Source organism: Arcicella sp., assembly GCF_964672035.1.
On the sequence record NZ_CBABQS010000042.1, the window covers coordinates 1 to 40,400 of the forward strand.

At 36.1% G+C, this 40,400-nt stretch carries 33 protein-coding genes and 1 tRNA gene; 10 read left to right on the forward strand and 24 right to left on the reverse strand.

Features of this window, described 5'->3' with window-relative positions:
* From AC1W31_RS12415 to AC1W31_RS12435, 5 genes are all read right to left on the reverse strand, one after another.
* Nucleotides 1–1,403: MBL fold metallo-hydrolase RNA specificity domain-containing protein (locus AC1W31_RS12415; protein WP_481734771.1), on the reverse strand; the 1,403-nt coding region annotated here is incomplete at its 3' end.
* Nucleotides 1,404–1,649: 246 nt separating this feature from the next.
* Nucleotides 1,650–2,207 carry a CAP domain-containing protein gene (locus AC1W31_RS12420; RefSeq protein ID WP_481734772.1) on the reverse strand — a complete coding sequence of 186 codons (558 nt, stop codon included), beginning with the start codon at nt 2,205–2,207 and terminating at the stop codon, nt 1,650–1,652.
* A 191-nt stretch (nt 2,208–2,398) separates the two neighbouring features.
* On the reverse strand, nt 2,399–3,448 hold the full coding sequence (locus tag AC1W31_RS12425) for a DUF6807 domain-containing protein (RefSeq protein WP_481734773.1): 1,050 nt from the start codon (nt 3,446–3,448) through the stop codon (nt 2,399–2,401).
* Between the two features lie 60 nt (nt 3,449–3,508).
* Nucleotides 3,509–4,756 carry a hypothetical protein gene (locus AC1W31_RS12430; RefSeq protein WP_481734774.1) on the reverse strand — a complete coding sequence of 416 codons (1,248 nt, stop codon included), beginning with the start codon at nt 4,754–4,756 and terminating at the stop codon, nt 3,509–3,511.
* 105 nt (nt 4,757–4,861) lie between these two features.
* Nucleotides 4,862–5,992 carry an acyltransferase family protein gene (locus AC1W31_RS12435; protein ID WP_481734775.1) on the reverse strand — a complete coding sequence of 377 codons (1,131 nt, stop codon included), beginning with the start codon at nt 5,990–5,992 and terminating at the stop codon, nt 4,862–4,864.
* 237 nt (nt 5,993–6,229) lie between these two features.
* On the opposite strand from AC1W31_RS12435, the gene AC1W31_RS12440 reads away from it, so the two are divergent.
* The gene (locus AC1W31_RS12440) at nt 6,230–7,900 is read left to right on the forward strand and encodes a dihydrolipoamide acetyltransferase family protein (RefSeq protein ID WP_481734776.1); all 1,671 of its coding nucleotides are present in this window, start codon (nt 6,230–6,232) and stop codon (nt 7,898–7,900) included.
* A 184-nt stretch (nt 7,901–8,084) separates the two neighbouring features.
* The gene (locus tag AC1W31_RS12445) at nt 8,085–10,877 is read left to right on the forward strand and encodes a glycoside hydrolase family 2 protein (protein ID WP_481734777.1); all 2,793 of its coding nucleotides are present in this window, start codon (nt 8,085–8,087) and stop codon (nt 10,875–10,877) included.
* Between the two features lie 71 nt (nt 10,878–10,948).
* On the opposite strand, the gene fahA is transcribed toward AC1W31_RS12445, so the two are convergent.
* From fahA to hppD, 3 genes are all read right to left on the reverse strand, one after another.
* Nucleotides 10,949–12,145: a fumarylacetoacetase gene (gene fahA / locus AC1W31_RS12450; protein ID WP_481734778.1), complete on the reverse strand. Its 1,197-nt coding sequence runs from the start codon at nt 12,143–12,145 to the stop codon at nt 10,949–10,951.
* 145 nt (nt 12,146–12,290) lie between these two features.
* Nucleotides 12,291–13,448 (reverse strand): homogentisate 1,2-dioxygenase, encoded by a 1,158-nt coding sequence (locus AC1W31_RS12455; RefSeq protein ID WP_481734779.1) that lies wholly within the window; start codon nt 13,446–13,448, stop codon nt 12,291–12,293.
* A 14-nt stretch (nt 13,449–13,462) separates the two neighbouring features.
* The gene (gene hppD, locus AC1W31_RS12460; protein ID WP_481734780.1) at nt 13,463–14,596 is read right to left on the reverse strand and encodes a 4-hydroxyphenylpyruvate dioxygenase; all 1,134 of its coding nucleotides are present in this window, start codon (nt 14,594–14,596) and stop codon (nt 13,463–13,465) included.
* Nucleotides 14,597–14,717: 121 nt separating this feature from the next.
* Between hppD and AC1W31_RS12465 the strand changes: the two genes are divergently transcribed.
* Nucleotides 14,718–15,617: a LysR family transcriptional regulator gene (locus AC1W31_RS12465; protein ID WP_481734781.1), complete on the forward strand. Its 900-nt coding sequence runs from the start codon at nt 14,718–14,720 to the stop codon at nt 15,615–15,617.
* A gap of 142 nt (nt 15,618–15,759) precedes the next feature.
* Here the strand turns inward: AC1W31_RS12465 and AC1W31_RS12470 are convergent, their stop codons facing one another.
* From AC1W31_RS12470 to AC1W31_RS12485, 4 genes are all read right to left on the reverse strand, one after another.
* Nucleotides 15,760–19,626: a hydantoinase B/oxoprolinase family protein gene (locus tag AC1W31_RS12470; RefSeq protein ID WP_481734782.1), complete on the reverse strand. Its 3,867-nt coding sequence runs from the start codon at nt 19,624–19,626 to the stop codon at nt 15,760–15,762.
* A gap of 290 nt (nt 19,627–19,916) precedes the next feature.
* Entirely contained in the window at nt 19,917–20,366 is a 450-nt protein-coding gene (locus AC1W31_RS12475; protein WP_481734783.1) for an N-acetyltransferase family protein, read from the reverse strand.
* 3 nt (nt 20,367–20,369) lie between these two features.
* Entirely contained in the window at nt 20,370–20,591 is a 222-nt protein-coding gene (locus tag AC1W31_RS12480; protein ID WP_481734784.1) for a hypothetical protein, read from the reverse strand.
* A gap of 256 nt (nt 20,592–20,847) precedes the next feature.
* Nucleotides 20,848–21,867: an RluA family pseudouridine synthase gene (locus AC1W31_RS12485; protein WP_481734785.1), complete on the reverse strand. Its 1,020-nt coding sequence runs from the start codon at nt 21,865–21,867 to the stop codon at nt 20,848–20,850.
* A gap of 58 nt (nt 21,868–21,925) precedes the next feature.
* Here AC1W31_RS12485 and AC1W31_RS12490 point away from each other — a divergent pair, with 58 nt between their 5' ends.
* Nucleotides 21,926–22,810: a 1-aminocyclopropane-1-carboxylate deaminase/D-cysteine desulfhydrase gene (locus AC1W31_RS12490; protein WP_481734786.1), complete on the forward strand. Its 885-nt coding sequence runs from the start codon at nt 21,926–21,928 to the stop codon at nt 22,808–22,810.
* A 352-nt stretch (nt 22,811–23,162) separates the two neighbouring features.
* Here AC1W31_RS12490 and sufB read toward each other — a convergent pair whose 3' ends face one another.
* The gene (gene sufB / locus AC1W31_RS12495; protein ID WP_481734787.1) at nt 23,163–24,638 is read right to left on the reverse strand and encodes a Fe-S cluster assembly protein SufB; all 1,476 of its coding nucleotides are present in this window, start codon (nt 24,636–24,638) and stop codon (nt 23,163–23,165) included.
* A 184-nt stretch (nt 24,639–24,822) separates the two neighbouring features.
* Nucleotides 24,823–25,293, reverse strand: a complete 471-nt coding sequence (locus tag AC1W31_RS12500) for an Lrp/AsnC ligand binding domain-containing protein (protein WP_481734788.1) — start codon at nt 25,291–25,293, stop codon at nt 24,823–24,825.
* Between the two features lie 929 nt (nt 25,294–26,222).
* Between AC1W31_RS12500 and hisG the strand changes: the two genes are divergently transcribed.
* The 6 genes from hisG to AC1W31_RS12530 all read left to right on the forward strand — a co-directional run bounded on the left by hisG (nt 26,223) and on the right by AC1W31_RS12530 (nt 30,970).
* Nucleotides 26,223–27,086 (forward strand): ATP phosphoribosyltransferase, encoded by an 864-nt coding sequence (gene hisG, locus AC1W31_RS12505; RefSeq protein ID WP_481734789.1) that lies wholly within the window; start codon nt 26,223–26,225, stop codon nt 27,084–27,086.
* A 67-nt stretch (nt 27,087–27,153) separates the two neighbouring features.
* Entirely contained in the window at nt 27,154–28,413 is a 1,260-nt protein-coding gene (gene hisD, locus AC1W31_RS12510; protein WP_481734790.1) for a histidinol dehydrogenase, read from the forward strand.
* 115 nt (nt 28,414–28,528) lie between these two features.
* Entirely contained in the window at nt 28,529–29,149 is a 621-nt protein-coding gene (locus AC1W31_RS12515) for a Uma2 family endonuclease (protein ID WP_481734791.1), read from the forward strand.
* 15 nt (nt 29,150–29,164) lie between these two features.
* Complete coding sequence (gene hisC, locus AC1W31_RS12520) at nt 29,165–30,298, forward strand: histidinol-phosphate transaminase (RefSeq protein ID WP_481734792.1); 1,134 nt, start codon at nt 29,165–29,167, stop codon at nt 30,296–30,298.
* 10 nt (nt 30,299–30,308) lie between these two features.
* The gene (locus AC1W31_RS12525) at nt 30,309–30,836 is read left to right on the forward strand and encodes a hypothetical protein (protein WP_481734793.1); all 528 of its coding nucleotides are present in this window, start codon (nt 30,309–30,311) and stop codon (nt 30,834–30,836) included.
* 60 nt (nt 30,837–30,896) lie between these two features.
* Nucleotides 30,897–30,970: transfer RNA gene (locus AC1W31_RS12530), tRNA-Ala, on the forward strand.
* 134 nt (nt 30,971–31,104) lie between these two features.
* Here AC1W31_RS12530 and AC1W31_RS12535 read toward each other — a convergent pair.
* From AC1W31_RS12535 to dndC, 10 genes are all read right to left on the reverse strand, one after another.
* Nucleotides 31,105–31,413, reverse strand: coding sequence for a hypothetical protein (locus AC1W31_RS12535; RefSeq protein ID WP_481734794.1), 309 nt, complete (start codon nt 31,411–31,413; stop codon nt 31,105–31,107).
* 2 nt (nt 31,414–31,415) lie between these two features.
* Entirely contained in the window at nt 31,416–31,841 is a 426-nt protein-coding gene (locus AC1W31_RS12540) for a hypothetical protein (RefSeq protein ID WP_481734795.1), read from the reverse strand.
* A gap of 148 nt (nt 31,842–31,989) precedes the next feature.
* Complete coding sequence (locus tag AC1W31_RS12545; protein WP_481734796.1) at nt 31,990–32,175, reverse strand: hypothetical protein; 186 nt, start codon at nt 32,173–32,175, stop codon at nt 31,990–31,992.
* 65 nt (nt 32,176–32,240) lie between these two features.
* The gene (locus AC1W31_RS12550) at nt 32,241–33,251 is read right to left on the reverse strand and encodes an AAA family ATPase (protein WP_481734797.1); all 1,011 of its coding nucleotides are present in this window, start codon (nt 33,249–33,251) and stop codon (nt 32,241–32,243) included.
* The gene (locus AC1W31_RS12555) at nt 33,235–33,546 is read right to left on the reverse strand and encodes a hypothetical protein (RefSeq protein ID WP_481734798.1); all 312 of its coding nucleotides are present in this window, start codon (nt 33,544–33,546) and stop codon (nt 33,235–33,237) included. The genes AC1W31_RS12550 and AC1W31_RS12555 overlap by 17 nt, the downstream gene beginning before the upstream one ends.
* Nucleotides 33,543–33,878: a helix-turn-helix domain-containing protein gene (locus tag AC1W31_RS12560; RefSeq protein WP_481734799.1), complete on the reverse strand. Its 336-nt coding sequence runs from the start codon at nt 33,876–33,878 to the stop codon at nt 33,543–33,545. Before AC1W31_RS12560 ends, AC1W31_RS12555 begins: the two co-directional genes overlap by 4 nt.
* A gap of 112 nt (nt 33,879–33,990) precedes the next feature.
* Nucleotides 33,991–35,106, reverse strand: a complete 1,116-nt coding sequence (locus AC1W31_RS12565; RefSeq protein WP_481734800.1) for a hypothetical protein — start codon at nt 35,104–35,106, stop codon at nt 33,991–33,993.
* Between the two features lie 104 nt (nt 35,107–35,210).
* Nucleotides 35,211–36,794 (reverse strand): DndE family protein, encoded by a 1,584-nt coding sequence (locus AC1W31_RS12570; protein WP_481734801.1) that lies wholly within the window; start codon nt 36,792–36,794, stop codon nt 35,211–35,213.
* Nucleotides 36,795–36,797: 3 nt separating this feature from the next.
* Nucleotides 36,798–38,858, reverse strand: coding sequence for a DNA sulfur modification protein DndD (gene dndD / locus AC1W31_RS12575; RefSeq protein WP_481734802.1), 2,061 nt, complete (start codon nt 38,856–38,858; stop codon nt 36,798–36,800).
* Entirely contained in the window at nt 38,855–40,132 is a 1,278-nt protein-coding gene (gene dndC / locus AC1W31_RS12580; protein ID WP_481734803.1) for a DNA phosphorothioation system sulfurtransferase DndC, read from the reverse strand. The genes dndD and dndC overlap by 4 nt, the downstream gene beginning before the upstream one ends.
* Nucleotides 40,133–40,400: the final 268 nt, after the last annotated feature.

Consider the following 40,400-nt stretch of genomic DNA (forward strand, 5'->3'; position numbering starts at 1 on the left):
TCAGGAATCTCCACATTTGGATATCCTTCATCTTCCAAAGCATCTCTAAAAACGCCCATACTTTCATATTCTCCGTGAATTAAGAACACTTTTTTGAGCTTATCTTTCGGTTGTTTTTTGACAAAATTTAGTAAATCGTTTTGGTCGCCGTGTCCAGAAAAGACGTCGATTTTTTCCACATTTGCTAATACATTATGCTCTACATCTTTAATTCTGAGGGTTTTCTGTCCGTTCATTAATCGCCAACCAAGTGTTCCTTCGGAGGCATATCCTACTAATAAAATCGTACAATAAGGATTATTGATATTGGCAGCAATGTGCTGTTCAACCCGTCCGCCCGAAATCATACCCGATGCTGAAATAATAATGCAAGGTTCCCCGTAATTAGAAATGGCTTTACTTGATTTTTCGGATTGGATATACTGTAAGTTTTCAAAATCGAAAAGCGTTTCATTTTCACTTTGAAAATCTTGCGCTTCTTTGTTTAATTGCTTTAAATTTTTCTGATAAACCCTTGTCGAAGCATACGCTAACGGACTGTCACTGAATACTTTAATGGGCTGAAAGCCTCTTTCGGTATAAAGTTTGCTCAGGGTAAAAAGTAGCGCTTGTGTTCGTCCAACCGAGAAGGCTGGAATAATTAAACGGCCAGGAATATCAATGCAAGTACGTTTAATGACATCGCCAAGTGCATCTTCTGGAGATTGTTGGTCTTCGTGTAATCTTGCGCCATACGTTGTTTCGCAAAGTAAATAATCTACCGCTGGAATTTCGGCGGATGGATTAATGTGGAGCGGATAATTATTACGACCAATATCGCCCGAAAAGCAAATACTTTTCATCTTGCCATCTTCTTTAACTTCCAAAACTATATGAGCAGCACCCAATAAATGCCCTGCTGGAATGAACGTTACCCAAGCGGTATCAGAAACCTTGAAACGCTGATTAAAACGAATTGAAACGAAATTTGCTAAGGCGTTTTCAACGTCTTTCTGCAAGTACAAATCACCTTTTACGAGCAACCTGTCCATTTTTTTCTTCTTTTTCTTACTATCTCCTTCTGCCTGCTTAATTTTCTTTAAATTCAAATTAGCAGAATCATGGAGTAAAAGAGTGGTCAATTCAGCCGTCGGCGATGTGCATAAAACTTGGCCTTCATAACCTTCACGATAAAGCATCGGAATATTGCCGGAATGGTCGATGTGAGCGTGCGTAAGTAGCACCAAATTTACCTGTGAAGCTTCAAATGGGAAAAATGCTCTATTCGTTACGGGCTGCCCATAATCAAGGTCTCGTTCCATATTTGTACCGCAATCAATCAGAATCTTATATTCATCATCTAATTCAAGTAAATACATACTACCTGTTACTTGCCTCGTAGCTCCCCAAAAAGTTAATTTCATTCGATATATTTTTATGGTTTGTATCTATTTAGAAACAAATATTCATTAATAAGATAATTACTTAATTATCAATGAGTTAGTAGTCTAAAATAGATAATTTATTTAAAATTTGTATTATTAGTTTGTGATAATATTAATTAGAGGGATCAGGGAAGGAGGATATGTTACAAATATAGTAAAAAAATAAGGTTACTGCTAAGTAAATAGATGTGTGTTTTTAAATATTTATTTTAGCCAAGCTTCTTTTTAACCGCCAAAATCTTGCGTTAATCGGGCAAAAGGACTACGTTTTGTTTTAAAAATCCCTTTAGAAATTCTTCCGCTACAACCTAAGGCTTTTAACCGAGGATTAAGAATATTCTCCCGATGATGGGGTGAATTCATCCATCCATTGATAACCGAACGAGCTAAATCTGCGTAGGTACGCAAAGGCAATGGCTTTTTTGTCTCACAATTGATAAATACATAATCTTGCCCATATTTGGGAATTTCAAAACAATATCTGTCCTCATTTCCGCCCAAGATATCGTGCTGAGCAATGTTTTCGGCCATTTCTCTAAATTCTCGGGTGTACAGAAAAATTCTATCAACCATTTTTCTATTTTCAGGATTATAGGGATTTTCGTGACTATAAAAATCCTGATTAATCATCGCTTCTGAATGATTAATCGTTGCTGTATGAAGGGGATATGAATAGACAAATTTGGGCAAATTGAATTTCACTCTTTCTTCATTAGTCAGATGAAAAAGAGCGGCATCTAAAAGCGAATTATTGGGATTTCTTGCATCAATGGGCTTATTCATTTCCGGCAGTTTCATAAAATCAATAGCAGACATTTTATAAAAAAGCGAGTCACGCTGTGCAAAGAGTACATTTGGGAGGATGAGAATAAAAAAAAGGCACTTCATTGGTTATATTTTTTAGATAAACGAATGATGTACCTTTTTAGTTTAATCTTGTGTGAATTCACGCAAAAAAGTAAAAATTATGGTTTCTACTTATTTTTTGCAAATTCAGCCGCTAATTTATTCAAAGTCGCATCAGAAACTTTGCCCGAAGTTACCACCGTTCTGTATCTAAAAGTAACGGATTGATTAGGAGCAAGTTTGAAGTTCAATTCCTTTTTTTCTTTGCTAAATACTTTTTCACCCAATGGATTTGCGGCAAAAAGTCCGTAACCTCTTGCGTGCCAGAAGGTTGGATAATTTACATTGCTCGGATGGTCAATAATAGCAATCGAAATATCTTCATCTTTAATTTTACCCGAAAGATTAGTCCATTTTCCTCTGGTACTCCAAACATTTTCACCGTCAATTCCTTCTGAACTATGGTAATTTCCCGTGATTCCTGTATTATCCAATTTATCAACTTTAGTTTCAATACCATTGGCATCTACGAAAACATCGGGCTTATCAGATGGATGTTCTAATTCACGAGCCACACGAATGGCAAAGAAACCGTCTTTCACATCTTTAAACATAACTTCCTCATTTTGAGCCGTTAAAGTCGTAATTCTGTCAACAATTCTTTGATTCCCGTTGGCATGAAAAACGTATTTTGTCGTTTCTTTTAAAAGCGTTTTACCTTTTCCGTCGGTATCAATCCAATCAGCTTTTACCGTCAAATCAGCATGGTTATAGCCACCATTTGATTGCACTATTCCAGTATGCTTAATGGTTCCGTATTTTGTGCGGTCTTTAATGGCCGTTGAATTATTCCAGAAGTCAAATCCGTTCACTGACTCATAATTCAACCACATTCCCACGTGGTGCGGATGGTCAACTCTTTCGCCTGCACGAGTAGCAAAGGGGTAACCACGAGTGATGGTTGTTCCTTTTGACGTTAATATTGGGAAAAGGACAGGTTTCTTCAGGATTGAATCGCTTGGATAGAAATAGGAAGTAAATAATTTTCCATCTACCAACACATCAACTTTGTGTTCTTTGTCCTTATTAATGAGTTGGATACGGTCTTTTTTGTTTTGGGCAAAACATTGACCAATCAACAAAAATGAAAAAAGAAGTGTAATCTTGAAAGTTTTCATGAATTAAATTTTATCGTTTAGAATAAGAGTAAAATAAACCCAAAATTTACTGGTAAAAACTTAAATTTTCTTTTTCATCACCATACTCAACCAGTAAATTATGCCAACAAAGACGACGATTTCTAAGAAATATTCGACGGCAAATTTTGGCCCTAAAAGATTATCAAATCGTAGAAAAGGTTTTCCAATTCTAAACCAAAATGAAGGCTGAACGGTAGCAAAACCTTGAAAAATAAAGGTAAGGACTAAGAAGGTTTTATGCTTGAAAAAATCGAAACAGAATAGCAGGGGCATTGAATAAATGAAAATATAATTGGCGTACGCACCAATCTGTACAACCATCATCATACCAAAAATGACAATCCAGATTTTGGGTATAAATTGTTGAATACCAAGGGTTTGGCTTTTTAAAGTCTGCCAAATAGCGATGCTTAAAATAATGAAAAGCCCAATCCAATTCAATAATTTAATGTCTTTGGTAATGCCATAATCCCAAATTAAGGGATTGATAACCGACCACATATTCACCGCCATTGGATCTTGAGCCAAACGAATTGGCATTAAGAATGAATCGCCGCCTAATAGATATAAAATCAATAAAACAGGAAGACCAACGATCAGATTGCCTACAATAAATTTGACCTTATCTTTCACTTTGAATAACAACAACGGAAGCAGTAAAACAAAGAATGCTTTCGTGGTTAATAAGCCTAAACCCGTAATAATTCCAAGCACTACATCAGATTTTTTACGTTGCCAAGCATACACTACCAAACAAGCAAAACCCCACATCCAAATATCCTCTTGTCCCCCCAATACGCAAAAAATATAGGGGCCAGGCAGGAGCAAGTAAATAAATGCTTTGAAGGTGGTAGCGTGCTGTTTTTCAGCGGGATAAGTTTTCATCGTCAGCCATAATACCAATAATTCAATCAAAATCATGAGCAAAGTAACGGCTCTGGCGGTATCCCAAAAATAAAGTGGCAGGGCAGTAATGTAAGCAAAGAAAGGAGAATAGACCGAATCAAAATCACGGTAAACTAATTCTAATTTAGCAGCATGTTGGGCGGATTTCCAAAAGATTTGTACGTCTGATTGAGCATCGTAACCATAATAAATATAAACGATAATGAAAGGAAGAATTCGACACAAAAAAGCGATTAATCCAAAGGACTTTAAAGCGCCAATGTTGCTAAAAAAAACTTCAATTCTATTTCTAAATTTAAAAGCGAAGAATGCCAATAAACACAGTATTATTGAAATATAAGCTTTATTATAAACTACTTCGTAAAGTTCGTAATCTGTCATCGTGTTTTGAATTTGAATATTTGTAATCAATAATTAGTATTACGCTAATATTTTGATTTTCAAATATTTATAGGTTTTAGTAAAAGATAATTTGTATAATTCAGCTCATTTACTCCCACTTTTCACGGTTGTAAATTTGTCTTTTATTCTTAAAAATGGTTTTTCAAAGAATTCGTAGGAAAGCATTGATATTAAGATAGTTAAAACGTAAGAAATTGGATAGCTTACAAAATTACTATTGTTATACGAATGTGAAATTTTAACCCCAATAACCACCGCTATGGTGTGATACATGTACATCCCATAAGATATTTTTCCTAAATAATTAAAAACAGGATTTTCTAAACTCAATATTGAGGCTGGATTTTTTGCCAAATTTATTAAAATTAAGGTAAAAATCAACGAATAAACTTCCTGATTTACGCCTGGCAAATATACGCCAAATGAAAGCATCAAAATTAAGGTTAAATACAAAAATAGTTGAAAGCCACGATGAAAAATAAATTGTACAAAGACGGAATTTAATTTGAAATAAGTAAAATATGCGCCAATTGCTCCGAGTATCATGCACGTAATTCTGAGCGACTTGATAAATTCACTCAAATATTTCCACCAACCAGTTTCTGGCATATAAATTACTGTAAGTGAGCGTATTATGTAAAATAGACAAAAGAAAATTATCATGACCAACAATAACTTTGACGCTTTGGTTTGCCTAACTACCCAAGGCCAAAAGTAATAAAATTGTTCCTCAACCCCAATCGACCAATTTTGTGAAAGATAGGGAATATGCTTGAAAACACCCGTAACAATATTGGGAAGAATTAAAATATAGAAGAGTAATTTTTCGGTAAAATCGACTTTAATGAGTTCAGTCTCACCTGAAATATTAAGGTAAGAAATTTCTGGTAAAACGAATAATCCTAAGAAAACGGTGAGATAATATAAGGGCCAAATCCTCAAAACTCGCCTCATATAAAAACTTCTAATATTGATGGTATTGGTGCGTTCTTTTTCAACCAATAATAATGAGGTAATTAGAAAACCGCTCAATACAAAGAATAAAAAAACGCTCAATGGGCCAATTAAGCGAATAAAACGAGTGTAAAAAAGTTGGTTATCGTAACCAAACTTCTCTTTAAACTGTTCAATATGATGAACAATTACCCAAAAAGCCGCAATGAAACGAATTCCGTTGAGATTAGGGAAAAATAATGAGTTTTCTTTGGAAGACATTAACGATTAATTTTTACAGAACTACAAAATTAAGTTCTTTGATTTCGTTTCACAAGTTATTCCTTAGATTTAGCGCAAAGCATCGCTTTTAAGACGAGTATTTATCAAGACAAATTTATATTTTTCAAAGATAGCTTTTGAAAGCAAGCGTTTAGCCTTATTTTTGGGTTCAAATTCAAATGATAGTAAAAAGCAAAATATTTTGCTTCAAGATTAAATTTCCTATAATAAAGAAAAATGGCAGAAATTATAACCATGCCCAAAATGAGCGACACCATGACTGAAGGTGTTGTGGCAGAATGGCTCAAAAAAGTTGGCGATGTCCTTAAACCTGGTGACGGCTTAATCGCTGAAATTGAAACTGATAAAGCAACCATGGAGCTTGATTTGGACGAAAGGATGGATTTGAGCAATTTTAGAGATTGTCGTCTATTATATATTGGTCTGGAAAAAGGGAAAGCGGTCCCCGTTGATAGTATAATTGCCATTATTGGTGAAAATGGAGAGGCTTACGAACACCTTTTGAGTGGTAACAAAGAGGTTGAAGCTCCCGCAGAAACTCCTGCACCAACCACAGAAGCTCCAAAGCCTACTGCTCCTGAAACTCCTGCTGTTGATACCTCCTCAATCAAAGCTGAAATCATTGGAATGCCCAAAATGAGCGATACCATGGAAGAAGGTACGTTGGTGGCTTGGTTGAAAAAAGTTGGTGACGTGTTAAAACCTGGCGATACGCTTTTAGCGGAAGTTGAAACGGACAAAGCCACGATGGAATTTGAGTTAGACAATTTCTTGGATGTTACTAAATATAATCCATGTACCTTGCTTTATATCGGAATTGAGGCTGGAAATACCGTTCCCGTTGATGCTGTAATTGCGATTATTGGGGAACCTGGCGCTGATTTCCAAGCATTGCTTGCGGGTGGAAAAACGGCTTCGGCTCCTGCTGCATCCGCTGAGGCTGCTCCTGCAACGGTTGAGGTTGAAGAAACGAAAGCAACTGAAACCGTTGAAACAAGTAGTTCAGATGCTCGCTTGAAAGCTTCACCTTTAGCAAAAGCATTGGCAAAAGATAAAGGAATTAATATTTCGGAAGTAAAAGGTTCGGGTGAAAATGGTCGAATTATAAAAGCTGATATTGATAATTTTGTTCCTGCTGCTCCTAAAAAAGCCGATTCAGTTGCTAAAACTACTTCAGCTCCCGCACCAAATGTAATTTTGGGTGAAGAAAGTTATGAAGATATACCGTTGAACCAAATGCGGAAAACGATTGCTCGTCGTTTGTCTGAATCTAAATTCTCGGCTCCAGAGTTTTACTTAACCATGGAGATTAATATGGATAAAGCCATGGCTGCCCGTGTTTCGATGAATGAGATTTCACCGGTGAAAATTTCGTTTAATGACATGGTGATCAAAGCAGTTGCCGCTTCTTTGACGAAACATCCAAAAGTAAATTCATACTGGATGGGCGATAAAATCAGAATTAATCACCACGTTCATATTGGAATGGCGGTTGCGGTTGAAGATGGTTTATTGGTGCCTGTTATCCGTTTTGCGAATGCAAAATCACTTTCACAAATTTCTGCGGAAACGAAAGACTTGGGTGGAAAAGCGAAGAATAAACAATTGCAACCAAAAGACTGGGAAGGAAATACCTTCACGGTTAGTAATTTAGGAATGTTTGGCATTGATGAATTTACATCAATTATCAACCAACCAGAATCTTGTATTATGGCCGTTGGTGGCATCAAAGAAACCGTTGCGGTGAAAGACGGTCAATTCTATGCAACCAATATCATGAAAGTTACCCTTACTTGCGACCATCGTACCGTTGATGGGGCATCGGGTGCGGCATTCTTGCAAACATTCAAACAATTCTTGGAAGACCCAATTAAATTATTGGTGTAATTTTTAAGTAAGAAATACAAAAAAGGGTAGGATACTAAAATTTCCTACCTTTTTTTGTGTCCTAATAAAGCCAAAAATGAAAAATTTTGCAGAAATAATGTTATTTTTTGAATAAGTTGTCAGTTTTTGAAGCGGTACTTTTGTGTCCCTTAAAAATAGAAAAATATATAACAAACATACAACAATGATAATTAAAGTTAAAAATTACCATTCACTAATACTGGCTTTTATAGTTTTTGCTTCAAGTACAGCCAATGTATTTTCGCAAGAAACCATGCCTTTGCCCGAACATCCTCGGCCAGATTTTGAACGTGCTGCTTGGCAAAATCTCAATGGAAATTGGGATTTTGAATTCGATAAAAACGACGTTGGCAATACCGAAAAATGGTTTTTAGGTAAAAAGAAATTTACTAAAACAATCAGCGTTCCTTTTCCTTGGGGTGCTCCTTTGTCGGGCGTGAAAGATGAGGCTGATATTGCGTGGTACTCAAAAAATATCAAGGTCAAAAATGAGTGGAAAAACAAAAAAGTATTCGTTACCATTGGGGCTTCCGACTGGAAAACAACCGTTTGGCTCGACGGCAAAGAATTGGGAAGTCACCAAGGTGGTTATACGCCGTTTTCATTTGAATTAACCAATTTGAAATACGGGACAAACCAAAATTTAGTGGTAAGAGTGGATGATAAACGCCGTGATTTTACGCTTTATGGGAAACAAGGCTACGGAAATGCTCGTGGAATTTGGCAAACGATTTACTTAGATGCTCGAGGTCAAAACTTCTTAGAAAACGTACAATTCACGCCCGACATTGATAAAAACCAAGTGAAAGTAACGGCGTTTTTAAAGAGTCCATCCGAGAAGGATTTGGATTTAATCGTGAATATTGACGAAGGTTCACAAACATCAAGACGTCAAATTTTTCCAAAAGGTACCACCCAATATTCATTTATCATTCCCATTACAAATACGCATCTGTGGACTTTAGAAGATCCTTTTTTATATTTCGCCACCATAAAATTGGGCGATGACGAAGTGAAATCTTACTTTGGAATGCGTAAAATTTCGACGGTCTATTTACCAAATACCAACTTCAAATACGTTGCCTTGAATAATAATCCGATTTATCTGCAACTTGCCCTCGATCAATCTTATCATCCAACGGGTTTTTATACTTTTCCGACCGATGAATTCATGAAAAATGAAATTTTGTTGGCTCGAAATATTGGCTTGAATGGCATTCGTACCCACATTAAAGTGGACGTACCAAGAAAACTATATTGGGCGGATAAATTGGGCGTTTTGGTCATGTCCGATTTGCCGAATTTTTGGGGTGAACCTGATAAAAATGCGCAGCAAGAATCGGAATATACCTTGAAAGAAATGATTAAAAGGGATTATAATCACCCCGCTATTTTTTCTTGGATTACTTTCAATGAAACGTGGGGCTTGAAATCAAAAGTGGAAATTGATGGAAAAAAACAGACCAAATATCTACCAGAAACGCAAAAATGGGTTGCTTCGGTTTATCATTTAGCAAAATCCTTGGATGACACACGTTTGGTAGAGGATAATTCCATTTGTTGCGGGGCGGGACATACCGAAACGGATATTAATTCATGGCATGAATATTTGCCTGGTGAAGGATGGGAAAAACATTTGAAAACGATTACCAATAATACTTACGTCGGTAGTGAATTTCACTATGAAAAAGGCTACAAACAAACCGACGTTCCCAATATAAATTCGGAATGTGGCAATGTTTGGGGTTACGAAGGAAGTACGGGAGATGTTGATTGGTCATGGGATTATCACCGCATGATGAATACCTTTAGAAAATATCCAAAAATTGCGGGCTGGTTATACACCGAACACCACGACGTAATCAATGAATGGAATGGCTATTATCGTTTCGACCGTTCAGAAAAAGAAACGGGCGTTGGTGAATTAGTGGACGGAATGGGCATTAAAGATTTTCATTCGGAAGTTTACTTATCAACGGGTAATGAAATTAGTCGAAGCGTAAAACCCAAAGAAGAAGTGTCAATTCCCCTTTATTTATCGTCAATGACGGATAAAGAATTGGGAAATACGTTGAATCTGAAAGTGAAAATGTATGGTTATGACGCTTTGGGGCAGAAAAAAACGTGGGGAGAAATATCAAAAACCATTCCTTACGAAGCGTGGGAGCAGAAAGAATTAGAACCCTTAAAATTGACCATGCCCGATGAAAAATCGGTAGTAATCGTAGCACTAACCTTGGAAGATAATGCGGGAAATATTGTTCACAGAAACTTCTCCATGATGATTGTTGAAGGAAATGCACCCGCCGAAATGAAACTTTTGAACGGCAAAACCGTCAAACTCTTAACGATTGAACCTAAGAATTTTAGCGATGCAAAATGGTCAAAAAAACAGTGGGATGTCATGGAAGGAGCTAAGGTAAACGGAACGGGTGCTGGCTATTTTGAATATAAAATTAAAGTGCCGAAAGACATAAATTTAGCCAATGTAACCAGTGCTTCTTTTATTGCTGAGGTTTCGGCCAAGCAACTTTTTGCGAAAGACATGGACAAAAAGTTAGCGGGAAATGAAGATTATATGTTGGGAGCCGTGGCAGAACCAAGCCAAAATAAAAATTCTTATCCCATGACGGATGTTACAAGGTTTCCAAGTGCTGTTTCAGTCAAAGTAAATGGAAATTTTGCGGGAAGATACGACTTACCGAACGATCCCGCCGACCATCGGGGTATTTTATCGTGGCATTATCAAATTCAAGATAAAAAATTAAGGGAGGCGGGTTCTTACGGATATCGTTTGAGCGTGAATATTCCTAAAAAATCATTGGAAGAAGCCATAAAAACGGGCGAATTGGTAATCAGACTTGAAGTGGACGAAGGCTCTGCGGGTGGATTAGCAATTTTTGGCGATAAATTTGGTCGTTATCCCATGAATCCTACGGTAATTTTTGTTTTTTAAAATAGAAGTTTTTCAAGTTATAGTTTCAACGCTGGCAGGGTTCAAAACTTTGCCAGCGTTAGATTTAAGCATTAGATAGCAGGCAAAATCATGGTTCTTACCTGGCCAAAATCAATTCTTAACCCATTTTTTTCGGCAAAACCGCTGATAATGATGGTGTCAAAATCTTCTATAAACTTTCTTTCGGTTCCATCGGGTAACGTGATTGGATTTTTCCCTCCCCAAGTAATTTCTAAAAGTGAGCCAAAACTATCGGGATGATTACCCGAAATGGTCCCAGAACCCAATAAATCTCCTACGTTTAAATTACAGCCATTTACCGTGTGATGCGCAATTTGCTGCGCCACCGTCCAGTAAAGATTGTTGAAATTTGAACGTGAAATCTCCAAGCTTTCACCGTTTTTTGTTTGTAACATTACCGTTAATTGTACATCAAAATTTAAGTGATTTTTTTCATTCAAATACGGTAAAACTGTTGGAATTTGGGTGGGTGCTGGAACTCGAAATGCCTCGAGCGCTTCAATCGTCACAACCCACGGAGAAACGGAGGAAAAGAAATTTTTTGCTAAAAACGGCCCTAAAGGTACGTATTCCCACTTTTGAATATCCCGGGCGGACCAATCATTCAATAATTGAAAACCAAAAACATAGTCTTCTGCCTGATTTACATCAATCGAATCACCAATTTCATTGGCTTTACCAATCACCGTAGCCACTTCTAATTCAAAATCTAAACGAGTGGTAGGAGCAAAAATTGGCGGTTTCATTTCGTCATGTTTAACTTGCCCTTTGGGACGATGAAAGTTTTTTCCAGAAACAAAAATGGAACTCGAACGCCCATGATACGCTACCGGAATATGCCTCCAATTGGGCATTAAAGCATTTTTGGGGTCACGGAACATGGTACCAACGTTGGTAGCGTGTTGTTCGGAAGAATAAAAATCGGTGTAATCCCCAATGCGAACGGGTAAGTGTAATTCAACCGAATTGACGGGATAAAAAACGGTACGGGGAATATTTCGTAAATCAGTTAGTAAAATCTGTAAGTGTTGGCGAAGGGCATTCGTTTTTGCTTTCCCCAAAGCCATAAATTCATTTAAAAACTCCTGCGCAAAGACTTTTTTGTCAATGTCAAAACCATCAAAATAGCCCAAGATGGCCAATTCGGATAAATCAACAATTTGCTCACCGATGATGGTGGCGAGCCTTTTAGAAGAATTATTGACGGAAAAAATGCCAAAAGGAATAGTGTCAAGGGTGAATGTCATGTTTTTAATCCAAATTGATTGATATATGGTTAATTAAATAATTTTTAATTATTTTTTGCCTTAAAGTATCTGATTTCGGAACTTCCCGAAAGTTCTAAAACTTTCGGGAAGTTCTAGAAACTTAACTAAAAATGTACCTAATTTATCATTCCAGCCAACTTTTATAATAGTTGCCATCATCAATTTTTAAAGCCTCCTCCGTGAGCATCAGCGGGCGAAAAGTATCAATCATCACCGCCAATTCTGCCGTGGAGGTATGCCCAATACTGCGTTCGTATGCTCCCGGTGCGGGGCCGTGCGGAATTCCCCCAGGATGCAAAGTAATGTGTCCTCTTTCGATATTATTCCTACTCATAAAATCCCCATCGACGTAATACAAAACCTCATCCGAATCAATGTTTGAATGATTATAGGGTGCAGGAATTGATTTTGGGTGATAATCGTACATCCTCGGACAAAACGAACAAACCACAAAAGCCTTCGTTTCAAAAGTTTGGTGAACCGTGGGTGGTTGGTGAACTCGCCCCGTAATCGGCTCGAAATTATGAATTGAAAAGCCGTAGGGAAAATTATAACCGTCCCAACCCACCACATCAAAAGGATGCGTTGGATATAGCATTTCGTACAGGATGCCTTGCTTTTTAATTTTTAGGATAAAATCTCCTTTTTCATCGTGCGTTTCCAAATCGTTGGGTAATTTATAATCACGTTCACAAAAAGGCGAATGTTCTAATAATTGCCCAAAGTAATTTCGGTACCTTTTCGGGGTATAAATGGGATGAAATGATTCCGTAATTAACAAACGATTATCCTCGGAATCAAATGAAATTTGGTAAATCATTCCCCGTGGAATCAGCAGATAATCTCCGTATTCAAAATCAATATTGCCCAATTGGGTGCGCAATTTCCCCGAACCCTGATGCACAAATAGTAACTCGTCGGCATCGGCATTTTTGTAAAAATAGTCCGTCATCGACTTTCGGGGAGAGGCCAAACTAATATGAACGTCAACATTTACCAGAACGGGCGTTCTACTTTCCAAGAAATCGTCTTTTGGCATCACATCAAAACCTTTCAGCAAACGAGCTTTCAGGTGTTTTTGAACGGCAATTTTGGGTAAAATATCCGTTTCTGACAAAATTTCTTTCACCATGGTCGGACGGTAAATCTGATACATCAACGAAGACATACCTTCAAATCCAACCGTACCAAACAATTGTTCGTAATAAATACCGCCCTTTGGTTGCTCAAATTGGGTATGCCTTTTGGGTGGAATTTTTCCAAGTCTATGATAAATTGGCATATTTTGCAATGATTTTAAAGGTTTCCTCTTTTCTCTTGTTCTCGTTCAATGGCCTCAAATAAAGCCTTGAAATTCCCTTTTCCGAAGGAAGTAGCCCCTTTTCGTTGAATAATTTCAAAAAACAGCGTCGGTCTATCTTCCACGGGTTTCGTGAAAATCTGTAATAAATAACCTTCCTCATCCCGATCCACTAAGATATTTAACGCTTTCAAAGGTTCAAGATCCTCATCAATTTTCCCGACTCTTTCCAACAAATCATCGTAATAGCTTGAAGGCACTTGTAAAAACTCAACGCCCCGAGATTTTAAGGCTGAAACGGTTTTGATAATGTCGTTGGTTGCCACGGCAATATGCTGAACCCCAGCGCCATTATAAAATGCTAAATATTCATCAATTTGAGACTTTCGGATGCCCGCCGCTGGTTCATTAATCGGAAACTTGATGTACCCATTGCCATTGGAAACTACTTTTGACATTAAAGAAGAATATTCGGTGGAAATATCAGTGTCATCGAAAGTCATTAATAGCCTAAATCCCATCACATTTTCGTAGAATTTTACCCAATTATTCATCTCCCCTAATTCCACATTTCCAACGCAGTGATCTACGTATTCCAGTCCGACGGAGCCTTGGAAAATACGACTTTTATAGGGTTGAAAATGGGGTAAAAACACGCCATGATAATTTTTTCGTTCCACAAAAGTATGAATTGTATCACCGTAGGTTTTGATGGAAGAAACGATGACATATCCGTGTTCATCCGAAATATATTGTGGCTCAGCAATGCCGATTGCACCTCTCTCAACGGTTTCGTGGTAAGAAGCGGTCGCATCATCCACCCAAAGCGCTAAGACTTTTACACCATCACCGTGTTTGTGAATATGTTCCGAAATATCAGAATTAGCGAATAACGAAGTGGTCAATACCAACCTGATTTTGCCTTGTTGCACCAAATACGAAGCCTTTTCTCGATTCCCCGTTTCGGGGCCTAAGTAGGCCATAATTTCAAAGCCAAATACACTTTCATAAAAATGGGCGGCTTGTTTGGCATTTCCCACGTAAAATTCAATGTAATCGGTTCCCTTCAAAGGCAAAAAATCGCTATTTTGCGTTGAATTATTGGTTGATTCAAGCGTTAATGTTTTCATTTTGATTACTCGTTTTTTGATGAATATTTTAGTAAATATCCGTGAAAAAATAATACTTATCCAATAGTATTTTCTAACTTTACGATAAGAAAAACTTATTAGAAAAAGAAAATTATCATTTATGGAACTTAGACAATTGAAATATTTTGTAGCCATTGCCGAAGAATTGCATTTTGGTAATGCCGCCAATAAATTGTTTGTTTCACAGTCTGCCTTGAGTCAGCAAATTCAGTTGTTGGAAAATGAAATGGGAATTGAATTATTCAATAGAATCAAGCGAAAACAGCAACGAAAAGTTGAATTAACCGAGGCAGGAAGTAGTTTTTTGGAGGATACTAAAATGATTTTGCAACTTAGTCAAAAAGCCGTTGAGAAAGCCCGAAAGATAGGATTACACCAAGAAATTATTCATTTGGGCGTTTACAAAATGTTATTGAATGAAAGAATCATTGAAGTTATTAGCCTATTTTCCAAGCATTTTCCCGACGTTGAAATTAAGATTGTCGAACTGCCAACGTATAGAAGTGTGCAGGAGGCATTATTGGAAGAAACCATCAATTTCGGACTGACTTTATTGCCATTAAATAATGATAAACTAATGGCTAAAACCACACAACGAGGGCATTTGAAAATTATTTTAAGTAAAAATCATCCGCTGGCAAATGAGGAATCGCTAAAATTATCAAGCCTAAAAAATGAAAAATGGGTTGAAATCAATAAACACCTTCATCCTTTTTTTGATGAAATAGAACAAGCTTGTCAACGAGCTGGTTTCAGTCGAATTCCAACGATTTTGCAGGAAGTTTCTTCGCTCGAATTACTGTGTAGTTTAGTGAATTTAGGCATTGGAATTGCGTTTGTTCCATCCTTGTTTAATTTAAGCCATTTTGAAGGAATCGTGGTAAAAGACTTAGTCAATGATGACAATTCGCTTTTTGATGCAATAAAAATTAATCACGCCGTGGCCTATAAAAACGACAAAATATCGCCCTTGATTGAAGCATTAATAGGATTATTGTAGCGGTAAAACTAACTTCAGTATGCAGTAAACCTTAGTTGACAGTTGGCAGTAAACAAACAGTTGTTCCTACGGGTTCAACGATCCCTGCATAGAACGTGAATGCTCCCCACCAAATATACTTAAAGCGATGATTGTCAATTGATTATTTTCCATTCTGCTTTCCAAAACCGCCACCACCGGGTGTCAAAATCGTTAAAATATCCCCTTTTTCGGCTGAAAATTCGGTTGAAGAAAAAGTTGTTCCATCCTTTTTTTGCAATAAATGTTTTCCAGTTTCACCGTTTTCACCCCCTTGCAATCCATAAGGCTGTTGTTCTTGATGTTGTCGGATTAATGAAACTTCGACATTTTCCAAAAATTCAACTTCCCGAATAATACCGTTTCCGCCCTTAAAAAGTCCTTTTCCCCCCGAATTCTCTCGAATTTCAAAACGATTCAAATATACGGGATAACGCAATTCCATTACCTCCGCATCCGTGATTCGGGTATTGGTCATGTGGGTATGAACGCCCGATGTTCCCGCAAAATTTTCCCCTGCCCCGCTTCCTCCGCAGATGGTTTCATAATAGCCAAATTTATCGTTTCCAAACAAAAAATTATTCATCGTTCCTTGCGAACACGCCACAATTCCGAAGGCTTTTAAAAGCGTATCAGTTAGTCTTTGACTCAATTCAACGTTTCCACCCACTACGGCAGGGCATTTTTGGGGGTCATCTAAGAAATCTGGATTCAGAATTGAATTAGGTGGAATTATCAGTTTTACGGCTTTCAAAATTCCATCATTCAACGGTATTTTTTCGTTTAATAATAATCTTAACACATAAACAACCACAGAATTTACGATTGAAATATTGGCGTTTAAGTTTCCATGGTGGGTTTTAGCACTGCCCGTAAAATCTATCATACACTCATCATCAGTAATTTGAACTTTAACTTTGAGTTTACTGATAGGTTGAAAATCTCTACTACTTGTATCATCCAAAAACTCTTCGGCTTCATAAATTCCTTTTCCAAATAGCTGCAAACGTTCCTTCATTTTTTGGGTGGAATAGGTTTTTAAACGATTCATGTAGAAATGAACTTTTGCTAAACCATGCAATTGAACTAAGTTTTGCAAAGCTAATTCTCCGTTTTTATTAGCAGCTAAAGCAGCGTTCAAATCTGCTAAATTTTCATCCAAAGAACGAGTTGGATAGCTGGAGGAGGTCAAAACATTCGTAATTTCTTCCCAACGAATTTCTCCGTTTTTAACCAAATACATCGGTGGAATTACCACGCCTTCTTCGGCTAAATTAGTAGCGTTTGGTGGCATTGAAGCGGGTCGAATACCGCCAATTTCGGAATGATGGCAACGATTAACTACGTATCCAATCAACTGGTTATCAGTAGAATACACCGAAGAAATCAAGGTTATATCGGGTAAGTGAGAGCCACCATATTTAGGATGATTGGTAATGATTACATCACCTTTTTCTATCTTGATATACTGCAAAACATTCCTTACACACACCCCCAAACTGCCCAAATGGACGGGAATATGCGGGGCGTTGGCAATCAATTCAGCCTCGACATCTAATAAAGCACAGGAAAAATCAAGTCGTTCTTTTACGTTTACTGAAAGAGCCGTTCTTTGCAGAAGCACGCCCATATTCTCAGCAATCGACATAAATCGGTTGGTAAAAAGTTCGAGTTCTGCGTGGATATTAGTGGAATTCTGTTCAATATTAAACAATTTTTCTTTCACGCTTGGTTTAACTTCATTTCGAGTTACTTTCGAAATCCGACCAGTTCCGTTTTCATCCAAGATAAATTCCCAATCCTTTTCAATAACGGTTGTACTAAACCTATCCAATAACAGCGCAAAACCTTCAATTTTTGCCCCTGATGTTAGATTTTCACGGATAAAAACGGGAATGGTTTTGAATTCATTTTCAACCAACGATTGGATGAAATGAGCTGGTTTTGGTTGATAGATTTCAATGGTTTCTAAAGGCTTATTTTCTATAATTTCATCCTCAAATACCTCACACCCAATCACTCGGATATTCTCAATCTCAATGGCTCGATTCTCAACCCAATGTCCAAAAATGGAAATATATTTTTCTTTAAATTTATCAATAACTTCCTCAAAATCAGACCATTCAAGTTCTAAACTTGAATCTTGTCCTTTGAAACGCAAGTAAAGAAAATGATTTTTGAATTCAATAGTTGAACTATTCACCCCATCATTTTCTAATTTTCGTAGCACCTCATTTTCTAATTTTTCAAAGTTTTGGGATAAGTTTTTGTTTAGCGACTCATCAAAAATTTTAAGGATTGAAGCCTCTGCAAATCGTTCAATTCGGGCTTTTGAAATGCCAAAAGCTGACAGAATTCCCGCATCTTTTGGTAAAAGAATGGTATTGATATTTAGTAAGTTAGCAATCCCACAAGCGTGTAAACCTCCTGCCCCTCCAAAAGCCACGAGGGCGTAATTGGTTGTATCGTACCCTTTTGCAATGGATATTTTACGGACAGTTTCCGCCATTTTTTCATTGGCAATGGCCCTAAATCCTTCTAAAATTGCTTCGATACTTAATTGGTTATCAGACAATTGCAATAGTTCCTGCAATTTAACTTTCGCTTTCTCTGGAAAAATGGGTATTGAAAATTGAGTAGCATCTAATCGTCCTAATAATAAATTCACATCGGTAATGGTGAGCGGCCCACCCGCTCCGTAACAAGCTGGGCCTGGCGTTGAACCCGCACTTTCAGGACCGACGGAAAGTTTATATCCATCAAAAGAACAGATAGAACCACCTCCCGCTGCAACTGTCTCAATGGCTAAGGAAGGACTAAAAATATGGGCATTGCCAATTTTTTGAGAGAATTGATATTCAAATTCACCGTCATAACGAGCCACATCCGTACTGGTTCCGCCCATATCAAATGCAATAAAATGCTGATAATTAGCTCGTTGCGCAATCACGGAAGCACCCACAACGCCTCCCGCTGGGCCAGAAAAAAGGCTATCTTTTGGATAAAAATCATCCGACCGAACCAAACTCCCCGCACTGGTCATCACTTGCAAAGACTGATTGGGTAATTTATCGGTAATGTTTTGAAGATAATTGGATATAATGGGCGATAAATAGGCATTTACCACCGTTGTTTCGGCTCGATTGACAAACTTGATTTGAGAGCTTAATTCGGTAGAGATATTGACGAATTTGAAATGTTTTGAAAATAATTCTTGTAGCAGTTTTTCATGGATATTGTTTCGATACGCATTTTTTAAACAAATGGCGATTGATTCGATACCTTGATTTTGAAGCATCTTTATTTTGCCAATAAGTTCAACGCAGGCAGTGTTTTGGACACTGCCTGCGTTATCCAAATTTATTGCTTTTATAACTTTTCCCTCAAAATCAATCTGCTCATCAATCTCCACAACCATATCGTGCAACGGTTTTGGACGAATAATATTCAAGGCAAAAATATCGGGACGAGCTTGATTTCCAATCACCAATAAATCTTTAAAGCCCTTCGTAACGACAAAAGCAGTTTTTGCTCCTTTCAATTCCAACAGCGCATTGGTGCCTTTGGTTGAGCCAATTCGCATCTCAATGGCGGGAAAATCTTCGTGTAAACTTGTTTCCGTAATGAGTCTCGCACCCAAAATAGGCGCTTCTTCATTGGCAGTTAAAGCAAAGCTAAATACTTGATGCTTAAATTTTTGCGGCAAATGTCTATCAATTTCAAGCACAGACTTTTCAACATCAAAACGTATTACTTTTGCGTTGAAAGTATCGCCCAAAATCAAAAAGAGATAATCTTTTAGAATATCTCTTTTCAAAAGCCAAGACTGTTTTATGTTAAATTTATTACCTGAAATATGTTCAACAACTTCACCTCTGATGGTACTATTTGAGAGAATTTTAGTTCGATATTCCGTTCCAACATTATCGGTCGCTATACAATCCGTGAAAGTCCCGCCCGTATCAATGGAAATTTGAAAAGATTTATTCATGTGGTATGATGGAACGCAGATAACGCAGATGCTTCGCAGCGCAGATTTAAGAGGATTTTTATTTGACTCTTCTACATTTGTTTAAAACTCACATTTATTAATTTAGGAAAATTGCAAGCATTAGAGTATCTATTTTGAGCGAACTACCTTCCCGAAAGTTTAGAACTTTCGGGAAGGTCTTGCAAGTCAATTATGGTACGTTTAAATTTACACTTTCCCCTGTAAAAAAATCCTCTTAAATAAATCTGCGTTGCGAAGCATCGGCGTCATCGGCGTTCCATTTATTAGTCTTAAAAATCAATATGCACGTTTACCCATTCTTCATCAAATCTGGCTCCGAATTTTTTGTAGAAATTTATGGCTGGTTCGTTCCAATCCAACACTTGCCACATTAAACCCGTACAAGCCGTTTGACGGGCTTTTTCGATGGTAGCATCCAACAATTTTTCACCCAAGCCTTTTCCACGCATGGTTTCAGACACGATTAAATCCTCTAAATAAAGCCGTTTGCCTTTCCAAGTGGAATAACGATAGTAATAAAGCGCCATCCCGACAATTTCTCCGTCAACTTCAGAAACAATCGTTCCGAAGCTTGGGCTTTCGCTAAAACCATCCAAATACATTTGGTCAACCGTGTTGGTTACTTGCTCAGGGGCATTTTCGTAAAGAGCCAATTCTTTAATCAGCTCAAACATGGCAGGAACATCCTGACGGATGGCATCACGAATAATTATCGACATTTCTTAAAAGTTATAAATTACTTCACCATTAAGACCCACAAAAAGTAAGTCTCTGCTTTCCAATTCTTTAATTACAATATGGGGATTAATTTCGATGTGTTTAATACCTTCATAATAGCCTATAATGTAATTTTTTAACGGTTTTGCCTTCTTCGGACGCATTTCTCGTTCTACGCCCCCCAGAAATTCTACAAAATCATCAAGATTTTTATCTGCAGTTTCCATTTGTTTTAAAGTTTAGAATTTAATTTGATTAAAATTTATATGCTATAAATCAAGTGGTTAGCACTAAACAGTTTATCAGAATAAATCTATTTTTTAACATTAATGGTTATTTATTTAAGGTGTTTAGGATTTAGCAAAGGTTTCTTCAACTTCCCGAAAGTTTAAAACTTTCGGGAAGTTCCCCATCGGATGTTTTGGGATAAAAATTATTCAAAAACATTATTAAACGGTGTATTAAAATTAATGCTTTATTTGTCTATTCATTGTTCACATACCCTTCCCACTTTTCAATCACATTTTGAATTTCAATTGGGAGTTCAGAATCGAAAAGCATAAATTCATTCGTTTTTGGATGAATAAAACCTAAAGATTTAGCATGAAGGGCTTGTCTTGGACACATTTTGAAGCAATTATTGACAAATTGTTCGTATTTTGAGAACAAAGTTCCTCGTAATGGTTTATTACCTCCGTAGGTTTCATCATTAAAAAGCGTGTTACCAATAAATTTCAAATGGACTCTAATTTGATGCGTTCTTCCTGTCTCTAAATTACATTGAATCAGCGAAACATACCTGATTTTTTTCAAAACTTTGTAATGCGTAACGGCTTCTTTCCCTTGCGAACCATCTGGAAAAACGGCCATAATTTTACGGTCTTTCAAACTTCTGCCGATATTTCCCTCAATGGTGCCTTCTTCAGATTTAGGTTCTCCCCAAACCAAAGCATTGTACATTCTTTCGATAGAGTGGTCGTAAAATTGTTTCGCCAAATGGGTCATGGCTTGGTCAGTTTTAGCAATTACCAAAAGCCCAGACGTGTCTTTATCAATGCGATGCACTAAACCAGGACGTATTTCTCCGTTGCGATGCGTTGGTAAATTTTGAAAATGATACACTAATGCATTCACCAAAGTCCCATCCCAATTGCCATGCGCAGGATGTACGACCATACCCGAAGGTTTATTGACGACCAATAATTCGTCATCTTCATAAACAATATCTAATGGAATATCTTGAGCAAGAATCTCGTGATCTCTGGGTGGTTCGGTCAATGAAACCGTCACAACATCCAAAGGTTTTACTTTATAACTCGCCTTAACGACTAAATCATTTACTTTTACCGAACCCGAATCTATTCCTTCTTGAATTTTTACTCTTGAGGCATTTTGTAATTTTGTCATCAAAAATTTATCGACTCTGAGCGTGCCTTGCCCTTTATCAACCACGATTCTGTGATGTTCATATAATTCCTCGTAATCTTCTTCTAAATCTTGCATATATTTGTGTTTATCAGCCGTTTTGCCAATATTAACACAAATTTAAAACATTCTTGCCATGATTCAATTACCTCCTTCTCCATTACAAAAAATTGAAGACCCCATATTGAAAGATTTCCCCGTCAATTTGTACCTTAAAAGAGATGATTTAATCCATCCAGAAATTACGGGCAATAAATGGCGAAAACTTAAATACAATCTAATCGAAGCCCGTGAAAAAGGATTTGATAGCTTAATGACCTTTGGAGGGGCATTTTCTAATCATATTTATGCTACGGCAGCAGCAGGAAAAGAATTTGGATTTAAAACTACGGGCATTATTCGGGGTGATGAATTAACCCCACTTTCCAACGAAATTTTGATGTATTCAAAAATCAATGGCATGGATTTAATTTTTCTTCCCCGATTAAATTATGGGTTCAAAGATAAAATTACGAGACAGTACAAAGATGATTTTTATGTAATTCCAGAAGGTGGTTCCAATGAATTTGCCATCAAAGGCGTGGTGGAAATGATGGATGAAATTTATGACGAAATAACGCCCGACTACGTCTGTGTGGCCGCAGGAACGGGTGGTACTTTGGCAGGCATTGTTTCGGGATTGAGGGGAGAAACGGAAGCACTTGGTTTTGCCGTACTGAAAGACAAAGGACTGATGTGGAATTTTGTTTCAAAATTGGTCACCAATGAGAAAGAATTTGACATTTCAAACGATTATATTTTTAATAATTACGGAAAAACAACGCCCGAATTAATTGATTTTATTATTCAATTTGAGCAACGAAATCCTACCATCAAATTAGAGCAAGTTTACACAGGAAAGATGATGTATGGCGTTTATGATATGATACAACGGGGCGAATTCAAAGAAAATTCAACCATTGTAGTCATTCACACGGGTGGCTTGCGGGGCCGTATGAAGGAATTAGGCGAAGTTTTTTAAAAGTTATTTTTATTTCAATGACTTCCATAACCGTAGAGGCGTATCGCATACGCCTAAATTGTCAGAATCTGGGCGCATGCGACGCCCCTACGATTTGACCATATTTATATCATCCACTAATTTGTTCTCCTTCATAAATCACCTAAAAAAATTAATAAGGGTAGATTTGTGATCTCCTTTAAAATAATCAAAACTGAATGTATTTTGTGGGAATGGCGGAAGACAAAGAAAGAGCAGCAATATTTTCTTCATGTACGTTTTTTTTTGGTTGTGCGAAAAAACACAAAAGAAATGGCTTCTATTTTCAGAGAATAGAAGCCATTTAATTATTTACTGAGCTAACTACTTAAAACTAACCCACTGAACCTTCCAAAGAAACCGCTAAAAGTTTTTGAGCTTCCACGGCAAACTCCATTGGCAATTGGTTTAACACTTCTTTTGCATATCCATTCACGATTAAAGCAACCGCTGCTTCCGTAGAAATTCCCCGTTGATTACAATAAAACAACTGGTCTTCCCCTATTTTCGAGGTCGTTGCTTCGTGTTCCACCGTTGCGGTTTTATTTTTAACTTCTATATACGGGAATGTATGAGCGCCACAACGGTCCCCCATCAAAAGTGAATCGCATTGCGAGAAATTACGGGCATTATCTGCTCGCTTCATCACTTCTACCAAACCTCTGTATGAATTATGTGATTTGCCCGCTGAAATACCTTTTGATACAATTCTTGATTTGGTGTTTTTACCAATATGAATCATTTTTGTACCCGTATCCGCTTGTTGCATATTATTTGTAACGGCCACTGAATAAAATTCTCCAATAGAATTATCACCTTTTAGGATCACTGATGGGTATTTCCAAGTAATAGCCGAACCCGTTTCTACTTGAGTCCAAGAGATTTTTGAATTTGCGCCATCACAAATACCACGCTTCGTTACAAAGTTATAAATACCCCCTTTCCCTTCTTTATTGCCAGGATACCAGTTTTGCACGGTTGAATATTTCACTTCTGCATCAGCGTGCGCAAAAATCTCAACAACGGCAGCATGAAGCTGATTTTCATCCCGTTGCGGAGCAGTACAACCTTCTAAATAACTCACATACGAACCTTCATCCGCTACGATTAGTGTTCTTTCAAACTGCCCCGTTCCCGAAGCATTTATCCTGAAATAAGTTGAAAGTTCCATCGGACAACGAACGCCTTTGGGAATGTAACAGAAAGAACCATCCGAGAAAACGGCTGCATTCAACGCCGCAAAAAAGTTGTCTTTTGCGGGAATAACAGAACCCATATATTTTTTAATCAATTCAGGATGTTCTTGAATTGCTTCCGAAATAGAACAAAATATGATTCCTCTTTTGGCCAAATCTGCTTTAAAAGTTGTGCCAACTGAAACGGAGTCAATCACGGCATCCACGGCAATTCCCGAAAGCTCCTCGCCATCTTTGACATTCAAAAGACGTTTTTGTTCTTTCAATGAAATCCCTAATTTCTCAAAAGTAGCTCGCAATTCTGGATCAATATCATCCATCGAATCCACCACTTTCGCTACTTTTGGGGCTGAGTAATATTTGATAGATTGATAATCAACGGGTGTATAATTAACATTTGCCCATTTAGGCTCTTTCATCTCCAACCACATCGCATAAGCATTCAAACGCAATTCCAACATCCATGCTGGCTCATTTTTCTTAGCCGACAGCTGTCTAATAACGCTTTCACTTAAACCCGCAGGAATTTCATCCGCTTCGAAATCGTTATGGAAACCGTATTTATACTCCGAGGAGGTTACTTCTTCTAAAATATCTATTTCTTCCTTTGCCATTTTATTGGTGTCGTAAATTAGTTATTGGTCACGACTAAATTAAGTCATTATCCTGTAAATTTAACCCTAAAATGATTACAAAAGTTCGCTTGTTTAGAATTTTTCTATTTTGGTATTTCGAAGTGAGCGATGAGCTTTGAGCAAAGCGTTTTACGGATTTGTAATTAGAGATACAACTCACCGCTCAAAGTTGTAACGGAATGGAACGGTTTAGCGATTCTTCTAAGGATATAAACGTTTCAGTTCTTTGTATTCCTTGCACTTTTTGAATTTTATCGTGTAGCACTTCCCTCAGATGTACCGTATCTCGACAAACTATTTTGGCAAAAATCGAATAAATTCCCGTTGTATAGTTTATGCTAACCACTTCAGGAATTTCGGTTAATTGCTTGGCTACTTCTTCATAAAGTGAACTTTTATCCAAATAGATCCCCAAGAAAGCCGAAATATCCCAACCCAATTTTGTGTGGTCAATCACTAATTGAGAACCTACCACAATACCCGCTTCCTCCATTTTGGTCATACGCACGTGAACAGTACCACCCGAAACATGAATTTTTTTTCCAATTTCCGTGTAAGGCATATTGGCATTTTGCATTAAAAGGCTCAATATTTTTAGGTCCACCTCATCAATTATTGCATTTTTATTCGTCATTATTTTTTTGTGCTGATTTTATCGTTTCAACTAACGAGAAATCTGTTAAACTGTAAAAAACGCTTGTTACAAGAAATATGATTAGCTTGACTTCGCTGCAAGTAGCTCATGTCTTCAAGAATAATGAAAAAACGTATTGAAAAAATGTCAAAACTAACCCTATTTACAAAACATTTATTGCATATATAACAACAAATATATTAAATTTTTAAAAATATCATAAATTTTAACATTTTTTTATCAAATATTTGCAATACAACGCTCAATATACTAATTTTGTCAGGTCGTAAAGGCAATCATACTGTAGGGTGATGAAATTTGGCAGACGTACCCTCCTGTCTCGGGGGTGGTGAACATGAAATAAAGTTAGTATAATGCCTATCGCAAGATAGACTGGGGTAGACCACCGGACTTTGTACTATATCTAATCACACCGTGGAGGTTCGAGTCCTTCTCCTACAGCCAATTATTTGAATATTTGAGAATAATATTGACAAAATGTCATTAATTAATTACCTTTATTCTCAAATTATCGAATTGACTACCTACTCAAAAAGTAGTCTTATTTGGTTTTTAGTTTGTTGATGAAGTGTAATTCAGAAAAGCAGTCTCGATGAGGTTGCTTTTTTTGTTTTTTATTGGTTTGATACAGAAAAGGCTTTGCAGTTTATATTGCAAAGCCTTTTCTTCAGTTATCTATTTCAAATAATTTAGTTAATTAAATTGGTATCCTTACCTTGACAAGACAAATTTTAGTGATTTAACGACAATTTACAGAAAAGCACCCAAAAGCTAAACTTGATTGAGTAATTTTGTTGTATGATAAAGTGTGATTGGGCATGGACGATTATTAATGCAATGATTATAAAAGTTTTTTGCCATTTTTAATCACAAATCTCCACTCACAAATCACCATTAAAAAATAAATCGTGAATAATACAATTTTAAGAATTGCGGTCCAAAAATCTGGACGCTTGAGTGATGATTCGCTCAACCTTTTTAAAGAGTGTGGCATTAAATTCGACAATGGAGCGGGTAAATTAAAAGCTACTTCGTCAAACTTTCCCGCAGAATTCTTGTTTCTTAGAGACGACGATATTCCAGGATACGTGGAAGATGGCGTGGCGGATATTGGCATTGTAGGACAAAACGTCCACGTGGAATCGCATAAAAATGTATCAGAAGTTAAACTTTTAGGCTTCTCAAAGTGTCGTTTATCCATTGCGATTCTTCGGGGTGAAACGTATAATTCTATCCAAGATTTAGAAGGAAAAGACATTGCCACTTCTTATCCCATTATTTTAGGGAATTTCTTAAAAGAGAACGGTGTAACGGCTCATATCCACGAAATTTCGGGTTCAGTTGAGATTGCGCCAAGCATTGGATTAGCCCACGCTGTTTGTGATATTGTGTCTTCGGGTGGTACACTTTTAAGTAATGGTTTGAAAGAAGTTGAAAAGATTTTCTTCTCTGAGGCTGTTATGATTGGTTGCCCAACGATGAACCAAGAAAAGCAAGACATTTTGAAGCAAATTTTATTCAGAATTGATGCCGTTCAACGAGCAAAGAATAATAAATACGTGGTGTTAAACACGAAAAACGAAAATATTGACGCTATTTCAAAACTATTACCGGGCATGAAAGCACCATCCGTTGTTCCTCTGGCACAATCGGGTTGGTCGGCGATGAGTTCGGTAATTAATGAAAATGATTTTTGGCAAAACATTGAAAAACTTCGTGAAGCGGGTGCTGAAGGGATTTTGGTGATGCCAATTGAGAAGATGATTTATTAAAATTGATGTTCGATTTTTGTTTCGGGGGCGTTCCGTTTCGATTTTCGGGAAATATTAGCAGGAAAAAATGAAAATTATAAAATACCCCCATAAATCAGCTTACAAAGCAATTCTTACTCGACCTACGCAAGACATTTCGGTGATTGAAGAGCGAGTTTTGCCCATTCTGAGAAAAGTAAAAGCCGAAGGAGATGCTGCCATCCGTGAATACGCCTTACAATTTGATAAGGTAACTTTAGATTCTTTGGAAGTTGCTGAAAGTGATATTCAACAAGCAGAAAATCAATTATCGGAAGACTTAAAAACTGCTATTAAACAAGCCTACGCTAATATTTACAAATTTCACGAAGCGCAAAAATCAGTGCCTGAAAAAATTGAAACGATGAATGGCGTGACGTGTTGGCGGAAATCGGTGGGCATTGACAAAGTTGGGTTATACGTTCCCGGCGGTACCGCACCCTTGTTTTCAACGGTTTTGATGTTAGGAATTCCCGCCAAAATTGCCGGTTGTCGTGAGGTTATTTTGTGCACGCCTTCCACACATCCAGCCATTTATTTTGCGGCTCAATTGTGCGGTATTTCCAAGATTTTTAGGGTTGGCGGTGCACAAGCCATTGCGGCCATGGCGTACGGAACGGAGAGTATTCCACAAGTTTATAAAATTTTTGGCCCGGGCAATCAATACGTTACGGCGGCAAAAATGTTGGTCAATAAAGAAGGCATTGCCATTGATATGCCAGCGGGACCTTCGGAAGTGGCCGTTTATGCCGATGATTCAGCCAATCCAATTTTTGTGGCGGCAGATTTATTGTCGCAAGCCGAACATGGCATTGACTCACAGGTTTTGTTGGTTTCTACTTCCGAAACGATGATTGAAGCGGTCAATCAAGAACTTAACAAACAAGTATCGGTTTTACCAAGAGCCGAATTTGCTTCGAAAGCACTCGAAAATTCGCAAGCGGTTTTGGTTGAGAATCAAGAGATTGCCTTAGAAATGTTGAATGAATATGCCGCTGAACATTTAATTTTGTCGATTGAAAATGCGGAAGAAGTTTCCGAAAAAATTTACAATGCTGGTTCTATTTTCTTAGGAAATTACACTCCAGAATCAGCGGGAGATTATGCCTCGGGAACGAATCATACTTTACCCACCAATGGTTACGCAAAAGCCTATTCGGGCGTGAGTTTGGATAGTTTTATCAAGAAAATTACGGTGCAACATATTACCCAAGTCGGTATTCAAAACATAGGAAAAACCATTATCCAAATGGCAACGGCGGAGTCTTTAGAAGCTCATGCCAATGCAGTTCGGGTGAGGCTTTTGTAACCCGATGATTCAGCATCGGCTAAAAAAAATATAATTCATTTTCAAAAACTTGGGGAACTTCCCGAAAGTTTAAAACTTTCGGGAAGTTATAGAAACTTAAAACTTAGTTAATCACATGGTACAAACGGCTGAATTACTTGAATCAATTCGTGGAAGACTTTTAACTGAGCCTTTTATTAGAATTCCTGCTTCTTTAGAGGAATATGAAAGTGTATGCTATGAAAGAGACTTGAAAATTGAATATCATCATGAAGAAATAATTGCCACTATGGGACGAGTAACACCTACACATTCGAGATTATCCTTTATAATAGGCGTAATTTTACATAATTTTTATGCAACTTTTGAAAATGAATTTGATATTTTAGAAAGTGGCGCTTGCGTCCATATTCCTAATCTTAAAAGCTATTATCAACCAGATATGACGGTAGTAAGTGGGGGAATAAAATTGAAAGAAGGAACAACCACCGAAATTTTAAACCCATATATTGTGGTTGAAGTTTTATCAAAGGCTACCCAAGATTTTGATATGAGTGAGAAATTGGTGAATTACAAAGCCATTGAAAGTATCAAACAAATTATTTTTGTTGCACAAGATAGACCTTGGATTTCTACTTATACCAGAACTCACGAACCGAATGTTTGGATAAATACAGATTACGATTCATTAGAAAATGTAGCAATCATTGACAATTTAACGGTCTCATTAACAGAGATTTACAAAAAGATATTTTAATATATTCGATTTTAGATGACCGATGTTCGAGGCTTATTACATCCCAAACCTCGAAAATCTAACCTCGAAAATCCAACCTCGAAAATTTTGGCTTCATTCAATTTACAAAACATCGTGCGTCAGCACATATTAAGTCTCGCACCTTATTCGTCGGCACGTGATGAATATACGGGTAAAGAAGGCATTTTTTTGGATGCCAACGAAAATCCTTTGGGTTCGGTTACGCCCGAAGATTGGAATCGCTACCCTGACCCGTATCAGTGGGAAATCAAAGAGAAAATTGCCCCGCTCAAAGGCTGTCGTCAATCCCAAATTTTCTTAGGAAATGGCTCCGATGAACCCATAGACTTGATTATTCGCTTGACTTGCGAACCCAAAGAGGATAATATTATCATTCTCCCTCCTACCTATGGGATGTACGAAGTGAGTGCTTCGGTGAATAATGTTGAGATTCAAAAAATACCACTAACCGCTGATTATCAATTAGATACCGAAAAAATAATCGCTTCCATTAATCCAAAAACAAAGTTAATTTTCATTTGTTCACCCAACAATCCGACGGGAAATTTGATTGATAGAAAAGCAATTTTGACTATCATTGAAAACTTCCAACAAGGTATTGTCATTATAGATGAAGCCTATAACGATTTTTCTGAAGAACCTTCCTTTATTCCTGAATTAGACAAATTCCCAAATGTCATGGTTTTACAGACTTTTTCTAAGGCTTGGGGATTGGCTTCTTTGCGTTTGGGTATGGCTTTTGGACAAGAAGAATTGATTACTTTATTGAATAAAATCAAATATCCGTATAATATTAACGGTCTGACACAGAAGGCTTTATTAGAAAGTATTGACAATATTGAATTTGTAACTGATTCGGTAAAAAGGCTAACTAAGAATCGAGACTTTGTGATTAGTGAACTGGAAAAATTGCCGATTGTGAAAAAAATTTTCCCTTCCGATGCTAATTTTTTATTGGTTAAATTTACTGAAGCAAAAAACATTTTTGATTTTCTTATTCAGCAAAAAGTAATTGTGAGAGACCGTTCTAAAGTAGTTTTATGCGATGAATCATTGAGAATTTCAATTGGAACTGAACAAGAGAACCGAATTCTATTGAATCTTTTGAAACAATACAAATCCTTATAATCATTAAAAAATGAAAAAATATTTCTTATTTATCCTGCTGACTATCAGTTATTTTTCATCGAAAGCACAAGAAAAAAATTGGGCCATTGGCGCAAAAATTGGCGACCCAGCCGGTTTCACTATTCGTAAATATTTAAGTAACGACAAGAATGCAATAGAAGTAAATGTAGGCGTTTACGGAGCGTTGTGGGGATTGAGGAGTAATTACAAATCGGGTTCTTTTGACGGTGCAGGCTTATCATTTAGTGGGTTATATTTATGGCACAATGAGATGTCAAGTCGTTTAAAGAATTATTATGGATTTGGGGTTCAAATTACTTCACGTTCTTATTATGAGGATAAAGTTGTAAATGGTTTGCCTTATAAAGATTTGAATCCTGTCACAGGATTGGGAGGTTTGGGACAGGCGGGTTTGGAATATTTTTTGCAAGGCTCTCCCATTTCGATTTTTGGTGAGGTTGGTGCTTACGTTGAATTGGTTCCTTCGGTTTTATATTTTCATCCACAAGGCGGAATTGGGGCAAGACTAAATTTTTAAGTTATTTTTCTATTCAGTTTTGCCGTTTAAGGCATTTTGCCTACTTTTGTACAACTAAAAGGGGGATTAGCTCAGTTGGCTAGAGTACTTGCCTGGCAGGCAAGGGGTCATCGGTTCGAATCCGATATTCTCCACAAAGTAAAAGCCTGATAATCAATTGATTGTCAGGCTTTTTTGTTGAATTTGGTTTTCGCTTGAAATCTCGGTTTAAACATAGTTTAAACATTTTATTAGTTTAAACCATAATAACAAAAAGAAATCACCCCCGTTAGGAAGTGATTTCTTTTTTTGTTTCTGCGAGTTTTTTCTGCTCTTCTTCCAATCTTATTCTCTCTGCTTCCATTTTTTCTTTATTTTCGTAAACCCAGAAACAAATACCAATTGTTGAAAATACTGCAACTATTCCCAAAATTATTTTCCAAAGTCCAGAAGAACTCTCTTTTGGTGGCTTATGATAATAGTTGTAATCTGGCTGAATCTGTGGACTCTGCAAAGAGAGTGAACTACTTGATGAACGTGGCAGACCTGACAAACCTTGTGTCATTTCTGCAAATGGATTTGATGTTACGGTGAACATGATTATTGTAGATTTACCGAATTGACCAATATCGTATAGACATCTTCAATCCTATTAACTGTTACTTGAACCGACTGACCGTTACTACTTTGAAAAGGTACGGTTTGACCTCTGTAATGGTTGAAAGCACTTTTTAAAAAATCATTCTCATAAAAATTTACCTTCGCTTCCAATTGTTGAATTTGCTTCTTTTGAATTTCTACTTTCGGAGCTAATTCGGAGGTGCTTTTAGGAGCTTGATTTTGTAGTGAGTGGCGACTGCCAATGACGGTATCAACATACTCACTCAATGTCATACCGATTTGTTGTGCTTCTTGTGCCAACTGAATTTTAGTTCCTGCTTCACATTTGAAGCCTAATGTTACTTTGTTTTGAGCAAATTGCAGTCCTTCCAACTGTAATGCTCTGCCAGTGCGTATTTCTTGCATAGTTTTAATGTTTGATTAAATTAATATTTTTTAGTGTAACTTATTGATTCAAAGTTACTTAGATTTCAATTACTGCTTTCAGGTTAATTGGGGTTAATGCTCGTTAATGCCAGTTAATGCGAGATTATTCTGAAAGATTCCTGATAAATTAATCAGGGGGTTCGCCTAAGTGGTCAATTATTAGACTCACTTGTTTAGGAGTCAGTATTCTGATTTTGACATCTATGACAAAATCAGGAATTGCCGATAACATTTTATTAAAAGTCTTCAAGCATACTTGATACTTTTGAGCTAATTGCGTGCGTGTCATGGTACTATATTTAATCGTTTGCATTTTTTTAAAAGTTTATGCCGTAACAAGCGTAACAGTTGTAACACGTGTTACGAGTGTTACGGCTGTTACAGATTATTTTTGTCAATTAATCGTTTAATCTTCATTTTATTCGTACCAAGCGTTTCCGCCATAGTTGCCATCGAAACGTCAGGATTCTCCGATTTCATGGTAGAAATCATCGTTTTCATTTCCTCATCGGCTTCTTTTTTTGGTTTCAAATGGTTGTGTTCGTAGTCAGTATTTAGGAACTCAAAACCCAAAAAATTATAGGGCTTTGACAAATCGCATACCCAAACTTCTTCCATCATAGCACAAGAGCGTGCTTTAAGTTGCTTAATGTAGCGAATGGACGTACCTTGATTACTCCGACCTATGCAAAAAACACTATCAGCAAAGTTTGCCAATTGGCGACTCCCTGCTAAATCATTGATAGACAATGGATTGGAGGGGTTTAAACGTTTAGGTGTATGAGCCAAAACCAATAATGATAAGCCAAATTGATTTTTGAGTTTGGTCAAATATTTCATTAATGGCAGTGCATTTTTGCTGCTTTCGTTGGACTCCATGCTCAAATAAGTGATATTATCTACAATCAAAATCTTTGAACCATATTGCTCAATACTTGCTTCAATTTCTGCAAATAATTGCTTTTCAAACTCCATAAAATCTGAGAAATTGGCGTTGATTTGGACTCTCAAAAAATGGTTGTCCCATTGATAATGATGTTCCCATTCCAAAGAATATCGCTTCTCAAATTGCTTGTCAGATAACTCAAAATCAAGGTATAAAACGTACTGTGCTGGTGCTTCTGAATGAAATACACCTACTCTAATCCCTCTGCTAATATTATCGGCAATCTGAACCGTTAAAATTGATTTACCCACGTTAGTATCTGAGAATAAAATAGCTACTTCGCCTTCAAACCATAACTCTCCGCATAGTTGTAATGGAATTGGCTGACTCTTTGCATTCTCTATACACTGATTGGCAGAGCGAACCAATAATAATCCCTCTTCAACTTCCTGTTGTTTCGGGATTGTATTTTGTCGAGTGATTGGCTTAAAGTCCATCTTCATATAAATTAAAAGGTTGATAGCATAGTAAACCTAATTCACGAAAACGGAGGTCAAGGTGTAAGCCTGAGAAATTTGCATCCATCTTTTTAAAAACCTTCAAACGGTTTTCAACCTCTTTCCATAAGTCTTGATACTCCAAGATTATAATCCCATTGTAGATTTCTGTGAGTGATTGGATTAACTTATTCTCTTTTTGAATATAGCCATCTTTGGCGTTGGGGGTTTGAGCATAAGATATTAACTGTTCCCTACGTTCACAGATAATTTGCTCTAATTGCATTTTGAGGATTGTCATCTCTTCATACCTCCTTTCATAGAAAAACCTTCTGATTCAATCTCTTTTTTGGTTTTCTTTTTGCTTTCTTCAATCCACGCCAACAAGTCCTTCTTAAAAAAGAGGAGTTGTTTCCCTACTTTGTTGAATGGAATTTGACGAGTGGATGTGAGTTGATAGACAGTGGACTTCGGCTTTTTTATGAAAGCTGCTGCTTCGTCTATGTTGATTGGTTGGTCGTCTAAAAATGACGATTTTGGGGTGTGTTCAGCAAGTGCATTACGAACTGAGATGTCGATTAATAACGCCAACTCGTTGGGCGTTACTAAGATAATTTTGGGATTTAGTTCCATGATATTTGTATCGTTCCATCTTTGTTTTTTTTAGTTATTTTGGAAACGATTTACAAATATTTGTCATGTTTATAGGTGTCGGGTAGGGTGTCGGGTAACCCGATATTTTTATTTATATAATATTTTCTATTTCTGAATTACATCTATCTATCTCAATATCAACGAGTTGAAAAATATCTTTCAATTCATTTTTTTCTAAAAAATCTCTAACAGTTTTTAAGTCTTTTAATAGTCCTTTTCCTATTTTCAAATTTGGAGCTTCTCTCAAATAAGTATAAATATTTGAATTTTTAATTTTTGAAATTTTTTTACCAGCCATCAATGCAATAAAACGAGCAACAACTGTTATATCAGTTCCTTGTTTATATCTTTGATTTATATAAGTTAAGAAGAAATGATGGAGCAACACTATTTGAGATTCTGTTAAAGATTCAAACCAACTATTATCATTAGAACTATATTCAATTGTATTCCCTTCTGAAATAGACAGATTATTTAGTTGCTCATATTTATCATCAAAATTTGGAAAAACTTTTGGAAAGACTTGTTCTTGATTCATCCAGTTAAGTATATAATGGGTATAAATCTCAAAAGCGTATTGACCAAAAATATTTTTCAGTATTATTTGAAGAAAAGGAAGTATCTTTTTAATATCCATAGTGAACCAAGAAAACCAAAATTTTACTAAATCCGATATTAAATTTGGATATTCTTTTTCTTCAATATTAAAAGCCTTAGCAAAATCAAAAATTAAAGGAATATCTTTTATGATTTGCCAATAAGAAGGGCTTTGTTCGTTTTTTATAGACTTAAAAAAACCAGAATTTGTGAGTTTTTTGAGAAAGCGTTGTTTTTCTTTTGAGACAATGTTTAAGAATGAAGGAGTATTCTCAACAAATTCAATAAATTTTGCAGAATCTTTTAAAAATATTGGTATTGTTTGACCGTAGTTTCTCTCTAAAAAAAGCCAAAGAGGGTCTTCATTATGTGTATAGTTTTTTATCCATCTAATCAATTCATTTAAAATCTCTTTTTCATTAGATGGATTCTTAGCAATTTGTGCTTGAACAGTCTCAAATTTTATCCCTATTCCTCGAAAAGCTATACCGTAAGTATCAATTGACAATAGCCATAGAACATCTATAACTCTTATTTTTTTGAAATCTTCTTTGGTGTTTAATACATAACTTGGTAATGGTTCTGGATGTGGTATGTCTAATTTTTCCATTTTAAATCTCTTTAAATTTGTTGGAGTTTATGATTTTTATATATAAAAAGGCAAAAGCCACTCAAATAAGTGGCTTTTGTTATGAGTGAAATTTAGAATACACCTTACAAATTTTTCCTCTGCCAGAACTGTGAAATTTCAATCAGTTGTGGCTCTTTCATGTTTATAATTGCTCGTTTTGGTTCTAAACTTTGAAGAGCTTTGGCTAAAATTGCTTCACTTCTTGGAGTACCTAAAAAGTATTTCGCTACGTTCATGTTTTTGTTCTGCACATTCAACAATATAGGCAATTTAACTTGTGATGCAAAATCAAAGCCTTGTTGCTTATAATCTTCCATTCCTTGGGAAATCATCATTATAGATACTCCTTTTGAACGAATTTCTCTCAACATTTTTTCAAGTATTTCTCGCATATTAACCGAACCTAAGAAGTTATGTGCTTCATCTATTACCACAACATAACGCATCGGCTTTATACCGTTTTCTTGTATCTGTACATCATTTGTATCTATAAATTCTGCAAAAATATAGTTTAAAATCATAAATACAATTGCCTGTCGTGCCATTTTTCCTAATGTTGAAGGAAGGCTCAAATAGACATTTTTATCACTAAGTTTCTCGGTGTTTTCTGCATCTTCAAATACTGTCATATTACTACCTGATAATTCATCCATAACAGACGTTAGGGTATCAAGAGAAATACGATTATCTTCATAATACTGTTTCAATTCTAAACGAACATCATTAATATTTGGATGTTTACCAGTACGCTTTGATTTTTCAAAACAGTCTCTCAAAACGGTCTCTAAATAATTACGTTGCTTAGCCCCCATTCGTTTATCAATCGCTAATACAGCATCACGGAACATCTTAATATGCCCGTCTCTTGCTCTCTCATTAGCAATATTGACATACGATAATGGATTGAACTTAAAGGCTTTTTCTTTAATATCAACGAATTCGCAATTTGTGGCATCCAAAAACGACTTTAATTGTCCCGACTGTCCTTCTCCTTTGTAATCAAAGAATATAAACTTTAATTCTCCATCGCTTTTCTGATTGATTTGATATAAAATATCTTTCATCAACTCAGTTTTCCCCGAACCTGCCATTCCTGCAATAGCGATATGTTGAGGGTCTAATTCATTTCTATCATTAAATCGGATTTTAACTGGACTCCCATCCGATAATAAATGCCCGATTTCTATTTCTATTAAACCCTCAAAGGCTTGAAGGTCTTTTTTGGTTGTATTACTTGTAACAAAAGAATCTGATATGAGTGTTAAACCATTCTTCACCAAACTCATTAAATAATCAACGTGAGCGTTTTTACCCCTATCTACATTCAGAACTTCTCTCGTCAAAACCTCAATACCGTGGTCGAGATGGAGTTTTATGAGTTTATAAAAGTCTTCATCTACTAAGTTTTGATTATAATGGTTTTCTAAAATAGCTTTATATATAGACCGATTCACCTTTGAATTAATACTCCCAAAAAGCGTATCTTCATCATACTCCTTTCCTTTATTATCAGAAAGTTCAAACTCAGCAACCTCAAAACGTTTATTTTGCTGAATACTTAAATTTATCCCAATTTGTGCAGGGGTATAATCGTATTTGAAGCCAAATTTTTCCTTCAATCGTTGGATATTGACTTTATTTATTTCGGTAGATTTTATCCGACTCATATTTTATTGTTCAAAGTATCCTTCAAGGATAACAGTTTTACGGTCTTGGTTTACTAAACGATAATATTTAGAAATATAATTTTCGATTTTAGGAATATCACGAGTCGTGATTTCTGTATTAGTCGAGAAAATCACAACTTGTTCTGAAAGTTCTGGATAATAATTTTCTAAAATATTATCACGGTGTTCGCTATCCAAACGTCCGAGAGGTGTATCAATGAATACTGGTAAATCATGGATTGACTCAGAGAAAATACCTTTCAACAAACATGAGATATATAATTGTTGCTGTCCTTTTGAGAGAGAGTCTTTGGGTATTTCTCGGTGCTGTTTATCATATAAATTTACTTCTAAACCATTGTTATTGGGGAGTATTTTAATATCAACTTCTCCAACTTCAATAGTGTGTAATAAACGATTCAACTCAATTTGAACTTTTTTACTCAGTTGAATACACTTCAAGTTTTTTTGTTTTGTTACAAAATCAGTGAGTGTACTTGTAAAAAGTTTCGTCTTCTCTATATATTTTTGGTTTGCCTTGGAGGTATTAATTTTATCTAACAAATTTTTAATCTGAATATCCAGAGTCTCATTTTTATTCTTTAAAATTTGCTTATTAGTCAAAATACTTCCTAATTTGACATCGAGTGATGAGAGTTCTTTTTCAGCTTCTGTTCTGTTTTTCTTAAATTCATTTGACAGTTCGTCTTGGGAATTCCGTTCAACAAGGGTTATTTCTTTTTGGTTATCACTAATTTCATTTTTAAGTCTGTTAAGTTCGCCAAAAACAATATCAAATGAATCCTTAGATGTTTGCTTAACTAAATTCAAAACATCCTTGAAATGTTCCCTATCTTGTTTTGTCATATCATGGTAAAACTCTAAATCAGATTCTTCAAAAGACTCTCCATAAATTTTACTAATCAACTGTTTTGCCTTGTCATAATAAAACTTCTTCTGCTCAAAATCAATGTCAGATACAGGATAAGGAGCTTTATTGAATAATTCTTCTGTAAATTCTTTCGTCTTGTCAAAAAAGTCGGAATTTCTAACTTCCTGAGTTTTCAATTCCTCTTCTTGTTTCAATTGTTCATGGACTTCTTCCAATTTTGTAGCTGTTATACAGAACGGAATTATGTATGAAAGTTCTTCAAATCGTTGCGATAATTCAATTAATTTATCCTGTAAATCTGACTCTTTTTTGCGTAATGAGGTTAAATCTATCAAATGACTTTTATCCCCTCTCCTTGCCAATTCAGTATTATACGAGGCTATATCAGCACGTAACCTTTCCTTAGACTCATCTATTTCATCTAATTGTCGCTCGTATTCCTCTAATTGGATATTATTTAACTTTTGAGAGTTTTCAGCCGTTTCTATTTGGAGTTTTATCTGTGGTGGTGCTTCAGAAGATACGAGTTTTGTATGGTATGTCTTGATGTCGCCTATCAAGTTCTCGTATGTGCTTAACCCTAAGACTTTGGCAAGAGTCTCATTCATTATATTGGCTTGGTCTTTCACACTCAAATTTACAATCTCGGCAATTTTTTCTGCATCAAAGAAAATAAATTTAGCTATGTCAATGGGAATAAGGTAATCATCAATAAAATTAACCTTATCCTCTTTATCAGAGAGCAAACCAAGAACGTCTCCATCAATAAGAATTTCAAAATTTTCTTCGCACGATGTGGAGTTATATGAACGTCTGACAGTTATCTCATGGACTCCTTGTTCAGACCGTTGAAATATCTCTGATAACTCTACTTCATGAAAAACGATTTCAATGTAGTAATTGTCTTTGCCTTCTTCTTTGGCTACCCAATTGATGTTTTTGTCTCTAAAAACGCTGTAATTACCTTTTACTTCTTTCTTAAAAACATCATCTATATTTGAGATTTTATCACCATATAAACACCAAACTAACCCAAGTAAGAAGGTCGTTTTACCATGTCCGTTTTTGCCTCCGACAAGAATAGTATTACGTTGTTCAGTAACACCAAGGTCTATTGAGATATTATCATAATACTGTCTAAAATTATAGAACTCAACTTGTTTTATTTTCATCTTTCTGTAACGGATTCTTTAATGGTATTTTCAATTATTTGTTGCATATTGAGTTTTTTGCTCATTAGCTTTTTATCCTTCTCAGCTTTGACAAGTGCTATCAAGGAATCTGGTTTGATACCATTTTGGTTACAAATTTTAACAAGTTCGTCTTGCTGTAATTGTTTAAGGGTGTCTTTCTTACTCATGGGAAAATTATTTTGTATTCCATAAACTTCGTAAAATACTTCATAAACATTGCGGTTAAAACCATCCATGTTCCAAATAATCTGTATTGCCTTTAACTCTTGTGTTGATATTAGCTTTTCGCCAGATGTTTGTTGAGCCTCTAATAATCTTTTCAACAAATATGTTCTTGTCTCAATATTGTAAGGTCCCTTACCTTGCCCACCATTCCGAAGTCGCATCATGCGATATTCATCTTTATCTCTATTTTCTACAAGCCAATCTCTCAAATCAAGCAAAGGTAGTAAATTTTCTTCACCGTTCTCTATTAATGACTCCATAGATTTATCCTTCTTTACAACAGTACATACCCAGCATCCAAATCTACTTTGACCACAAGACTGAGTTGATGAATCTATAACTAATGGACAATCTGCACTTGACCCATTTTTATATAAAGTTATCAAATCTCTATTTGAACCATTCCAAGGAGATGGAATTTGCAATAAATATTGCCAGAGTTCATTAATTTCTAAATGCTTTATTGGAGCATAGATATATGCTAAATCTAATTCAATATGCCGTCTTAATCTCTGATTTGCAATTTGGAATTTTTTGATACTCCTTTTTCTATTTGCACTTTCATCTTCCCTTGTACCTAATAAGATAATTACTTCTCCTTTTTGGCTTATCTGCTGTTTTATATATTTTGTAGTTGGATTTATCTTCAATCGTTCTGTACACCAACGAAATGAATTATTAGGTGTCGGATAACCTTTCCCAATTAAATTAACCCAAAACGAATCATCTAATTCTGGCGTTGTTTTAGCGACAATAATTGGCAATCCTTCTTTCTCTGCCTGAGACCTTATGCGTTCTAAATTTGTATCAATCCATTGAACAATTTTAGGATTTTCCACCAATGTATCATTACATACAACATGAACATCTTTTGTTAATTGTTCTTTGGGTAAATCTCGTAAAGCGTGCCACACAATTTGTAATAATGCTGTTGAGTCCTTACCTCCACTAAAACCAATAATCCAAGGCTTATCATCTAATAAATATTGGTCTTTTATTTCTTCTTTTATATATGCTATATTTAACATTCTGTGAGAGTTATTATGCCGTTTTCTTTATCTATGCCTAACGTTCCTTGTTCTATTTTAGTTTGAATAAAATATCGAGCTTGCACAAATGTAATACTATATTTAGACATTAAATTTTCAATTAAGTAACGTGTAAATAATAAGTTGGTCTAATTAATTTTCATAATATTGTATCTTCGTATTCAATACTGATTTTTAGTTATATGGAAATTACCCTCGAAGAACGCAATTATTTTAATCAATTAGATGAACGCCAACAACGCTTATA

Bases quoted from the DNA above. Each gene is read 5' to 3' on its own strand.
- hisC (WP_481734792.1), top strand. From the start codon at position 29,165: ATGACCGATGTTCGAGGCTTATTACATCCCAAACCTCGAAAATCTAAC.
- hisD (WP_481734790.1), top strand. From the start codon at position 27,154: ATGAAAATTATAAAATACCCCCATAAATCAGCTTACAAAGCAATTCTT.
- dndD (WP_481734802.1), bottom strand. From the start codon at position 38,858: ATGAAAATAAAACAAGTTGAGTTCTATAATTTTAGACAGTATTATGAT.
- dndC (WP_481734803.1), bottom strand. From the start codon at position 40,132: ATGTTAAATATAGCATATATAAAAGAAGAAATAAAAGACCAATATTTA.
- AC1W31_RS12555 (WP_481734798.1), bottom strand. From the start codon at position 33,546: ATGACAATCCTCAAAATGCAATTAGAGCAAATTATCTGTGAACGTAGG.
- AC1W31_RS12440 (WP_481734776.1), top strand. From the start codon at position 6,230: ATGGCAGAAATTATAACCATGCCCAAAATGAGCGACACCATGACTGAA.
- AC1W31_RS12445 (WP_481734777.1), top strand. From the start codon at position 8,085: ATGATAATTAAAGTTAAAAATTACCATTCACTAATACTGGCTTTTATA.
- AC1W31_RS12425 (WP_481734773.1), bottom strand. From the start codon at position 3,448: ATGAAAACTTTCAAGATTACACTTCTTTTTTCATTTTTGTTGATTGGT.
- AC1W31_RS12485 (WP_481734785.1), bottom strand. From the start codon at position 21,867: ATGCAAGATTTAGAAGAAGATTACGAGGAATTATATGAACATCACAGA.
- AC1W31_RS12430 (WP_481734774.1), bottom strand. From the start codon at position 4,756: ATGACAGATTACGAACTTTACGAAGTAGTTTATAATAAAGCTTATATT.
- AC1W31_RS12540 (WP_481734795.1), bottom strand. From the start codon at position 31,841: ATGCAAGAAATACGCACTGGCAGAGCATTACAGTTGGAAGGACTGCAA.
- AC1W31_RS12525 (WP_481734793.1), top strand. From the start codon at position 30,309: ATGAAAAAATATTTCTTATTTATCCTGCTGACTATCAGTTATTTTTCA.
- AC1W31_RS12475 (WP_481734783.1), bottom strand. From the start codon at position 20,366: ATGTCGATAATTATTCGTGATGCCATCCGTCAGGATGTTCCTGCCATG.
- AC1W31_RS12490 (WP_481734786.1), top strand. From the start codon at position 21,926: ATGATTCAATTACCTCCTTCTCCATTACAAAAAATTGAAGACCCCATA.
- AC1W31_RS12570 (WP_481734801.1), bottom strand. From the start codon at position 36,794: ATGAGTCGGATAAAATCTACCGAAATAAATAAAGTCAATATCCAACGA.
- AC1W31_RS12465 (WP_481734781.1), top strand. From the start codon at position 14,718: ATGGAACTTAGACAATTGAAATATTTTGTAGCCATTGCCGAAGAATTG.
- AC1W31_RS12500 (WP_481734788.1), bottom strand. From the start codon at position 25,293: ATGACGAATAAAAATGCAATAATTGATGAGGTGGACCTAAAAATATTG.
- AC1W31_RS12480 (WP_481734784.1), bottom strand. From the start codon at position 20,591: ATGGAAACTGCAGATAAAAATCTTGATGATTTTGTAGAATTTCTGGGG.
- AC1W31_RS12420 (WP_481734772.1), bottom strand. From the start codon at position 2,207: ATGAATAAGCCCATTGATGCAAGAAATCCCAATAATTCGCTTTTAGAT.
- AC1W31_RS12565 (WP_481734800.1), bottom strand. From the start codon at position 35,106: ATGGAAAAATTAGACATACCACATCCAGAACCATTACCAAGTTATGTA.
- fahA (WP_481734778.1), bottom strand. From the start codon at position 12,145: ATGACATTCACCCTTGACACTATTCCTTTTGGCATTTTTTCCGTCAAT.
- AC1W31_RS12455 (WP_481734779.1), bottom strand. From the start codon at position 13,448: ATGCCAATTTATCATAGACTTGGAAAAATTCCACCCAAAAGGCATACC.
- AC1W31_RS12470 (WP_481734782.1), bottom strand. From the start codon at position 19,626: ATGAATAAATCTTTTCAAATTTCCATTGATACGGGCGGGACTTTCACG.
- AC1W31_RS12560 (WP_481734799.1), bottom strand. From the start codon at position 33,878: ATGGAACTAAATCCCAAAATTATCTTAGTAACGCCCAACGAGTTGGCG.
- AC1W31_RS12435 (WP_481734775.1), bottom strand. From the start codon at position 5,992: ATGTCTTCCAAAGAAAACTCATTATTTTTCCCTAATCTCAACGGAATT.
- AC1W31_RS12535 (WP_481734794.1), bottom strand. From the start codon at position 31,413: ATGTTCACCGTAACATCAAATCCATTTGCAGAAATGACACAAGGTTTG.
- AC1W31_RS12515 (WP_481734791.1), top strand. From the start codon at position 28,529: ATGGTACAAACGGCTGAATTACTTGAATCAATTCGTGGAAGACTTTTA.
- hppD (WP_481734780.1), bottom strand. From the start codon at position 14,596: ATGAAAACATTAACGCTTGAATCAACCAATAATTCAACGCAAAATAGC.
- sufB (WP_481734787.1), bottom strand. From the start codon at position 24,638: ATGGCAAAGGAAGAAATAGATATTTTAGAAGAAGTAACCTCCTCGGAG.
- AC1W31_RS12550 (WP_481734797.1), bottom strand. From the start codon at position 33,251: ATGAAGATGGACTTTAAGCCAATCACTCGACAAAATACAATCCCGAAA.
- AC1W31_RS12545 (WP_481734796.1), bottom strand. From the start codon at position 32,175: ATGCAAACGATTAAATATAGTACCATGACACGCACGCAATTAGCTCAA.